The sequence below is a fragment of the Arthrobacter oryzae genome (assembly GCF_031454875.1).
Classification (GTDB): domain Bacteria; phylum Actinomycetota; class Actinomycetes; order Actinomycetales; family Micrococcaceae; genus Arthrobacter; species Arthrobacter oryzae_D.
The window spans coordinates 57,516-105,890 of record NZ_JAVDRQ010000015.1; the positions used below are offsets into that span (position 1 = coordinate 57,516).

The 48,375-nt window shown below is 64.9% G+C and carries 43 protein-coding genes and 1 pseudogene (1 of these 44 cut by a window edge); 33 read left to right on the forward strand and 11 right to left on the reverse strand.

The genetic code is table 11. From position 1 onward, the window contains the following. Both J2805_RS21620 and J2805_RS21625 read right to left on the reverse strand, forming a co-directional pair. Positions 1–659: the 5' portion of a polyprenyl synthetase family protein gene (locus tag J2805_RS21620; protein ID WP_309979980.1), read on the reverse strand. Its footprint begins 436 nt before the window's first position; the window shows 659 of its 1,095 coding nt (coding positions 1–659); it begins with the start codon at positions 657–659; its stop codon lies off the left edge, out of view. Next, the gene (locus J2805_RS21625) at positions 656–1,186 is read right to left on the reverse strand and encodes a hypothetical protein (protein ID WP_309979982.1); all 531 of its coding nucleotides are present in this window, start codon (positions 1,184–1,186) and stop codon (positions 656–658) included. The genes J2805_RS21620 and J2805_RS21625 overlap by 4 nt, the downstream gene beginning before the upstream one ends. A 140-nt stretch (positions 1,187–1,326) precedes the next feature. On the opposite strand from J2805_RS21625, the gene dinB reads away from it, so the two are divergent. From dinB to dnaE, 23 genes are all read left to right on the forward strand, one after another. Continuing rightward, on the forward strand, positions 1,327–2,487 hold the full coding sequence (gene dinB, locus J2805_RS21630; protein ID WP_396134456.1) for a DNA polymerase IV: 1,161 nt from the start codon (positions 1,327–1,329) through the stop codon (positions 2,485–2,487). A 244-nt stretch (positions 2,488–2,731) separates the two neighbouring features. Then, positions 2,732–3,103 (forward strand): DUF3040 domain-containing protein, encoded by a 372-nt coding sequence (locus J2805_RS21635; RefSeq protein ID WP_309979986.1) that lies wholly within the window; start codon positions 2,732–2,734, stop codon positions 3,101–3,103. A 384-nt stretch (positions 3,104–3,487) separates the two neighbouring features. Then, the gene (gene mraZ, locus J2805_RS21640) at positions 3,488–3,916 is read left to right on the forward strand and encodes a division/cell wall cluster transcriptional repressor MraZ (protein ID WP_309979988.1); all 429 of its coding nucleotides are present in this window, start codon (positions 3,488–3,490) and stop codon (positions 3,914–3,916) included. A 193-nt stretch (positions 3,917–4,109) separates the two neighbouring features. Further along, positions 4,110–5,108 carry a 16S rRNA (cytosine(1402)-N(4))-methyltransferase RsmH gene (gene rsmH, locus J2805_RS21645; RefSeq protein WP_309979990.1) on the forward strand — a complete coding sequence of 333 codons (999 nt, stop codon included), beginning with the start codon at positions 4,110–4,112 and terminating at the stop codon, positions 5,106–5,108. Then, entirely contained in the window at positions 5,105–5,779 is a 675-nt protein-coding gene (gene ftsL / locus J2805_RS21650; RefSeq protein ID WP_309979992.1) for a cell division protein FtsL, read from the forward strand. Before rsmH ends, ftsL begins: the two co-directional genes overlap by 4 nt. Positions 5,780–5,822: 43 nt before the next feature. Then, positions 5,823–7,625, forward strand: coding sequence for a peptidoglycan D,D-transpeptidase FtsI family protein (locus J2805_RS21655; protein ID WP_309979994.1), 1,803 nt, complete (start codon positions 5,823–5,825; stop codon positions 7,623–7,625). 77 nt (positions 7,626–7,702) lie between these two features. Further along, positions 7,703–9,364, forward strand: coding sequence for a UDP-N-acetylmuramoyl-L-alanyl-D-glutamate--2,6-diaminopimelate ligase (locus J2805_RS21660; RefSeq protein WP_309979996.1), 1,662 nt, complete (start codon positions 7,703–7,705; stop codon positions 9,362–9,364). Between the two features lie 6 nt (positions 9,365–9,370). After that, positions 9,371–10,846, forward strand: coding sequence for a UDP-N-acetylmuramoyl-tripeptide--D-alanyl-D-alanine ligase (locus tag J2805_RS21665; RefSeq protein ID WP_309979998.1), 1,476 nt, complete (start codon positions 9,371–9,373; stop codon positions 10,844–10,846). Continuing rightward, a complete protein-coding gene (gene mraY / locus J2805_RS21670; protein WP_309980000.1) occupies positions 10,843–11,952 on the forward strand; it encodes a phospho-N-acetylmuramoyl-pentapeptide-transferase in 1,110 nt (369 codons plus the stop codon). The genes J2805_RS21665 and mraY overlap by 4 nt, the downstream gene beginning before the upstream one ends. Beyond that, the gene (murD, locus tag J2805_RS21675) at positions 11,934–13,535 is read left to right on the forward strand and encodes a UDP-N-acetylmuramoyl-L-alanine--D-glutamate ligase (protein WP_309980002.1); all 1,602 of its coding nucleotides are present in this window, start codon (positions 11,934–11,936) and stop codon (positions 13,533–13,535) included. The genes mraY and murD overlap by 19 nt, the downstream gene beginning before the upstream one ends. A gap of 2 nt (positions 13,536–13,537) precedes the next feature. Continuing rightward, positions 13,538–14,911, forward strand: a complete 1,374-nt coding sequence (gene ftsW, locus J2805_RS21680; protein ID WP_309980005.1) for a putative lipid II flippase FtsW — start codon at positions 13,538–13,540, stop codon at positions 14,909–14,911. A 6-nt stretch (positions 14,912–14,917) separates the two neighbouring features. Next, a complete protein-coding gene (gene murG / locus J2805_RS21685; protein ID WP_309980006.1) occupies positions 14,918–16,018 on the forward strand; it encodes an undecaprenyldiphospho-muramoylpentapeptide beta-N-acetylglucosaminyltransferase in 1,101 nt (366 codons plus the stop codon). Beyond that, positions 16,015–17,418, forward strand: a complete 1,404-nt coding sequence (gene murC, locus J2805_RS21690) for a UDP-N-acetylmuramate--L-alanine ligase (RefSeq protein WP_309980008.1) — start codon at positions 16,015–16,017, stop codon at positions 17,416–17,418. The genes murG and murC overlap by 4 nt, the downstream gene beginning before the upstream one ends. Further along, positions 17,411–18,274 carry a cell division protein FtsQ/DivIB gene (locus J2805_RS21695; protein ID WP_309980010.1) on the forward strand — a complete coding sequence of 288 codons (864 nt, stop codon included), beginning with the start codon at positions 17,411–17,413 and terminating at the stop codon, positions 18,272–18,274. The genes murC and J2805_RS21695 overlap by 8 nt, the downstream gene beginning before the upstream one ends. Before the next feature lie 274 nt (positions 18,275–18,548). Further along, positions 18,549–19,772, forward strand: a complete 1,224-nt coding sequence (gene ftsZ, locus J2805_RS21700) for a cell division protein FtsZ (protein ID WP_309980012.1) — start codon at positions 18,549–18,551, stop codon at positions 19,770–19,772. Positions 19,773–19,818: 46 nt separating this feature from the next. Further along, complete coding sequence (locus J2805_RS21705) at positions 19,819–20,556, forward strand: purine nucleoside phosphorylase YfiH/LACC1 family protein (protein WP_309980014.1); 738 nt, start codon at positions 19,819–19,821, stop codon at positions 20,554–20,556. Beyond that, positions 20,549–21,295: a YggS family pyridoxal phosphate-dependent enzyme gene (locus J2805_RS21710; protein WP_309980016.1), complete on the forward strand. Its 747-nt coding sequence runs from the start codon at positions 20,549–20,551 to the stop codon at positions 21,293–21,295. The genes J2805_RS21705 and J2805_RS21710 overlap by 8 nt, the downstream gene beginning before the upstream one ends. 88 nt (positions 21,296–21,383) lie before the next feature. Next, positions 21,384–21,920, forward strand: coding sequence for a cell division protein SepF (locus tag J2805_RS21715; RefSeq protein WP_214954845.1), 537 nt, complete (start codon positions 21,384–21,386; stop codon positions 21,918–21,920). Positions 21,921–22,037: 117 nt separating this feature from the next. Further along, a complete protein-coding gene (locus J2805_RS21720; protein ID WP_309980018.1) occupies positions 22,038–22,325 on the forward strand; it encodes a YggT family protein in 288 nt (95 codons plus the stop codon). A gap of 174 nt (positions 22,326–22,499) precedes the next feature. Next, the gene (locus J2805_RS21725) at positions 22,500–23,201 is read left to right on the forward strand and encodes a DivIVA domain-containing protein (protein WP_309980020.1); all 702 of its coding nucleotides are present in this window, start codon (positions 22,500–22,502) and stop codon (positions 23,199–23,201) included. A 133-nt stretch (positions 23,202–23,334) separates the two neighbouring features. After that, complete coding sequence (gene lspA / locus J2805_RS21730; RefSeq protein ID WP_309980022.1) at positions 23,335–23,901, forward strand: signal peptidase II; 567 nt, start codon at positions 23,335–23,337, stop codon at positions 23,899–23,901. Next, positions 23,894–24,820, forward strand: a complete 927-nt coding sequence (locus J2805_RS21735; protein ID WP_309980024.1) for an RluA family pseudouridine synthase — start codon at positions 23,894–23,896, stop codon at positions 24,818–24,820. The genes lspA and J2805_RS21735 overlap by 8 nt, the downstream gene beginning before the upstream one ends. A gap of 36 nt (positions 24,821–24,856) precedes the next feature. Beyond that, the gene (gene dnaE, locus J2805_RS21740; protein ID WP_309980026.1) at positions 24,857–28,414 is read left to right on the forward strand and encodes a DNA polymerase III subunit alpha; all 3,558 of its coding nucleotides are present in this window, start codon (positions 24,857–24,859) and stop codon (positions 28,412–28,414) included. A gap of 78 nt (positions 28,415–28,492) precedes the next feature. Here the strand turns inward: dnaE and J2805_RS21745 are convergent, their stop codons facing one another. After that, positions 28,493–28,951 carry a flavin reductase family protein gene (locus J2805_RS21745; protein ID WP_396134457.1) on the reverse strand — a complete coding sequence of 153 codons (459 nt, stop codon included), beginning with the start codon at positions 28,949–28,951 and terminating at the stop codon, positions 28,493–28,495. Positions 28,952–29,132: 181 nt separating this feature from the next. On the opposite strand from J2805_RS21745, the gene J2805_RS21750 reads away from it, so the two are divergent. The 3 genes from J2805_RS21750 (at position 29,133) to nrdR (ending at position 31,900) form a co-directional block, all read left to right on the forward strand. Then, a complete protein-coding gene (locus J2805_RS21750; protein WP_309980030.1) occupies positions 29,133–29,777 on the forward strand; it encodes a hypothetical protein in 645 nt (214 codons plus the stop codon). Positions 29,778–29,873: 96 nt separating this feature from the next. Further along, positions 29,874–31,250, forward strand: a complete 1,377-nt coding sequence (gene hisD / locus J2805_RS21755; RefSeq protein ID WP_309980032.1) for a histidinol dehydrogenase — start codon at positions 29,874–29,876, stop codon at positions 31,248–31,250. A 152-nt stretch (positions 31,251–31,402) separates the two neighbouring features. After that, positions 31,403–31,900: a transcriptional regulator NrdR gene (gene nrdR, locus J2805_RS21760; RefSeq protein ID WP_309980034.1), complete on the forward strand. Its 498-nt coding sequence runs from the start codon at positions 31,403–31,405 to the stop codon at positions 31,898–31,900. Between the two features lie 69 nt (positions 31,901–31,969). Here nrdR and J2805_RS21765 read toward each other — a convergent pair whose 3' ends face one another. From J2805_RS21765 to map, 3 genes are all read right to left on the reverse strand, one after another. Further along, on the reverse strand, positions 31,970–32,728 hold the full coding sequence (locus tag J2805_RS21765) for an SDR family oxidoreductase (RefSeq protein WP_309980036.1): 759 nt from the start codon (positions 32,726–32,728) through the stop codon (positions 31,970–31,972). A 15-nt stretch (positions 32,729–32,743) separates the two neighbouring features. Further along, the gene (gene ppgK / locus J2805_RS21770) at positions 32,744–33,547 is read right to left on the reverse strand and encodes a polyphosphate--glucose phosphotransferase (RefSeq protein WP_309980038.1); all 804 of its coding nucleotides are present in this window, start codon (positions 33,545–33,547) and stop codon (positions 32,744–32,746) included. A gap of 71 nt (positions 33,548–33,618) precedes the next feature. Further along, positions 33,619–34,497: a type I methionyl aminopeptidase gene (gene map, locus J2805_RS21775; protein ID WP_309980040.1), complete on the reverse strand. Its 879-nt coding sequence runs from the start codon at positions 34,495–34,497 to the stop codon at positions 33,619–33,621. A gap of 125 nt (positions 34,498–34,622) precedes the next feature. Here map and J2805_RS21780 point away from each other — a divergent pair, with 125 nt between their 5' ends. Continuing rightward, positions 34,623–34,787, forward strand: coding sequence for an SPOR domain-containing protein (locus tag J2805_RS21780; RefSeq protein WP_146072382.1), 165 nt, complete (start codon positions 34,623–34,625; stop codon positions 34,785–34,787). 85 nt (positions 34,788–34,872) lie between these two features. Here the strand turns inward: J2805_RS21780 and panB are convergent, their stop codons facing one another. Then, the gene (gene panB, locus J2805_RS21785) at positions 34,873–35,778 is read right to left on the reverse strand and encodes a 3-methyl-2-oxobutanoate hydroxymethyltransferase (RefSeq protein ID WP_309980044.1); all 906 of its coding nucleotides are present in this window, start codon (positions 35,776–35,778) and stop codon (positions 34,873–34,875) included. A 278-nt stretch (positions 35,779–36,056) separates the two neighbouring features. Between panB and glnA (J2805_RS21790) the strand changes: the two genes are divergently transcribed. The 5 genes from glnA (J2805_RS21790) (at position 36,057) to J2805_RS21810 (ending at position 43,824) form a co-directional block, all read left to right on the forward strand. Beyond that, on the forward strand, positions 36,057–37,397 hold the full coding sequence (gene glnA, locus J2805_RS21790; protein WP_104175506.1) for a type I glutamate--ammonia ligase: 1,341 nt from the start codon (positions 36,057–36,059) through the stop codon (positions 37,395–37,397). Between the two features lie 9 nt (positions 37,398–37,406). Further along, the gene (locus J2805_RS21795; RefSeq protein ID WP_309980047.1) at positions 37,407–40,418 is read left to right on the forward strand and encodes a bifunctional [glutamine synthetase] adenylyltransferase/[glutamine synthetase]-adenylyl-L-tyrosine phosphorylase; all 3,012 of its coding nucleotides are present in this window, start codon (positions 37,407–37,409) and stop codon (positions 40,416–40,418) included. Positions 40,419–40,500: 82 nt separating this feature from the next. Continuing rightward, positions 40,501–40,920, forward strand: a complete 420-nt coding sequence (locus J2805_RS21800; protein WP_309980049.1) for a VOC family protein — start codon at positions 40,501–40,503, stop codon at positions 40,918–40,920. 101 nt (positions 40,921–41,021) lie between these two features. Further along, positions 41,022–41,537 (forward strand): GNAT family N-acetyltransferase, encoded by a 516-nt coding sequence (locus J2805_RS21805; protein ID WP_309980051.1) that lies wholly within the window; start codon positions 41,022–41,024, stop codon positions 41,535–41,537. 442 nt (positions 41,538–41,979) lie between these two features. After that, positions 41,980–43,824 (forward strand): S-layer homology domain-containing protein, encoded by a 1,845-nt coding sequence (locus tag J2805_RS21810; RefSeq protein ID WP_309980053.1) that lies wholly within the window; start codon positions 41,980–41,982, stop codon positions 43,822–43,824. Positions 43,825–44,418: 594 nt separating this feature from the next. Here J2805_RS21810 and glnA (J2805_RS21815) read toward each other — a convergent pair. Beyond that, complete coding sequence (gene glnA / locus J2805_RS21815) at positions 44,419–45,843, reverse strand: type I glutamate--ammonia ligase (protein WP_011691460.1); 1,425 nt, start codon at positions 45,841–45,843, stop codon at positions 44,419–44,421. Positions 45,844–46,165: 322 nt separating this feature from the next. Here glnA (J2805_RS21815) and J2805_RS21820 point away from each other — a divergent pair, with 322 nt between their 5' ends. After that, a complete protein-coding gene (locus tag J2805_RS21820; protein WP_309980057.1) occupies positions 46,166–46,603 on the forward strand; it encodes an RDD family protein in 438 nt (145 codons plus the stop codon). 69 nt (positions 46,604–46,672) lie between these two features. Here J2805_RS21820 and J2805_RS21825 read toward each other — a convergent pair whose 3' ends face one another. From J2805_RS21825 to J2805_RS21835, 3 genes and pseudogenes are all read right to left on the reverse strand, one after another. Then, the gene (locus J2805_RS21825) at positions 46,673–47,035 is read right to left on the reverse strand and encodes a DUF3817 domain-containing protein (RefSeq protein ID WP_396134455.1); all 363 of its coding nucleotides are present in this window, start codon (positions 47,033–47,035) and stop codon (positions 46,673–46,675) included. 144 nt (positions 47,036–47,179) lie between these two features. Then, positions 47,180–47,944, reverse strand: a complete 765-nt coding sequence (locus tag J2805_RS21830; RefSeq protein WP_309980059.1) for a DUF4191 domain-containing protein — start codon at positions 47,942–47,944, stop codon at positions 47,180–47,182. Positions 47,945–48,033: 89 nt separating this feature from the next. Further along, positions 48,034–48,375 (reverse strand): annotated as a pseudogene (locus J2805_RS21835) (lipoyl synthase); the annotation flags it as partial.

The following is a 48,375-nucleotide window of genomic DNA, read 5'->3' on the forward strand; positions in this document are numbered from 1 at the left end:
AGGGCGAGCGGGTGCTCGGTGGAATATTTCGCCGACTTGAACCGGATGATGGACTGGGCACGGCTGACCGCTCCGGCGCGGTCGCGCATGGGCCCCGCGACCTCTTCGAGGATGTCCAGGTACTGGCCCGCCATCACCTCCGCCCGCATCAGGTTGAAGATCAGCCGCGCCTGGCTTCCCGACGCCGCCGCCTCGCCTATATCCGTGAAGGTCTCCTCGCTGAACGAGAGGCACAGGTCACCTGTCAGGATGGCCGCGGCATGGCCGAAGCGTTCACTGTCCAGGGCCCAGCCCTGGGTCTCGTGGAGTTGGCTGAAGCGGCGGTGCACGCTGGGGCCTCCGCGCCGGGTGTCCGAACGGTCAATGATGTCATCGTGAATCAGCGCCGCCGCCTGGAAAAGCTCCAACGCTGATCCCGCAGTGACCACCTCGGTGGCCGTTGCCTCTCCGCCGGCGCCGCGCCAGCCCCAGTAGCACATGAGTGCCCGCAGCCTCTTGCCTCCGGTGACCAAGTTGGAGATGGAGCCCATCAGCGGATCGATGTCCTGGGAGATGGCGGACATCACGGATTGGCGGGTGGCCAGGAAGTCATTGAGCTTGCCGGCGACGGCGGCCACGAAGGCCGTCTGCTCGAGCCGCAGCTGCTCGGCGACCGTCACTTCGCGGACTCGGCTGCGAAGTTGGCCCCGATGGTGAACGTCGAGACCCCGCCGGTCTCCACCACTGCTATGTTGACGGTTTCGTTGTCACCGCGGAGGAAGTCCTTGGACGCCACGGCGCCCACGTTTTCTCCCGGTACTGCCTTGAAGCCCTGGGCTTCCAGCTCCTTCGTATAAAAGGCGACGACGGAGGCCGCGGGAGAGGTGATGTTTCCCACCAGCGCCGCGGTGGCCGGAGTCGAAGTCTTGTCGAAGCTGCTTGAAACCACCTTTGAGCCCGGCATGACCGGCAGCAGCTTGTCGGGGAAGCCGGAGACGAGCGCACCGACAGTTGCCGTGGTTCCGGGCGACGCGGACGGGCTGGCCGGTGCAGTGGTGGATGCCTGTTCAGTGACGGAAGCTGAAGCACTGGCCGTCCCCGAGGCCTTGGCGCCGGGATCGGCCGGGGAGCATGCCGCCAGGGCCAGCACCGCGCCGGCCACGATCACGGCACAGCCCGCAGGCTTGAGCTTTCCAATTACCTTCACTGACACTGTCCTCCTGGTGTTGACGCCGGATTCAGCCTCCAGTTTAGTCAGTCCCACGGCATAGGATTGAAGGCGTGGGGTCGGAACAGGATAAACAGCAGCTCGAAGCGACCCTCCGGGAGCTCCGTCGAAGCAGCATCATGCATGTGGACATGGACGCTTTTTTCGTCTCGGTGGAACTCCGGAGCCGGCCGGATCTGCGCGGAAAACCGGTGATTGTCGGGTACCCGGCGGACCGTTCGGTCGTCTTGTCCGCCTCGTATGAAGCCCGGGCCTTCGGGGTCAAGTCCGCGATGCCCATGGCGATCGCGGCGCGCATGTGCCCCGCGGCAACCATCATTGAACCCCGGCACAAGCTCTACTACGAGGTTTCCACGCAGCTGATGGCGATTTTCGGATCCATCACGGACTTGGTGGAACCCCTGAGCGTGGACGAAGCCTTCCTCGACGTCGGCGGAGCCATCCGACGGCTGGGAAGTCCGCGCGAGATCGGCGAAATTATCCGGCGCCGGGTGCAGGGCGAGCTTGGCATCACCGCGTCCGTCGGCATCGCGGCCAGCAAATTCGTGGCCAAGATAGCGTCCACGCGCTGCAAGCCGGACGGACTCCTGCTCATCGCGCCCGAAGAGACTGTTGCGTATCTGCACAGTCTTCCCGTCAATGCGCTCTGGGGCGTCGGTGCCAAGACCGTTGAAGTCCTGGCACGCATGGGAATCCGGACGGTGGCGGATGTGGCCGCGACGCCGCCGGCCTCGCTGAAGAAAACGCTCGGCGCCTCGGGGGAACACGTCTACAGGCTTTCGTGGGGGATTGATCCGCGGCCGGTGACTCCGGTCCGGCTTGAGAAGAGCATCGGTGCCGAAGAAACCTTCGCCGTGGATACAGCAGATGATGTGCTCCTGCACCGGGAGCTGCTGCGGTTATCACACCGGACGGCCGAGCGGCTCCGCAGCACAGGGATGGTTGCCAGGACCATCTCCCTGAAGCTCCGCTACGCCGATTTCTCCACCATCACGCGCAGCCGGACCGTGCACGCTCCGGTGGACAGTGCACAGCTGATCTATGCCGTCACCGTCCAGCTGCTCGAATCGCTGGGCGCCCGTCCCATGGCCGTCCGCCTGGTCGGCGTCAGGGCTGAGCAGCTCGAGGATGCTGCCCACACCTCGCTCCAGCTCAGCCTGGACCGCCGCGATGACAACTGGCGTGCGGCCGAACAGGTCCTGGACCGGGTGGCTGAGAAGTTCGGCTCAAAATCGGTGTTACCGGCGCGTCTGCTGGACCCGCACAAAACTGCCGATTGAGGGCCTGCCGGCCCGCCCGCAGCGTCTTTCAGAACAGGGCTGAACAAACTATCCTTAGAGATACATAGATTTCGAACGTTTGGACTTACTGAGAGCCAGCTGCCTCAGCCCGTCGTCCGAATGCGTGGAACCCGGGTCCTCCGGTATACGGTGGCCGGGAACCTCCTGCGCATGCCGGACGTTGTCGGATTGAGAACCAGAGGCCACGGCAAGTCCGGACGTTGGCCGACTTAAGGAGGTCGTGATGCCGCTCTCGGAGCACGAACAGAAGTTGCTCGAGCAGCTGGAGAAGCAGCTGCACGAGGACGATCCGAAGTTTGCCAACTCAATGGGATCGGATCCGGGCCGCAACTGGTCCACGCGCCACATCGTGATGGGCGTGCTGGCCACCTTGGCCGGTGTTCTCCTCCTGCTGGTGGGCGTATCACTTCAGAGCATTTTTGTTGGTGTCCTCGGTTTTGTCGTGATGGGAGCGGGAGTCTATTTCGCAACGATGCGTAGTACCGCCGCCGGAAAAGCAAAATCGTCCGGCGCCAAGAAGCCCGGCAAGGGACGCAGCTCGTTCATGAGCGGCCTCGAGGAGCGCTGGGACGAACGCCGCCGCGGCGAACCGTAACACCCTCCCTGGACAGCCGTCCGCTAACGCTCCACTTTGCACCACCCTGCCTCCGGCAGGCACGCACGAAGACCCGCCCAGGCGGGTCTTTTGCATTTAATCGCCGGGAAACCGGGGCCGCCCACCCGCTGCCCATCGCGGCCGGGTGCGGACTCCCGCCCTGTCCTCCTCCTTGGAGGTCCGCTGCCCCACTCGCCGCCAAAGCCCCTCCACTTTCCACCACCGGCCAAAATGCCCGGGTTTCCGGGCGGACATTCGTCCAATCCCGGGACGAAACTTCCGTGTCGCGTTGACTGTGGAGCGATGTGGAGTAAAGTGGAGCGAGTAAGAGGGTAGTGCAGCACAGGGGACGTGCAGCTCCTGACGACAGACAGGCGGGTGGCCATGTTTCTTGGCACTCATTCGCCGCGTTTGGACGAAAAGGGGCGGATCATCCTCCCAGCGAAGTTCCGTGAGGAACTTGCCAGCGGACTGGTACTCACAAGGGGCCAGGAACGCTGCATCTACGTCTTCAGTGAGCGGGAATTCGAGCGGATTCACGAGCAAATGCGGGAGGCGCCCATCTCCTCCAAGCAGACTCGTGACTACATCCGGGTTTTCCTCTCTGGAGCCTCGGACGAGGTACCTGACAAGCAGGGGCGCGTGACTATTCCTCCCGCGCTCCGGGCATACGCAGGTCTTGGCAGGGAGCTCGCCGTCATTGGCGCCGGCTCCCGGGCGGAGATCTGGGATGCCCAGGCATGGAATGAGTACCTGACAGAGAAGGAGACCTCCTTCTCTGAAACCGACGACGCCATCCCGGGAATCTTCTGAAGCCCGGTGGCGACGACGGAAGCGTTTCTTGAACGAGATCTCCAGCCGCCCATCCCGACCGTTTTCCTGGCTCACTTCCCCGGAGCCAGGCGGACGCTGGGATAGGCGCGGATGGGGATCTGGCTCAAGAAGCGCGCCGAGGCCCACCGGGGCCGGCCTCACCAGGCACAACCAGGCAAGAAAGGACGAAGGTATGAGCGATCCCAACCAGCCAAAACCCACGTCCGAACGCCATGTACCGGTCCTCAGGGACCGGTGCATCAATTTGTTGGCCCCCGGAATTGAGGCAGCCCGCCTGCGCGGTGACAGTCCCGTGGTCATCGATGCAACCCTGGGCATGGGCGGTCACTCCGAAGCGCTGCTGCAGCGGTTCCCGGATCTCCACCTGATCGGCATCGACCGTGACGAGGAGGCGCTGGCCCTGGCCGGGGAGCGTTTGCAGCCCTTCGCCGGCCGGACCGATCTGGTGCACGCTGTCTACGACGAAATCCCCGACGTCCTCCGCGACCTCGGCATACGCGAGGTCCACGGCGTACTCATGGACCTGGGCGTCTCCTCGCTGCAGCTCGACGAACGCGACCGCGGGTTTGCCTACTCCTTCGATGCGCCACTGGACATGCGCATGGACACCAGCCGCGGCCAGACTGCCGCGGACGTGGTGAACAACTACAGCGAAGAGGACCTGGTCCGCATCATCCGTAAGTGGGGTGAAGAGAAGTTCGCCGGGAGAATCGCCAACCGTATTGTGGCGGCGCGGGACGCCAAGCCGTTCACCACTACGGGCGAACTCGTTGACACCATCCGCGCTGTTGTCCCGGCCGGAGCGGCAAAGACCGGGGGACACCCGGCCAAGCGGACCTTCCAGGCCCTGCGGATCGAAGTCAACGAAGAACTCGATGTGCTGGAGCGCGCGGTGCCTGCCGCCGTCGACGCCCTGGCCATGGGGGGCCGCGTGGTGGTCATGTCGTACCACTCGCTGGAGGACAAGATCGTCAAAAAAGTCTTCCAGGCCGGCTCCAAGTCGTCGGCACCGCTGGGCTTCCCGGTGGAACTGGAGGAGCACAAGGCCGAACTCAAGACCCTGACCAAGGGCACCGAGGTGCCCACCGCCGACGAAATAGCCGAAAACCCACGCGCAGCGTCCGCCCGGTTGCGCGCAGTTGAACGAATCAGAGCCAGGAGGGCCGCATGAGCACCGCCGCTGCCAAGAACTTCCCAGCCGTGTCCGGCACGGCGGCCCGTGCCCTCACGGGGCTCAAGCCTGCCGGAGGTTCCGAGCGTAAGCTGCGGACGCCGCTGTCGGTGGTTCGCTCCACGCCGCGCAAGCGCAGGGCTCCCTTCGTTGTGCTCTGCTTCGCCCTTCTGGCCGTCGCGCTAATGGCCGTCCTGGTCCTGAACATCTCGGTGTCCACTGCCCAGTACCAGTTGGTGCAGTTGCGGAGCGACCAGTCAACACTGACAAAACAGAACCAGGACCTGACGCAGCAGGTCCAGAACTTCGATGCTCCCCAGAATTTGGCTGCCAAGGCCGGGGAATTGGGCATGGTAGCTTCCACCGGCAAGGGACAGATCGATCTGTCCACGCTGACTGTCAGCGGCACGCCCAAGCCGGCGGCCAAGGGTGACAAGCCGGGCGCCGTCATCGCAGCGCCCGCTGTCGCCGGGCAGCTCACAGTAGTTCCGCCCGCCACCACCAAGGATCCGCTGGCCGCCCGCAAACCCGCGGAAGCTGAGGCTGCCGCTAAGCCGGCACCGGCCGCACCGGCCCCGGCTGCTGCAGCACCGGCTGCTGCTCCGAAGCCCACGGTCGAGCTCCACGGCGGGTCCGTCCCGGCACCGCAGCAAAAGACGCCTGGACAGTAACTGACAGGACTGACCACCAGCACGCAAGCAGCAAGGACTCATCGTGGCGCAGAGCACGGGCAAGAAGAAAACCGCAAAAGTGCCGAACGCCACCAGGAGGCTCCGCCTCGGCCTGGGCATGATGCTGGCACTGTTGCTTGTGGTTGGCGGCAAGCTGTTCATGGTCCAGGGGCTGGACATCGGCGGGATGGCTGAGGCCGCCCTGAACAACCGCCTGACCCCGATTGAGCTCCCCGCCGAGCGCGGCAGCATCCTGGACGCCAACGGGACGGTCCTGGCTGACAGCGTCATCCGGTACAACGTCGTGGTGGACCAGCGGGTCAACACCAAGACCGAGTCGTTCAGGCGTCTGGATACGGTCGGTGAGAAGGAAGAGCTCGTCACCGTCTCGAGGGAACAGGGCATCGAGGAACTTGCCGCTGTACTGGGGCAGGATCCCGAGGACATCAAGGACGCACTGACAGGGGAGAAGCCCTACTACATCGTGGCCAAGGACCTCAAGCCGGACATGGAGGACCGGATCTCCAAACTGGCGATTCCGGGAATCGTCACCGTCGGCACCAGCAAGCGCGTCTACCCCAACGGTTCAGTTGCCGGCGGGATCGTCGGATTCCTGCAGGAGGGAGCAAGCGGCCAGGCGGGACTGGAACAGACCCAGGACGAAATCCTCAAGGGAACTCCCGGCAAACGGCTCTTTGAAATTGGCGCGGACGGCCTGCGCATCCCGGTTGGCGTGGACGAGCTGACGCCCGCCGTCAACGGCAAGGACATCAAGCTCACGCTCAACTCGGACCTGCAATACTTCGCGCAGCAGGCCATCCAGAGCCAGTCGGACAAGCTGAGTGCCGAGTGGGGCGTCATCATCGTCCAGGACATCAAGACCGGCAACATCATCGCCATGGCGGACACCAACGCCCCGGATCCCAACGACCCCGGAAAGGTTGCCGCCAAAGACCGCGGTGTGAGGTCGGTGACCGCCGCCTACGAGCCCGGCTCGGTAGAGAAAATGATCACCGCAGCCGCTGTCATCGAAGAAGGCAAGTCCAGTCCGCTCGACCACTTCACCATCCCGCCCTCCCTGGTGGTGGACGGCCAGGTCTTCACCGACTCCTTCGACCACGGCACCGAGGAGCGCACCCTGGCCGGCATCCTGGGCTGGTCCATGAACACCGGAACCGTCATGGCGGGCCAGCGCCTCACCAAGGAACAGCGCCACGACTGGCTGCAGAAGTTCGGCATCGGCGAAGCACCCGATATCGGGCTGCCCGCGGAAGCCAGCGGCATCCTCACTCCGGCCGATCAGTGGGACGGCCGGCAGGAGTACACCGTCCTGTTCGGACAGGGCGTCTCGCAGTCCACGCTGCAGACCGTCCGCGCCTACCAGTCCATTGCCAACAACGGCGTGATGCTCCAGCCGCGCCTGATTGACAGCTACATCAGTCCCGACGGAACCGAGGAAAAGGTCCCCGCGAAGGACAGCCGCCAGGTCGTGTCACCGGAGACCGCCAAGCAGGTCCGGGACATCCTGGAAAGCGCCGTCACCGAGGGCCAGATCAAGGATGCGGCCATCGACGGTTACCGCGTCGGGGCCAAGACGGGAACGTCCGAATCGCCGTGCGACGACGGCAAGTCAGGGTACTGCGGCTACACGGCCTCCATGGTCGGGATGGCGCCGATGGACGATCCGCGGTTTATTGTTGAAGTTGTCCTGCAGCGCCCCAAGGGCAGCATCTACGGAATCACCAATGGTCCGGTGTTCCGGTCGGTGATGAGCCAGACGCTGCGGACTTACAACGTTCCGCCGTCAACGGGCGAGCCGGTCAGGCTGCCCCAATACGTCAAGTAGCACGTCCACAACATCGTACGGAGCAGGGGATCTTCCCCTACGCCCGGTGTGATCCACTAGCACCAACGGAGATCCACTTGTCAGAGCATCATGCCCCAGGCAGCACCGACGCCACCGACGCCATCAACGGCGCGGAATCCGGTTCCGGGTTCCGTCCGACGGCCGTTGCCGCGGTGCCCCTGGGCACCATCGGCGAGTCCGTCGGCGTCGTAGTTCCCGAGGCATCCAGTTCCGTACCCGTCACCGGGATCACCCTGAACTCGCGGACGGTGCAGCCGGGCGACCTCTACGTCGCACTGCCCGGCGCATCCCGGCACGGCGCGGACTTCGCGTCCCAGGCCGTCACGGCCGGGGCAGTAGCGGTGGTGACGGACGACGACGGCGCGAAGCTCCTCGCGCTGTCCGCGGACACTCCCGTGCCGGTCCTGGTGGTGGACGAGCCCCGCAGCGCCGTCGGGGGCCTCGCGTCCCTGATCTACCAGAGCCGCCCGGAAACGGGTGCCGCCCCCGCACTGTTCGGCGTCACCGGCACCAACGGGAAGACCACCACCACCTACTTCATCAACGCGCTGCTGCAGGCGCTGGGGCGCAAGACCGGCCTGATCGGCACCATCGAGATCGTTGCCGGCGGCCAGCCCATTCCCAGCCTGCTCACCACGCCTGAATCGACGGACATCCACGCCCTGCTGGCGCTCATGCGCGAACGCGGCCTGGACGCTGCTTCCATGGAGGTTTCCTCGCACGCTGTGTCGTTCCACCGGGTGGACGGCGTGCAGTTCGACGTCGCCGGCTTCACCAACCTGACCCAGGACCACCTGGACCTGCACGGCACCATGGACGAGTATTTCCAGACCAAGGCGGAGCTGTTCACGCCGCTCCGCGCCAAGTCGGCGGTCATTACAGTCGACGACGAATGGGGCAGGCGCCTCGCCGCCGGCGCAGCAATCCCGGTGACCACCCTGGCCACGGTCCAAGGCAACGACCCGGCCGCACCAGCCGCTGACTGGGCCGTCACCGCCACCGAGCCGCGGGGGCTCGGCACTGAATTCCGTTTGAGCCACCGTGACGGCACGGAGCTGCGCGTCCACACGGGCCTGCCCGGCGGTTTCAATGTCTCCAACGCGGCCCTCGCCACCCTTATGGTGCTGGCCAGCGGGGTTGACGCTGAGAATCTGCAGTCAGTGCTCGACTCGGCCGATCCGTTCACCGTAGCCGTACCGGGACGCATGCAGCTCGTTTCCACGGCGCCGGCCGCCGTCGTGGACTTTGCCCATAACCCGGACGCCCTCCAGCGTGCCCTGGAAGCCGTGCGCTCACCGGAGCCCGGCTCCAGGGTGATCGTGGTCTTCGGAGCCACAGGGCAGCGGGACCAGGGCAAAAGGCCTGCCATGGGAGCCATTGCCGCGCGCCTGGCGGACGTGGTCATCGTCAGCGACGACGACCCCCACGACGAGGACGCCGCCGCGATCCGTGCCGACGTCCTGGCGGGCGCCCGCCACGCAAAGGAAAGTGAAGGCCTTGGTTGCGCGATCCTTGAGTCGTATCCGCGTGACGCAGCCATCCGTCAAGCCGTGGACATGGCCAATCCGCAGGACACGATCCTCGTGGCCGGACGCGGCCACGAGGTCTGGCAGGAAGTCAAAGGCGTAAACCTTGCGCTCGACGACAGGGTGGAGCTGCGCGAGGCCTTGACAGCCCGCGGATTCACCGTTCTGAATGACGAGCGGATAGAGTCCTAGACCGAGATGATTGCATTTACTGCGGCGGAAATTGCCGAAATTACAGACGGCCGCCTTGCCGCCGAACCGACCATCACGCCGTTGGCGGTGGTCACGGATTCCCGGGAGGCCACGGAGGGCTCCCTCTATGTGGCCAAGCCCGGCGAGGCCGCTGACGGCCACGACTTTGTCGGTGCGGCATTTGCAGGCGGCGCCGTCCTGGCCCTGGTGGAACGTGACGTCCACGACGATTCCGGAGACCCGTATCCCGCCATCGTAGTGAAGGACGCTGTCCTCGCCATGGGCGCACTGGCCGCCGAATCCGTCCGCCGGATCCGGGCCCGCCGCGAGGCGGACGGGTCCGGCTTCACCGTCATCGGCATCACCGGATCGGCGGGGAAGACCACCACCAAGGATCTGCTTGCCGGAATCCTTGCCGCGGAAGGGAACACGGTTTCACCCCAGGGCTCCTACAACGGTGAGGTGGGTGTGCCGCTGACGGTTTTCAAGGCCGGCTTCGAGACCCGCTACCTGGTGATTGAGATGGGCGCCACCGGGATCGGCCACATCCGCTATCTCGCGGACATGGTCCAGCCCCTGATCGGTGTGGTCCTGGGCATCGGCACCGCCCATGCCGGTGAATTCGGCGGAGTGGACAACATCGCCGTTGCCAAGGGGGAACTGGTCGAGGCACTCCCTGAAAGCGGGACCGCCGTCATCAACCTCGACGACGGCCGGGTTGCCGCAATGACGGGCAGGACTTCGGCCACCGTCCTCGGCTTTTCCGCGCGGGGCGCCGAAGAGGTCCCGGACGCCGGACTTCGCGCCGCCCACGTGGAAACGAACGCTGCCGGGAACCCGGAGTTTGAACTTTTGCTCCCCGACGAGGCCGCGGGATACCAGGTCCGAAGCCGCCTGATTGGCGCGCACCACATGACCAACCTCCTGGCAGCGGCCGGAGCGGCGTATGCCGCGGGGGTTCCGGGGGAGCGGATCGCGGCTTCCCTCAGCACCCAGACGGCAGCCAGCCGGTGGCGGATGGAACGCACGGAACGCCCGGATGGCGTCACCATCATCAACGATGCCTACAACGCCAACCCCGAATCGATGCGGGCAGCCCTGCGGACGCTGGCCGACCTCGGCCGCGGCCGCCGCACCTGGGCGGTGCTTGGGGCCATGCTGGAACTGGGGTCCGACTCCATCCGCGAGCACATGGCCGTCGGCACGCAGGTGGTCAGGCTCAACATCTCCCGCCTCGTCGTCGTCGGCCGCGAAGCGCGTTCGCTCTACGTCTCGGCAGTCAACGAAGGCTCCTGGGGCGACGAATGCGTCTTCACCGAGTCCGCGGACGAGGCCTACGAACTCCTGCAAAAAGAGCTTGAACCCGGCGACCTGGTCCTCTTCAAGTCCTCCAACAGTGTTGGGCTGAGGCATTTAGGGGATCGGATAGCATTACCTCCACAAACCCAAGCAACCGCCAATGAAGGGAGCGAGTCGCTGTGATTGCACTGCTCATCGGCGCTGGCCTGGCCCTGCTGTTTGCATTGGTGGGAACTCCGCTGTTCATCCGTCTCCTCGTCCGGAAGAGCTACGGCCAGTTCATCCGCGACGACGGCCCCACATCGCACCACACCAAGCGCGGCACCCCGACCATGGGCGGCACAGTGGTCGTGTTTGCGGTGCTGCTGAGCTACGCGCTGACCCACCTCATCATGTGGATGATGAACCCGCGCTCACCCGGCCCCTCCGCCTCCGCTTTGCTGCTCCTTTTCCTGATGGTGGGAATGGGCCTGGTGGGGTTCCTGGACGACTTCATCAAAATCTCGAAGCAGCGCAGCCTTGGCCTCGATGCCAAGGCAAAGCTGGTACTCCAGGCCGCCGTCGGCATCATCTTTGCCATCATGGCGTTGAACTTTCCGGATGAGAACGGACTGACGCCGGCCTCCACGCAGATTTCCCTGGTGCGCGACATCCCCTGGCTGAACCTGGCCTTCGGCGGAACCGTCCTCGGCGCCATTCTGTTCGTCCTGTGGTCCAACCTGATCGTCACCGCGGCCACCAACGGCGTGAACCTGACCGACGGCCTGGACGGGCTCGCGGCCGGAGCCTCGGTCATGGTGTTCGGTGCCTACACGCTGATGGGAATCTGGCAGAGCAACCAGGCCTGCGGCTCTCCGCGGCAGGCCGGTGGCGGCTGCTACACCGTCCGGGACCCGCTGGACCTGGCCCTCCTTGCAGCCATCCTGAGCGCAGCGCTGGTGGGCTTCCTGTGGTGGAACACCTCGCCGGCCAAGATCTTTATGGGAGACACCGGTTCGCTGGCCATCGGCGGCGCGGTGGCCGGTTTCGCCATCCTGTCCCGGACCGAACTCCTGCTCGCCTTCATCGGCGGCCTCTTCGTCCTCATCACGCTTTCGGTGATCATCCAGGTGGGCTACTTCAAGGTCACCAAGGGCAAGCGTTTCTTCAAAATGGCGCCGCTACAGCACCACTTTGAACTCAAGGGCTGGGCGGAAGTCACCGTTGTGGTCCGGTTCTGGATCCTCGGCGGACTCTTCGTCGCCGCGGGCCTCGGTATCTTCTACGCAGAATGGGTGGTCCTGCTGTGAGCAGCCCTATACCTTCGCCGCTGGCAACCTCACCCCGGCTCGAGAGCCTGGTGAGCTGGGACTCGGACTGGACCGGACTCCGGGTGGTCGTGACGGGAATCGGGGTCTCCGGGTTCGCCGCCGCCGACACCCTGATTGAGCTTGGCGCCCGGGTGGTGGTGGTTGACGCCGCCACCAGCCCGATAGCCCAAGCCCAGGCGGACACCCTGAAAATCGTTGGTGCCGTGGACGTCCTCCTCGGCGAGGACGCCGTGCACTCCATGCCGAAGATCGACGGGCAGAAGCCGGAACTCATTGTGACCTCCCCGGGCTGGCGCCCGGACCAGGCCCTGCTGGCGTTGGCTGCGCGGACCCACATCCCCGTATGGGGCGATGTGGAACTCGCCTGGCGGGTGCGGGAGCGCAAGGGCCGCAAGACCGCGGACTGGCTCACCATCACCGGGACGAACGGAAAGACCACAACGGTGGGCCTGACCGAATCCATGCTGCAGGCCGCCGGACTCAAAGCCATTGCCGTCGGCAACGTGGGAACACCCATCCTGGACGCCCTGCGCGACCCGGTGGAGTACGACGTCCTGGCCGTGGAACTTTCGAGTTTCCAGCTACACTGGAGCCACTCCGTCTCACCGGTCGCCAGCGTCTGCCTCAACGTAGCCGAGGACCACGTGGACTGGCACGGCTCCTACACTTCGTACCTGGCCGACAAGGCGAAGGTCTACGAACGGACGCAGAAGGCGTGCATCTACAACGCCGAGCAGATCGAAACCGAACGCATGGTGGAAAATGCGGATGTCGTGGAAGGCTGCCGGGCGGTGGGCTTCACCACCGTGACGCCCGCCATCAGCATGCTCGGAGTGGTTGAAGGCCTCCTGGTGGACCGTGCCTTCATCCCCGGGCGCAAGGACAGTGCTGCCGAGCTTGCCGCCATGGCGGACCTCGGACCCGTGGCACCGCGCCACATGGTGGCGAACGCCCTGGCCGCGGCAGCCCTGGTCCGTGCCTACGATGTGGAGCCGCAGGCGGTGCGCCAGGGACTGAAGGACTACATCCCGGGGGACCATCGCATCCAGCTCGTGTCCCGCCACAACGACGTGCTGTGGATCAACGACTCCAAAGCCACGAACCCGCACGCCGCCGCGGCATCGCTCTCGGCCTTCAGCAACGTCATCTGGATAGCCGGCGGGCTTTCCAAGGGCGTGAGCTACGACGCGCTGGTGCAGGAACACGCGCCGAGGCTTAAAGCCGTCGTACTGATCGGAGCGGATACCACTGCGCTCTCGGAGGCACTCAAGCGACACGCACCCGATGTCCCGGTCATCGGACGCACCAAGGGCGACACTGAAAATGTGCAGTCTGCCGAAAGGGCCGATGCCGGCACAGTGCCCTCGCCGATCTACGGGGAAACCGTGATGGCCCAGGCCGTTGCCGCAGCGGCGCAGCTGGCCTCTCCCGGGGACACTGTGCTCATGGCCCCGGCGGCTGCTTCCATGGATCAGTTCTCTTCCTACGCTCACCGTGGGGACGCCTTCATTGAAGCTGTCCGCGGGCTCGTGGAAGGGCAGGCTCAGACCGGCGAGGAGTAACAATGGTCAGCACGCCCACCCGTGCCCCGGCTGCCAGGCAGCGGGGCGCAGCCCGGCCCCCGGCGACGTCGCAGACCGCCAAAGCGGCGGGCTCCAAGCCCAAGGGCCAGGTTCCCGGGACTGCCGGGAAGGGCCGGGTGCCGCCACTGGCGAAACTCCGCGGCTGGCACCGGAGCTTCTGGGCAAAGCTGGAAGGCACCGGGAAGTCACGCAACGGTTCCACCTACTACCTCATCCTCGGCTCGACCCTCGCGCTCACCGCCATCGGGATCATGATGGTGCTGTCCGCATCCAGCGTTGAGGCCATTGCCGCCGGCGAGTCCCCGTACACGGCCGCGCTGAAGCAGGGCATGTTCGCCGCCATCGGTGTTTTCCTGATGTTCGTGCTTTCGCGCGTGAATGTCGTCTGGCTCAAGCGGCTCGCCTGGCCGGGAATCGCTGGGGCCTACGTGCTGCTGGTCCTCGTGCTCCTGATCGGTACCAGCACAAACGGCAACCAGAACTGGATCGAATTCGGCGGCATCACCTTCCAACCGTCGGAGGCGGCCAAGCTCGCCCTGGCGCTCTGGATGGCCACCGTCCTTGCGGTCAAGGCCAAACTGCTCCACCGCTGGCAGCACGTGGTGGTTCCGGTCCTTCCCATAGCTGCCGGCATCATCGGCCTGGTCCTCGCCGGGAACGACCTCGGCACCGGCATGATCATCATGATGATCATGGCCGCCGCGCTGTTCTTTGCCGGGGTTCCGCTGTACATGTTCGGCATCGCTGCCTTGGTCGCCGTGGTCGGGGCCGGATTCATGGCCGTGACCAGTTCAAACCGGATGTGCCGCATCACGTCCTGGTGGACCGGAAACTCCTGTGGTGAAGGCATGGACGCGAACTACCAGTCCACCAACGGGCTGTACGGACTGGCGTCCGGCGGCTGGCTGGGCGTCGGCCTGGGCCAGAGCAGGCAGAAGTACAGCTGGATCCCCGAAGCCCACAACGACTTCATCTTCGCGATCATCGGCGAGGAACTGGGACTCGTGGGCACCGTCGTCGTCCTGGTTCTCTTCGCCATCCTCGGAGCCGCCATTTACCGGGTGGTGGTGGCGCAGGAAGACCTGTTCCACCGCGTCCTCGCCGGCACCATCATGGTATGGCTCCTGGGCCAGGCCACCGTCAACATGTCCGTGGTCACCGGCCTCGTGCCAGTCATCGGCGTACCCCTTCCCTTCATTTCCTACGGCGGTTCGGCCCTGCTGATGTCGCTGTGCGCCGTCGGCGTAGTGTTGTCGTTGGCACGGGAACAAATGGCGCCAAGCGTCCAGCCCAAGCGGCTGCTCAAGTTCCGCACCAAGGGCCCACGCCCGCACTCCACACGAAAGCGTAAATAGCACTTAATGAATGCCGAGTCTTTGTCAGTAGTCCTCGCCGGCGGCGGAACGGCGGGGCATATCAGTCCCCTCCTGGCCATTGCGGCCGCGTTGCGGGAGATGCGCCCGGGGGTGCGCCTCCTGGCCGTGGGCACGCCGAGCGGGATGGAGACAAGGCTCGTTCCCGCGGCGGGCCTTGAACTGGCCACGATCAGCCGTGTGCCGTTTCCGCGTAAGCCGTCCCTCGACCTGCTGCGGCTCCCGGGACGGCTGGCCGGAGCGGTCAGGCAGGCCGGAAAAATCCTCGACGACGCCGAAGCGGACGTCCTGGTCGGCGTCGGCGGCTACGTGTGCACACCGCTCTACCTTGCTGCCTGGCGGCGCAAAATCCCGATCGTCATCCATGAGGCCAACACGCGGGCCGGCCTGGCCAACAAAGTAGGCGCCCGTTTCAGCCGCCACGTTGCCGTGGCCTTCGCCGGCACGAAACTCCGCGGGGCCAGGCACGTTGGCATGCCGATGCGCAGGGAAGTCTCCGGGCTGGACCGCGCCGGCGCGAGGCACGCGGCGCGTGAACTGCTGGGGTTGGACCAGGACAGGCCGGCACTCATTGTCACCGGCGGCTCATCCGGTGCCCAGAGCATCAACCGAACGATCGCTGCCTCCTTGGACGCGCTGGCCGGGGCAGGCGTGCAGACCCTGCACATCACCGGAAAAGGCAAGACAGTCCTCGACGCCGACGGCAAGCCCCTCGCAGCGGATGGTTACCGCCAGGTTGAGTATGTTGACGGCATGGAGAACATCTACGCCGCCGCCGACCTCCTGCTGGGGCGTGCCGGCGCTGCCACTGTCTGCGAAACCGCGGCCGTGGGAGTTCCGGCCGTATTCGTTCCGCTGCCGATAGGCAACGGGGAACAGGCCCTCAACGCCGCCGGCCCCGTAGCGGCGGGCGGGGCGCTGCTCGTGGACGACAAATCGTTCACACCCGAATGGGTCAGCAAAAAGATCATCCCGCTGTTGTCCGATCCTGCCCGGCTGGCCACGATGGCGTCGAAGGCCGAAGCCCTGGGTATCCGTACCGCCGATCGCCAAATGGCCGATCTTGTCCTGGAAGCAGCAAGCAAATGACCACATCCAACGCCGGCTCCGGTACGCGGAGCCAGGAATCCCTTGGCCGCGTGCACTTCATTGGCATTGGCGGCGTAGGCATGTCCGCCGTCGCAAGGATCATGGTGTCACGCGGTGTCCCGGTGACGGGCTCCGACGCCAAGGACCTTCCCGTCATGGCCGACCTGGCTGCCGCCGGCGCGGGCATCTTCGTGGGTTATGAAGCCGGAAACCTGGGGGCCGCCCAGACGGTCGTGGCCGGCTCGGCGATCCGTGCCGACAATCCCGAACTCCAGGCCGCGCACGCCGCCGGGCTTCCCGTGCTCCACCGCTCGGAGGCGCTGGCGGCAACTATGGAGGACGACCGCGTGGTCACGGTGGCCGGAACACACGGGAAATCAACCACGACGTCGATGATCGCGGTCCTGCTGCAGGGTGCCGGCCAGGATCCCACTTTCGCCATCGGTGCCAACGTCCCGGCGCTGGGCGTGAATGCCGCCAGCGGCACCTCGGATATCTTTGTCGCCGAGGCTGACGAATCCGACGGATCGTTCCTCAACTACCGTCCGCGGATTGCGGTGGTCACCAACGTTGAACCTGACCATCTTGACTACTACGGCACCGCCGAAGCCGTGTATGCCTCGTTTGACCGCTTCACCGAACTTCTGCCGGCCGACGGCGTCCTCGTGGCCTGCGCCGATGATTCCGGTGCCCGTGCACTCGCCGAGCGAACCAGGGCCCGGGGCAACACCAGGGTGGTCCTGTACGGCACCGCCGAGGATGCGCAGCTGCGGCTGCACGACGGCGGACCCGGTGACGTGTGGGTGTCCACGCCTGCGGGAAAGTTTGCGCTGGAGCTCCAGGTCCCCGGCCGGCACAACGCACTCAATGCCGCGGCAGCGTTCGCCGTGGCGCTGGAACTCGGTGTCCCGCCCGAAACGGCCTCGGCTGCCCTGGCGCATTTCTCCGGTGCCTCCCGCCGATTTGAATTCAAGGGGGAGGGCAGGGGCGTCCGGGTCTACGACGATTACGCGCACCACCCCACAGAGGTTCGGGCTGCGCTGGCCGCGGCGCGGTCCGTGGCCGGGAATCACAAAGTCCACGTGCTGTTCCAGCCGCACCTGTTTTCCCGCACGCGCGAGTTCGCGGCCGAATTCGCGGACGCGCTCAACACCGCAGACACCGCCCTGGTCCTGGACATCTATCCGGCCCGCGAGGACCCGATTCCGGGAGTCAGCAGCCAACTGATCGGGGACAGGCTTTCCGACGGCGGGCGGCTCGTTTCGGCGCAGGACGCGGTGCGCGCCGTTGTGGCGGACGCGGCCCCCGGCGATATTGTGCTCACGGCAGGTGCCGGCGACGTCACCGCGTATGGCCCGCTGATCGTGGAGGCCCTGCTGGCAGAGGCACCCGGTGGCTAGCACCCGCCGGCCAAGCTACAGGACTGGCGGCCCGGCCTCGAAAGGCAAAGCCGCTCCGGGCAGCGGACGCCCGGATGTGATCTCCGCATCCAAGGCAGCACCTGCGGCCGAAGCCGCGGCTCCTGCCGCGCCGGACAACGTGCTGTCCTTCCCGGAGCCCAAAGGCAAGCGGCTCCGGCGCAACATCATCGTTGCTGCGTGCATCGTTACGGCGCTGGTGGCCGGTCTGCTGGCAGCAGCCGTCTACTCGCCCGTGTTTGCCGTTCAGGCAGTTTCGGTGGACGGCACCAGGATGCTGACGCCCGAACAGGTGCAGGATGCGCTGGAACCGCTGCAGGGCAAGCCGCTGCCCCAGGTACACGACGACGAAGTGAGGCAGCTGCTGCAGCCCCTCGTCCAGGTGAAGGAAGTAACCACTGAAGCGCGGCCGCCGTCGGTCCTGGTGGTCCACATCCGAGAACGCACGCCGGTTGCCCTGGTGAAGCAAGGGGAAGTCTTCCAGCTGGTTGACGTCGATGGGGTACAGCTGGGCACCACCCAGGATCCCGCCAGCATCCAGCTGCCGGTGATCGACGGCGGGGCTGGAGTCATTGGCAAGGATCTGTTCAAAGCCATCACCGCGGTGCTTGCCGCGCTGCCCGCGGATGTGCTGGCCAAGCTGTCCGATGCCTCCGCGAAGTCCGCTGACGCCGTCGAACTCAAACTGGTGGACGGGCAGACAATCGTCTGGGGCAACGCGGGGGAGAGGGAGCTCAAGGCGAAGGTTCTCGAAGCCCTGCTGAAGGCGCCCGCGGACCCGAAATACCCGGTGCAGGTCTACGATGTCAGCGTGCCGCGGCATCCCGTGACACGATAGTGGTCGAACTCCCGGCATCAGCCTCGGGACGAGCATTCAGGCGTGCTGTGAAACCAGCCGGCCGGCGGCCGGTGTACGCGGCGATTTCCGCTCCATTTAGCGGGTATTCCCACGACACGCGGAGCAGGTCATTGAATGTCTCAGGCATAGGAAATAGCGTCACAACATGAGTTACTTGACATAACTATAACCCTCAAGTCGAAGGTTAAGGTTAGTACTTTCAAGCCCGACTCCATCAGTTTTCGCAATAGGACACGAACAAGGGACACGTAACGTGGCAGCTCCGCAGAATTACTTGGCCGTCATCAAGGTCGTCGGCATCGGCGGCGGTGGCGTGAACGCAGTCAACCGCATGATCGAAGTCGGTCTCCGCGGTGTCGAATTCATCGCAATTAACACCGATGCCCAGGCTCTGCTCATGAGCGACGCCGACGTCAAACTTGACGTCGGCCGCGAGCTGACGCGTGGCCTCGGTGCCGGCGCGAATCCGGAGGTCGGCAAGCAGGCCGCCGAGGATCACGCCGACGAAATCGAAGAGGTCCTGCGCGGCGCTGACATGGTCTTTGTGACGGCCGGCGAAGGCGGCGGCACCGGAACCGGCGGCGCGCCCGTGGTGGCCCGCATCGCCCGTTCGCTCGGCGCCCTGACCATCGGAGTGGTCACCCGCCCGTTCACCTTCGAGGGCCGGCGCCGTGCCGGGTCCGCCGAGGCGGGCATCGACGCCCTCCGCGACGAAGTGGACACGCTTATCGTGATCCCCAACGACCGTCTGCTCTCCATCAGCGACCGCAATGTCTCCGTCCTGGATGCGTTCCGCTCCGCTGACCAGGTCCTGCTGTCCGGTGTCCAGGGCATCACCGACCTGATCACCACCCCGGGCCTGATCAACCTCGACTTCGCGGACGTCAAGTCCGTGATGCAGGGTGCGGGTTCCGCGCTGATGGGTATCGGCTCGGCGCGGGGAGAAGACCGCGCCGTCAAGGCCGCGGAACTCGCGATCGCCTCGCCCCTCCTGGAAGCATCGATCGACGGCGCCCACGGCGTCCTCCTGTCCATCCAGGGCGGCTCCGACCTGGGCCTCTTCGAGATCAACGAAGCGGCCCGCCTGGTCCAGGAAGTTGCCCACCCGGAAGCCAACATCATCTTCGGCGCCGTCATCGACGACGCCCTCGGTGACGAGGCACGCGTGACCGTGATCGCAGCGGGCTTCGATGATGTCAAGGCAACGTCGCCGTCCATGGACCAGTCATTGCCGCAGGCCGCCCCCCAGCGTCCCGCTGCTCCTGCTTCAGCACCTGCTCCCGCGCAGGCGCCGGCACAGCACGTCCAGCCGGTCCACGCCGGTATCGGGGCTTCGGGCCTGAGCAACTGGGGCCAGCAGCGGCCCTCGGCCGTCCCCGCCGACTCGGGCTTCGACGTCGACCTTCCTTCGGTAGTGGAGCCGGACCTGTCCGGCAGCCGCTCGGATGACCTGGATGTCCCCGACTTCCTGAAGTAGGGATCGGCTGGACATTTTGTCAGCTAGTCAGTTAGCGGTGTTTTGATTGTTTGTGTGGCGAACCGAGGTCCGGCCTGGCGTGTGGGTGGCATTCACTAATGCCCAGGCCGGAAACCTGGCCCTCCATGTGGGGGATGATCCGGCGGCAGTGCGCCGCCGGCGGGAACTCCTTGAAGCCGAGGTTGGCCTTTCAGCAGGCGGCTTCCAGTTCATGAACCAGGTCCACGGCAATGCCGTGGCCTACATTGGCACAGCCGCAGGCAGCCCCATCGCAGGCGGCCCCGCCGGCGGTGGTCCCACAGCCGGCGGTCCCACGGCGGACGCCATGGTCTCCGCCGGGCGTCCCCTCGCGGTGATGGTGGCGGACTGCGTTCCTGTTGTCCTTGCCGGGACAACATCCGGGGGACAGCCGGTCCTGGGCGTGGCCCATGCAGGCCGGCCGGGCGTCGCCAGTGGTGTGATCCCCGCAACCCTGGTGCGCATGCGGGCCGAAGGGGCCGAGGACATTAGGGCCTGGATCGGTCCGTCGATCTGCGGATCCTGCTACGAGGTGCCGGAAGGCATGCGTGCGGACGTGGCGGCGGCCGTTCCCGCAACCTGGGCCACTACCTCGTGGGGCACTCCCGGACTCGACCTCCCCGCCGGGGCGCGCAGCCAGCTGGAAGCCGCGGGCGTCACAGTGGAATACTCCGGGCCGTGCACCCTCGAAAGCGAAGACCTGTTCTCTTACCGCGGCAACCCGGAGACCGGCCGGTTCGCCGGGCTGGTGTGGACCAATGAGTGAGCGTCATGACGTGACGGCGCCAAACGACCCCCGCCTGATCGAACTACGGGAGCGTCTTGGCATAGTCCGGACCAGGATTGCCGCCGCCACGGAAGCCGCCGGCCGGCAGGGGAACCTGCCGGAGCTGATCGTTGTGACCAAATTCCACCCTGCTGATGATGTGCGGCGGCTGGCAGCCCTGGGCGTTGCCGACGTGGGGGAGAACAGGGACCAGGAAGCGTCAGACAAAGCCGCCCGGCTCAGCGCCCTGGGGCTGCGCTGGCATTTTGTCGGCCAGCTGCAGAGCAACAAGGCCAAGTCCGTGGTGCGGTACGCCCACGCCATCCATTCCGTGGACAGGCCGCAGCTGGCATCAGCCCTCGCCCGCTCCATTGCCACGGAGCAGGAGAGCACCGGCCGGGGCCCGCTTGAATGCTTCATCCAGGTGAGCCTGGATGACGACGCCGGCAGCCACCGGGGCGGCGCGAGCCGCTTGGATGTTCCGGCACTGGCTGACCAGCTGGCCGGGTCGCCGGGGCTCGTGCTTGCCGGCCTGATGGCAGTGGCTCCGCTCGGTTCCGATCCGGATGCGGCCTTCGGCAGGCTGGCCGAAATTTCGGCCCGGCTCCTCGAGGACCACCCCTCCGCTTCGGGGATTTCCGCAGGCATGAGTCAGGACCTTGAAGCCGCCGTCAGGGCAGGGGCGACACACCTGAGAATTGGCTCCGATATATTGGGTTCGCGTCCTGCGTTGCGGTAGCGTCAAAGCATTGGAAGAGAATGGCGGGGATTCCAATGCTGTCAAGTCAACTCAGCGGCCCGCTTACGGACACGATTAGGAGTCGACCATGGCTGGCGCTCTGCGCAAGACAATGATCTATCTTGGGCTCGCCGATGGCGATGAACACTACGAGTCTGAGCACCACACACCGCATAGGGACGAGGACGATTCAATGGAGCATGACCGCGAGGAACGCCGGGCACCGGCGCCCGTGCGCGAGGTCGCCCGGGAAACTCCGACTCCACACGCCGCCGAAGAGGAATATCGCGCACCTGTGACACCTATCAAGCGCGCGGCCTCGAGCCGCGAAGAGACCACCGGACTCCGCCAGATCACCACGATCCACCCGCGGTCCTACAATGATGCCAAGCTGATCGGCGAAAGCTTCCGCGACGGCATCCCCGTTATCATGAACGTTACGGACATGGGAGAGGCCGACGCCAAGCGTTTGGTCGATTTCTCGGCCGGCTTGGTGTTCGGCCTTCGCGGCAGCATCGAACGGGTCACGAACAAGGTGTTCCTGCTGTCGCCGTCGTACGTAGAGGTCATCGGTGACGACAAGAAGGTCAGCGAGACCCAGGCCAGTTTCTTCAACCAGAGCTAGCACGGGACTTCCGCGGATGCCAGGCAGGACACCTGTCTGGCATCTGTGCTGAAATAGATATGAACGTCAACAGGACACTGCGGTATCCGGAATGAACATGGAGATATGAGTTAAGTCATGGGAATTGTTTTCGGACTTGTCTATATCGCTTTGTTATTCGTATTTGTGGCATTGATCATCCGTTTGGTCTTCGACTGGGTGCAGATGTTTGCACGTGAGTGGAGGCCGCGGGGCGCCGCCCTGGTGACTGCCCACACTGTCTACTCCGTCACAGATCCGCCCCTGAAGGTGCTGAGGCGTCTCATTCCGCCCCTGCGGCTTGGCGGCATTTCGCTGGATCTCGGGTTTTTGCTGTTGTTCATCGCTATCAGCGTGGCTATGGCAATCGTGAAGTCTTTCGCGTAATTTTCAATACAGCTTGCGGCGCAGTCACAGGGCGGGAAACCGTCACCCACAGCATCGCTTAGAAACTCCGGTTTGACACCTCAGTGTTGAATTAGAGGAACCAGACCATATTTAGGTACCGTAGTTTTGACGGCCGGAAGGCCTACTGACTAACTAGACCAACGAGGTGACCAGATGGCTTTGACGCCAGAAGACGTTGTCAACAAGCGCTTTCAGCCGACCAAGTTCCGCGAAGGCTACGACCAGGACGAAGTTGACGACTTCCTGGACGAAATCGTCGTCGAACTGCGCCGCCTGAACCAGGAGAACGACGAGCTTCGCAAGAAGCTTGCCGAGGGTGGCTCCGGCACGCCTGCCAGCTCCGCGGTAGCGGCGCCGGTAGTGGAAAAGGTCCCCGCACCGGTCAAGGCCGAAAAGGACGACTCCCGGGCCAAGGCCGAAGCCGAAGCCAAGGCCGCCGCTGAGGCCAAGAAGAAGGCTTCCGAGCCGGCAACCGCGGTTGCGGCAGTTCCCGCCCCGGCTACTCCGGCCGTGGCCAACCCGACTGCCGAGTCGGCTGCCGGCCTCCTCGCCATGGCACAGCAGATGCACGACAAGCACGTGGCTGACGGCCAGCAGCAGAAGGATAAGATCATCGCCGAGGCGCAGATCGAAGCCAGCAGCCTGGTCAACGACGCGCAGGAGAAGTCCCGCAAGATCCTCGGTGCCCTGGAACAGCAGCGGTCCGTCCTGGAGCGCAAGGTGGAGCAGCTTCGCGGCTTCGAGCGCGACTACCGCTCACGCCTGAAGGCATACATCGAAGGCCAGCTCCGCGACCTGGATGCCCGCGGCTCCGTGGCAGCCCCTGAGGTTGGCGACGGCAGCCCCGCCGTTTAGCAAGTATTCTGAAAGCCGGTGGCTGAGGACTCCTCGGCCGCCGGCTTTTGCCATTAACCGCCGCCGGTGCAATCACCGGCCGGCCTGAGCACCTTCCCTCCGGTTCCCGGACCGGCTCCTGAATGAAAGCTTTATGACAGACGAAACAGCACCTGCCGCAGCGCAGCCGACACCGACGCAAGCCCGGCCGCGAAAGGCGGTCCTGCTGACGCTCTTCGCCGGCTTCGCTGTTTTCGCCTACGTCTTCGATCAGCTCACCAAACTGTGGGTCACCAGCACCATGGTGGAGGGCGAGCGGATACCGGTGCTGCCGCCGCTGCTGCACTGGTACTACATCCGGAACTCGGGTGCCGCGTTTTCCATCGGCGAGAACGTAACTTGGGTGTTCACGATCATCATGGCCGGCGTTTCGATTGCCATTCTCTTCCAGTTGCGAAAACTCGGCTCTGCCTGGTGGGCCCTTGCCCTTGGCCTGCTCCTTGGCGGCGCGCTGGGAAACCTCACGGACCGGCTGTTCCGCGAACCGTCGTTCGCCATGGGCCATGTGGTGGACTTCATCCAGCTGCCCAATTTTGCGATCTTCAATATCGCCGATTCGGCTGTCGTTTCTTCAGTCGTGATCATCTGCCTCCTGACGCTCCGGGGCATTACCCTGGACGGTTCACGGCTCCAGAAGCCGACGGAGGACCACAATGCCTGAGCGGCTCACCGTTCCTGAAGACCTGGCCGGGACACGCGTCGATGCGGGGCTGGCCAGGCTGATGGGCATCTCGCGATCACAGGCGGCAACACTGATCGCCGAAGGCAACGTCAGCTCCGGGGGCAAAGCCGTGGGCAAGTCCTTGAAGCTCGCCCCCGGCACCGTGCTGGATGTCGTTGTTCCCGAACGGCGGGACCCCCTGGAAGTCGTGGAGGAAGTTGTGGAAGGCCTTAAGGTACTGCTGGACGACGAAGACTTCGTGGTCATCGATAAGCCAGTGGGTGTGGCCGCGCATCCGTCCCCGGGCTGGGTGGGACCCACAGTTGTGGGCGGCCTCGCCGGTCTTGGTTACCGGATTTCGACGTCGGGCGCCCCCGAACGTGCCGGCATTGTCCACCGCCTCGACGTCGGCACGTCCGGGGTCATGGTGGTGGCCAAGTCCGAACGTGCGTATACGGCGCTCAAGCGGGCCTTCAAGGACCGCACGGTGGACAAGGTGTACCACGCAGTGGTCCAGGGCCTCCCGGACCCCCTCGCGGGCACCATCGATGCGCCCATCGGCCGCCACCCGGGTCATGATTGGCGTTTCGCCGTCCTCGAGGATGGCCGCGACTCCGTGACCCACTACGAAGTCCTGGAAGCCTTCGGCAAGGCCTCCCTCGTGGAGGTGCACCTGGAAACGGGCCGGACGCACCAGATCCGCGTTCACTTCTCCGCCCTGCGCCACCCCTGCGCCGGAGATCTGACGTACGGGGCGGACCCGCGCCTGGCCGCCACGCTGGGCCTGACCCGGCAGTGGCTGCATGCCAGGCAGCTGGGCTTCGACAGTCCCCGGACCGGGGAACGGGTGACCGTGACCAGCGAATACCCGCAGGACCTGGCCTACGCACTGGAGATTCTTTCCTCCGGGCAGGCCTGAGCCTGAACTGTCGCCGGTCGGCACTAGAATGGTCCGGTGACTTCCAGCAACGACTCGTTTGTCCATCTCCACAACCACACCGAGTACTCGATGCTGGACGGCGCCGCCCGGCTTGGGGAGCTCTTCGATGAAACCGAGCGGCTGGGCATGCCCGCCCTGGCCACCACTGACCACGGCTACCTCTTCGGCGCATTCGATTTCTGGAAGAGGGCCACGGACAAGGGCATCAGGCCGATCATCGGTGTCGAAGCCTATGTGACTCCCGGAACCGCCCGCGGTGACAAGAGCCGCGTCCGATGGGGCGAGGAAAGCCAGCGCAAGGACGACGTCTCCGGCGGTGGTTCCTACACGCACATGACGCTGCTGAGCTATAACAACGTGGGCATGCGGAACCTGTTCCGTGCCTCTTCGATCGCTTCGTTGGACTCGGTCTTCGGCAAATGGCCCCGGCTGGACCGGGAGCTGCTGAACACCTACTCGGAAGGTCTCATCGCCACCACCGGCTGCCCGTCCGGTGAGGTCCAGACCCGGCTGCGGCTCGGCCAGTACCGCGAGGCGCTGGAGGCCGCTGCAGAATTCCGGGACATCTTCGGCGCGGAAAACTATTTCTGCGAGCTCATGGACCATGGCCTGGACATTGAGCGGCGGGTCACGGGCGATCTGCTGCGCCTGGCCAAGGAGCTCAACCTGCCGCTGGTGGCCACCAACGACCTGCACTACACCCATGAGCACGACGCGAAGGCGCACGAGGCCCTGCTGGCCATCCAGTCGGGTTCCACGCTCCTGGAGCCCACCTACGACAACGGCGGTTCGCGCTTTGCCTTCTCCGGCAGCGGCTACTACCTGAAGTCACCGCAGGAAATGCGCGAACTTTTCCGCGACCACCCGGAGGCGTGCGACAACACCCTGCTGATCGCCGAGCGCTGCGAGGTTTCGTTCAACACCGGTGCCAACTACATGCCCCGGTTCCCCTGCCCGGAGGGGGAGGACGAAACATCCTGGCTGGTCAAGGAAGTCGACAAGGGACTCCACTACCGCTACCCCCAGGGCATCCCTGACAAGGTCCGCAAGCAGGCCGACTATGAGCTGGAAGTCATCACCTCCATGGGCTTCCCGGGCTACTTCCTGGTGGTTGCCGACTTCATCAACTGGGCCAAGAACAACGGCATCCGGGTAGGCCCCGGACGTGGCTCCGGTGCAGGCTCCATGGTGGCGTACGCCATGCGAATCACCGACCTTGATCCGCTGCACCACGGCCTGATCTTCGAGCGCTTCCTGAACCCGGACCGCGTCTCCATGCCTGACTTCGACGTCGACTTCGATGACCGGCGCCGCTCCGAAGTGATCGACTACGTGACCCGGAAGTACGGCGACGAACGCGTCGCCATGATCGTCACCTACGGCACCATCAAGACCAAGCAGGCCCTCAAGGACTCCTCGCGCGTGCTGGGCTACCCGTTCAGCATGGGTGAGACGCTGACCAAGGCACTGCCCCCGGCGGTCATGGCCAAGGACATTCCGCTGGCCGACATTCAGAACAAGGACGCCAAGCGGTACAGCGAAGCCGGTGACTTCCGCCAACTGATCAGCACCGATCCGGAGGCCGCCAAGGTTTTCGAAACGGCCTTGGGCATCGAGGGCCTGAAGCGGCAATGGGGCGTGCACGCCGCCGGTGTCATCATGTCCTCGGACCCCATCATCGACGTGATTCCGATCATGCGCCGCTTCCAGGACGGCCAGGTCATCACCCAGTTCGACTATCCGACGTCCGAAGGCCTCGGCCTGATCAAGATGGACTTCCTCGGCCTTCGAAACCTGACGATCATTTCGGATGCCCTGGAAAACATCAAAATGAACCGCGGCGTCGACCTGGACCTCGAAACGCTGGCCCTGGACGACACGGCATCCTATGAGCTCCTGGCCAGGGGAGACACGCTGGGGGTGTTCCAGCTCGACGGCGGACCCATGCGCTCCCTCCTCAAGCTCATGAAGCCTGACAACTTCGAAGACATCTCCGCAGTGCTCGCCCTGTACCGGCCCGGTCCCATGGGCGCCAACGCGCATACGGACTACGCGCTCCGCAAGAACAAGATCCAGGAAGTCATCCCGATCCACCCGGAGCTCGAGGAGCCGCTCTCCGAGATCCTCGGCGGGACCTACGGCCTGATCGTGTACCAGGAGCAGGTCATGGCCGTGGCCCAGAAGCTCGCCGGCTATACCCTCGGCCAGGCGGACATCCTCCGCCGCGCCATGGGCAAGAAGAAGAAGTCCGAGCTGGACAAGCAGTTCGCCGGGTTCTCGCAGGGTATGCAGGACAACGGCTACTCCATGGCCGCCGTCAAGACCCTTTGGGACATCCTGCTGCCGTTCTCGGACTACGCCTTCAACAAGGCGCACTCGGCCGCCTACGGGGTGATCTCCTACTGGACGGCGTACCTGAAGGCACACTATGCACCGGAGTACATGGCGGCCCTGCTGACCTCGGTGGGCGACGACAAGGACAAGTCGGCCATCTACCTCAACGAGTGCCGGCGCATGGGCATCACGGTGCTGCCGCCCGACGTCAATGAGTCAGCCCTCAACTTCACCCCTGTCGGCAACGACATCCGCTTCGGTATGGGCGCCATCCGCAACGTCGGTGTGAACGCCGTCGAAGCCATGGTGGCGGCGCGCGAAAAAGAAGGCGCCTACACATCCTTCAAGGACTACCTCATGAAGGTCCCCGCGGTGGTCTGCAACAAGCGCACGATTGAATCCCTGATCAAAGCAGGCGCGTTCGACTCCCTGAACCACCACCGGCGGGCCCTGGCCATGATCCACGAAGAAGCCATCGACTCCGTGATCACGCTCAAGCGGAACGAGGCGATCGGCCAGTTCGACCTCTTTGCCGGCTTCGAAGAAGCCGAATCCGAGGCGTCCCTGAGCATCGAGATTCCCGACCTTCCCGAGTGGGAGAAGAAGGACAAACTCTCCTTCGAACGCGACATGCTCGGGCTCTATGTTTCCGACCATCCCCTGCAGGGACTCGAAGGGCTCCTGAGCCAGCATGCCGACCAGTCCATCACCTCGATCATTGCGGAGGACGGCCCGCACGACGGCGCCATCATCACCATTGCGGGCATGATCACCTCACTGAGCCGACGGATCGCCAAAGCCAGCGGCAACGCCTACGCCCGGGCGGAGATCGAAGACCTCGGCGGCTCCATGGAGGTCATGTTCTTCGGCCAGGTGTACGGCCCCATCGCGTCCGTGCTTGCTGAAGACCTGATCGTCGTGGTCAAGGGCCGCCTGCAGCGCCGCGACGACGGCGCGGTCACGCTGAACTGCATGGAACTGTCCGTACCGGACCTCAGCGAGGGACTGAACGGGCCCCTGGTCATCACGATGCAGACGCACAAGGCCACCGAGGCGGTGGTGACGGAGCTCGGTGATGTGCTGCGGACGCACCGCGGCAATTCGGAGGTCAGGCTGCACCTGCAGGGCGATACCCGGGTGGAAGTCATGGGCCTGCCGGTGCACCTGAGGGTCAACCCCAGCCCGTCACTTTTTGGCGACCTGAAGGTGCTGCTGGGCCCGACCTGCCTGGACAACTGAGGCGGCCGGCCCCGGGCACAGGGGCCGGCCCGCGGTACTTTTGAGCTGGGCTCATCGGGTGCCCGGCACTGGCAGTGCCTAGATTTCGTAGTCGAGCGGGACGGGCTGGCTGTAGGAGCCCGAGTGGTAGAGCAGCGGCGAGCCGTCCTCGCCCACCTGGCCCTCCACGACCTCCACTACTACAACGGCGTTGTTCTCAAAGGACAGGCGCATCTGGATCTTGCCGATCAGCCATCCGGCTACGTCTTTGAGGATGGGCACGTCGTGCGGTCCGAGCTCCCAGTGGTCGCCCTCGAAGCGGTTCCTGGTGCGGGCAAATCGGTCAGCGAGTTCCTGGTTCTCCAGCCCGAGCATATGGACGCCGATGTGCGTGGTGTTGGCCACTGCCGGCCATGAACTGGAGCTGCGGGCCATGTTGAAAGTGAAGCGCGGCGGCTGCGCGGAAAGCGATGCCACGGAGGTGGCCGTGAATCCGTACGGGACGCCGTTGTAGTTCACCGTGATAATTGCCACGCCGGCCGCATGCCGGCGGAACATCTCCTTGAACGTGCCTTCGAAGGCTGCGTTGTCTGAGGTCACTGTGATCTAACTCCCTGCTGAAAACTGTTCTGGTTGCGTCCTGCATGCCAGCGTATGGGCGCGCCTTGGGGTGGCCGTCACTTGTTTACCCGCCGCGTCATTTCTTTAAGTGCGGTGAACGTTTGTTAATGTTTGTTTCATGACACAGCCATCAGGCAACGGCCCGATTCCGCAGAATCCGAAGTATTCCGGGACTGCCGGCGGCCCACCCGCCTATGGTGAACTTTACCGCGCTGACGGGGATACGGATTCCGCTGGCGGCAGCCATGCCCCCTTCGCCGGCGGGGGATCCGACCCCGGAGACCGAAAAGCGGCTGCGTGGCGACGGCCCGCAATCATCGCTGCGGCCGGTATTCCGGTGGGACTTCTATGGTGGCTGCTGGCACCGGGCGGCCTGAACCTGTTGACCCGCGACCCCGCCCTTGCCACCGGCACGAATGCCGAAGGGTGGCTGCCCCGGGACCTGGTCCTCGGGGGCCTGTTCCTGCTGGCCGGCTGCCTGACAGGATTCCTCCTCAACGGGAGACGGACCGGCGCTCCGGCACCCGGAACCGTGGTTCTCGCTGTCATTGGCGGGGCGCTTGGTGCGGTTATCGCCTGGCAGGCCGGCGTCCTGGCGGGCCAATGGTGGGGACCGGCCGAGGATACTGCCCCGAACGCGAGTATTGCCTTCTCCCTCCGTTCGTTCGCCGTCCTGGCGGTCTGGCCCGCAGCCGTGGCCATCTCAGTGTTTGTGGCCAACCTGCTCAGCCTCCTGGGCAAGCCGCCGGTACAGGACAGCTAGCTAGCCCTCCGCTTAGCGGACTCCTCCTGTCCGGAGCCTCCCCGCCCGTACTTAACACTGAAACAATGCGCTCCCTGCTGCACGTAAAATGGGCGGGTGACCATTTCTCCGGACAGCCCCGCACAGACCACCACGCCGGCCATCACTTTCCGCACCATTGATTTGCGCGGCCAGCGGCTCTCCCTGGCCGGGCTCCGCGCGGCTGTTCCGCGCGCGCGGCACCAGACAATGGCGGACGCCGAACAGAAGGTCTCGGACATCATCTCGGCCGTCCGTTCCCGGGGCTTCGCTGCGCTGAGCGAGCTCGCGAAGACGTTCGACGGCGTCGAGCAGGAACACCCGCGCGTGCCTGCAGCGGCACTGCAAACAGCACTGGAGAATCTGGACCCCGCAGTGCGGGCCGCCCTGGAAGAATCGATCAATCGCGCGCGCAGGTTCGCCGACAGCCAGCGGCCGGCAAACATCGACGTCGAACTGGGCGAAGGCGCCGTCGTCAGCCAGAACTGGGTGCCGGTGGGTCGCGTGGGGCTGTATGTCCCCGGCGGCCTTGCGGTCTACCCGTCTTCAGTCATCATGAACGTTGTCCCCGCTCTGGCCGCCGGTGTTGCATCCATCGCCTTGGCGTCGCCACCCCAGAAGGATTTTGGCGGGCTCCCGCACCCCACCATCCTGGCTGCTGCGGCCCTGCTGGACATCGAGGAGGTGTACGCCATCGGAGGGGCCCAGGCCATCGCAGCCTTCGCCTACGGCGTACCCGCGGATGACCCGGAGGCGGCCCTTGATCCGGTGGATGTGGTCACCGGACCGGGCAACATTTTTGTCGCCACGGCCAAGCGGCTCGTGAAGGGTGTGGTCGGGATCGATTCCGAGGCAGGCACCACGGAAATCGCCATCCTAGCGGACGGCGGAGCCCGCCCGTCCCTGGTTGCGGCCGACCTCATCAGCCAGGCTGAACACGATCCGAAGGCGGCATCGGTCCTCATCACCGATTCCGAGGCCCTCGCCGGGGCCGTCCGCGCGGAGCTCGAACTGCAGGCGGGACTGACCAAGCACTCCGACCGGGTGCGCGAGGCGTTGTCGGGACCGCAGTCGGGCGTGGTGATGGTGGACGACCTGGAACAGGGTATCGCGGCCTGTGATGCCTACGCCGCGGAGCACCTCGAGATCATGACGGCGGATGCCCCGGCAGTCGCGGCCCGCATCCGCAACGCGGGCGCGATCTTCGTAGGGGATTACAGCCCGGTGAGCCTGGGCGACTACTGCGCCGGCTCCAACCACGTGCTGCCCACCAGCGGCACGGCTGCTTTCTCCTCCGGCCTCAACGTCACCACCTTCCTGCGCGCCATTCAGGTGGTCAACTACAGTAAATCCGCTCTCGAAAAGGTCAGCGGACACATCGTCAGCCTCTCCGGCGCAGAGGACCTGCCGGCGCACGGCGAGGCCGTGACGGCGCGGTTCGCTGATGCACCCTAACCACTACATGTGGTAATTACAGGCTTGTTATTCAGCTACATGTAGTCGTAAACTGAGGGTGGAAGAATGTATTCCGGCCGGTTCAATTTCGATGTGTGAAGTTCGATCTGTGAAGTTCGGCCCGTGAAGTTCGGCTCAGGGAAGGAAGCAACGTGTATTGTCCGTTTTGCCGCAACCCTGATTCCCGCGTGGTGGACAGCCGGATGGCCGACGACGGATCCGCCATTCGACGCCGCCGCCAGTGCCCGGAATGCGGCCGCCGGTTCACGACGGTGGAAACCACCAGCCTGTCGGTCATCAAGCGGTCCGGCGTCGGCGAACCGTTCAGCCGGAGCAAGGTGATCAACGGTGTCCGGAAAGCCTGCCAGGGAAGGCCCGTGACCGAAGACGACCTTGCCATGCTGGCGCAGGAGGTCGAAGAAACCATCCGGGCCTCCGGCGCTGCCGAAATTGACGCGCACGAGGTTGGCCTCGCCATTCTCAGCCCGCTCCAGAAACTCGACGAAGTCGCCTACCTCCGCTTTGCGAGTGTGTACCAGGCCTTCGAATCCCTTGAGGACTTCGAGACTGCCATCTCCATCCTTCGCCATGAAGCGGAAGTTGAGGCGAAGGCAGCCAAGGGCCAGAACTCCGAGAAGAGCCCGCTCTAGACTCCGGTGGTGGCAGCGGAGGGGAAGCCGAAGCCACCACCGGCACCAACTCCCGGGAAACGGACTTCGTCAGCGTCCGCCCGAAACGGGGAGCACGGCTCCGGTCACGTAGCCTGCTTCAGCTGACAACAGCCACATCACCGCAGCCGCCACCTCGTCGGGTTCGGCGCCACGGCCCATGGGGATTGTCGGATTCAGCCGCTGCACCCGGTCCGGCATGCCGGCCGCTGCGTGCAGTCCGGTGTTGGTGCTGCCGGGCGCCACGCAGTTGACCCGGATTCCCTGTGACGCAACTTCCGAGGCCAGGCCCACGGTCAGTACATCAACGGCTCCCTTGGACGCGGCGTAATGCGCCCACGTGCCCGGAGACCCCGCCTTCGTGGCGGTGGACGAAATGTTCACGATGGACCCGCCGGGTCCGCCCGTTCCGCTGCCGAGTCTGCGCACGGCTTCCTGGCAGACAAAAATGACGCCGGAGACGTTGACGTCCAGGACTCGGCGGACAGTGTCCGGAGGCACGTCAACGAGGTCGCCGATGAGGTTGCCCGTAATGCCGGCATTGTTGATGACGGCGGTGACCGGGCCCAAGCTGGCGGCCCGGTCAAACATCTGTCCAACCGCGGCGGGATCGCTGACATCCGCCCGGTGCGGGAGCGCAACCCCGCCGTTATCGCGGATATCCTGCACCACGGACGCCGCACCGGCAGCGTCCGAGGAATAGTTCACCAGCACGGCGTACCCGGCCGCCGCCGCGCGCAGGGCTATGGCGGCGCCGATTCCGCGGCTTGCCCCGGTGACAATGGCAACGCCCCTATCGCCGGCAACCACGGAAGCGGCGTCCCCCTACTTGGCCAGTTTGTGCGTCAGTGCAACCTCAATCGCGGCGCCCACAATCCCGGCGTCGTTCTTGAGCTCGGCCGGCACAATCGGGGTGCGAAGCTTCATGTGCGGCAGGTACTCGTCGGCGCGCTTGGAGATGCCGCCGCCCACGATGAACAGTTCGGGGGAGAAGAGGAACTCAACGTGCGAGAAGTAGCGCTGCAGGAGCACGCTGTATTCGGCCCAGCTCAGGCCGTCCCGCTCACGGGCCACCGCGGATGCCTTGCTTTCGGCATCGAAACCGTCAATCTCGAGGTGCCCGAGTTCGGCGTTCGGGACCAGTTTGCCGTTGAAGATGAAGGCGGAGCCAATGCCCGTCCCAAGCGTGATCACGAGCACTGTGCCGGAGACGCCCTCGCCGGCGCCGTAACGGGCTTCGGCCAGGCCGGCGGCATCGGCGTCGTTGATCACTTCAACGGGGCGGCCCAGGCGCTTCGTCAGCAGGGCATCGATGTCCGTGTTGAGCCAGGACTTGTCCACGTTGGCGGCAGAGTGCACCACGCCGTGCTGGATGATGCCCGGGAAGGTCACACCGATCGGGGAATCCACGGCAGGAGCGTCAGGCCGTGCGTTGAGCTCCTCGACAACCGCGGCCACGGTTTCGGCAACGGACTCCGGGGTGGCCGGCTGCGGGGTGGGGACGCGGAAGCGGTCGCCAACGAGCTTGCCCTTCTTGAGGTCGACTATGCCGCCCTTGATTCCGGTGCCGCCGATGTCAATACCGATCAGCGGGGCGTTCTTGGTTGACTTGTCGTCCTTCTTGGCCAATGTGATTCCGTTCGTGGCTGGTGTCGGGCAATGGGCATAACGGTAAAGAAAGCCGGCGGGCGGCCGGGAGATCAGGGCAGCGTAAGGATTTCGGCGCCCGACTCGGTGACGAGCAGGGTGTGCTCGAACTGGGCCGTGCGCTTGCGGTCCCGAGTTACCACGGTCCAGTCGTCAGCCCACATGTCCCACTCGACGGTCCCCAGCGTCAGCATCGGTTCAATGGTGAACACCATGCCTGTTTCAATGACCGTGTTGTACGCGGGAGCGGCGTCGTAGTGCGGAATGATCAGGCCGGTGTGAAACGCTTCGCCAACACCGTGGCCGGTGAAATCCCGGACAACACCGTAGCCGAAACGCTTGGCATAGGACTGGATGGCGCGGCCGATGACGTTGATTTCCCGCCCGGGAGCAACGGCTTTGATGGCGCGGTTGAGCGATTCCCGGGTGCGCTCCACGAGAAGCCGGGACTCCTCGTCGACGTCACCCACCAGGAACGTGAAGTTAGTGTCCCCGTGGACGCCGCCGATGAAGGCGGTGATGTCGATGTTGAGGATGTCGCCGTCCTGGACCACCGTGCTGTCCGGTATGCCGTGGCAGATCACTTCGTTCAGGGAGGAGCAGAGTGATTTGGGAAAGCCCCGGTAGCCGAGGGTTGAAGGATAGGCGTTGTGGTCGAGCAGGAACTCGTGGCCGACCCTGTCGAGCTGGTCCGTCGTTACGCCGGGCCGGATGTGTTTGCCTACCTCCACGATGGCCTGGGCGGCGATCCGGCTTGCGATCCTGATTTTCTCGATGGTCTCGGCGGACTTCACCTCCGAGCCGGTGAACTTCTCCGGACCGGGCTTGCCCACGTACTCGGGGCGGGGAATTGATGCCGGGACCGGCAGTTGCGGGCTGACGGTTCCAGGGACAAGCGTGCCGGTGGGTGCAGTCGAGGCAAGAGAAGGCATAGATTGATCATATAAGGCGGCATGGAAGCCCATGTAACGGAAAGCCGCTTCGGAACCCGATGGAGCTTTACGTTACGTGGATCACTCTCAGCGGGCAGGGAGCCTGCAGAATGCGAGGAGCAGCGATGACCGAGTACTGGTACAACGTCAAAACCCACGAGGTGGAGGAAGACGCCATGTCCGACTGGACCCAGCTGATCGGACCGTACAAGACGCGCGCCGAAGCCGAGCATGCGCTGGAGAAGGTCAAAGCACGCAACGAAGCCTGGGAAAAGGGCGACGAGGACTAGGCTGCGGCCAGCGCCGCCGTCCCCGCTAAGCCCGCCAGCCGGGTCCCTTGTCACCCTCTTCTAACCGGGGAGCGGCTGGAACCGGTTAGAACGAGTGCTCGGGCCCGGGGAACTGGCCAGTCCGGACGTCGTCGCCATAGGCCTTCGCCGCGCTGCTCAGGGACGTGCGCAGATCGGCGTACTGCTTGACGAACTTTGCCATCTTGCCGCCGCGGAGCCCGGCCATGTCCTGCCAGACCAGCACCTGGCCCGTGGTGGTGTTGCCTGCCCCGATACCGACGGTTGGAACGGAGATGGCGGCGTCGACGGCCGCGGCGGTGGCGGCCGGGACCATCTCCATCAGGACGCTGAAAGCGCCGGCGTCAGCAAGAGCCACGGCGTCGTCGATGAGGCGCTGGGCGTCATCTCCGCGGCCCTGGACCCGGTAACCGCCCAGTGAATGCTCGCTCTGGGGCGTGAAGCCGATATGCGCCATGACCGGAATGCCGGCCTGGACCATCGCCCGGACGGTGTCCGCATAGAATCTGCCGCCCTCAATCTTGACGGCGTGCGCAAGGCCTTCCTTGAGGAAACGGACGCCGGTGGCCACTGCCTGCTCGGCTGAAACCTCGTAGCTTCCGAAGGGAAGGTCCGCCACCACCAGGGCCCGCTTGGCCGACCGTGCCACGGCACGGCACAGCGGAAGCAGTTCGTCCACGGTGACCGGGAGGCTTGTTTCGTTGCCGAAGACGTTGTTGGAGGCGGAGTCGCCGACCAGGAGCACCTCGATGCCCGCTTCGTCGAAGATCTCGGCCGTGTACTGCTCGTAAGCAGTGAGCATGGCAAAGTGCTCACCGTTTGCCTTGGCCTGCTGCAGGTGGTGGATCCGGATTCGGGCCACCGGCTTCCGGGCGGTTTCCGGTGTTGTTGCGGTCGGGTGGCCGGGGCCGTTGCCGTACGGAGCAGGTACTTCAGCGGACGTGCTGGAATCGGAACTGTTGCTTGTGGCCATGGCAAGAGCGTAATGCGGTACTGTGCGTCCTAGCTACCGGACGGCCTGCCCCGGCCGGTGAATCGCGTCACAAAACGGCGTCCCGGCAGTGCCTCGAAGGGCGGCGCCCGGGCAATTGCCCGGCGCGCGGCGCGACTGTGCGTGTTAACGCTGTGTTACGCGGACCTCCGGCTCCAGCATTCAGCGCCAATGCTTAGTACAGTGAAACGTGAGCTGCCGCCGGCTCTATGGAATACGGACCCGGGGCATCAAATCGTTGATCCGGAGAAGAGGCCATAATGGACCGCCAGCAAGAGTTTGTCCTGCGGACGATCGAAGAGCGCGACGTGCGGTTCGTGCGTCTTTGGTTCACGGATGTCGTGGGTTCACTCAAGTCTGTTGCGCTGGCCCCGGCCGAAGTCGAAGGCGCCTTCGAAGAGGGCCTGGGCTTCGACGGCTCCGCCATCGAGGGCCTGGCCCGCGTGTTCGAATCGGACATGCTGGCGCAGCCGGATCCCTCGACGTTCCAGATCCTGCCGTGGCGCGGGGAAACGGAACAGACCTCGCGCATGTACTGCGACATTCTGACGCCCGACGGCGAGCCCTCAGCTGCGGACCCGCGCAATGTCCTCAAGCGCACCCTCGCCAAGGCCGCGGACATGGGATTCACCTGCTACACGCATCCCGAAATCGAGTTCTACCTGCTGAAGTCGCAGGAGCCGGGCCCCGACGGTTCACCCATCCCCGTCGACGAGGGCGGCTACTTCGACCACGTCCCGGGCGGTGTTGCGCAGGATTTCCGGCGCACCGCGGTGACGATGCTGGAGTCCGTGGGCATCTCCGTCGAGTTCAGCCACCACGAGGCCGGTCCCGGCCAGAACGAAATCGACCTCCGGTACGCGGACGCCCTGCAGACCGCGGACAACATCATGACGTTCCGCACCGTCATCAAGGAAGTGGCCCTGCAGCAAGGCACGTACGCCACCTTCATGCCCAAACCGTTCACGGCCCACCCGGGCTCCGGCATGCACACGCACTTCTCCCTCTTCGAAGGCGACACCAACGCCTTCTACGAAGCCGGCGCGGAGTTCCAGCTGTCCAAGACCGCCAAGCAGTTCATCGCGGGCATCCTCAAGCACGCGCCCGAATTCACGGCCGTCACCAACCAGTTCGTGAACTCCTACAAGCGGCTCTGGGGCGGCGGCGAAGCACCCAGCTACCTGAGCTGGGGCCACAACAACCGCTCCGCACTGGTACGCGTTCCCCTGTACAAGCCGGGCAAGGGCCAGTCCGCGCGCATCGAGTACCGCGGCATTGACTCCGCTGCCAACCCCTACCTTGCCTACGCCGTACTGCTCGGTGCCGGGCTGAAGGGCATCGAGGAAGGCTACGAGATTCCCGCCGCAGCCGAGGACGACATCTGGTCGCTCAGCTCGGCCGAGCGCCGCGCCATGGGCCACGATCCGCTGCCCGCCAGCCTGCACGACGCGATCAGGGCCATGGAGGATTCCGAGCTCATGCCGCAGATCCTCGGTGAGCAGGTCTTCGAATACTTCCTGCGCAACAAGCGCGCGGAATGGCAGGACTACCGTCTCCAGGTGACGCCCTACGAGCTGCAGCGTAATCTCGGCATCCTCTAGGACGCAGCGGTGAGCCTCGCCCGTCGCCTGATCTCCGCCGGTTTCAGTGACCTGGACAAGGGGGAGCGGTTCCTCGCTGCCCGGGAACTGGAAGGAATCGATCAGGAGGCCCTGTTCGCGGGCTTCCACCTCGCCGCCAGTCCGGATACCGCGCTGCAGTCGCTGGTGCGCCTGATTGAAAAGCATCCCGACCTCCGGAAACTGGCAGCAGCGGACATCGATATCAGCGAGCCGCTGTACCGTGTGCTCGGGGCGTCGGAGGCCTTGGGTGAATTCCTGATCCGCCATCCCGAGCACCTCGACGCCTTCGATGTGGTGGCCAGCCCGGAGCCGGTTCCTGCCGACGCCGGGGAACTCCGCGCCCACCTCCTGCGGTCCGTGCAGGCCGACCCAAAGGCGCGCAGGCCTGTGGCGGGGCTGTCCGGCCCGGATGCCTACGTGGCGCTGCGGACCGCGTACCGGCGCGGTGTGGTGGACCTGGCCGTCAAGGACCTGTGTGCCGCTGATCCCCTGGATTTCATGCCCGCGGCAGGGGCCGAACTGGCGGACCTCGCCGGCGCGGCGATCGAGGCGGCGCTGGCCGTTTCCAGGGCGGAAGCGGCCGAGCAGTTCTCGGCGTCGGACGTCGCCCAGGTGGGCCTTGCCGTCATCGGCATGGGCAAGTGCGGTGCCCGCGAACTTAACTACATTTCCGACGTCGACGTCATCTACGTGATCGAAGCGGACGAACTCGATGATGCCCGCGCCAACACCATCGGGACGGCCCTGGCCACGGGTATTTCCAGGGCCATCATGTCCATCGGCCGGGAACCGGGCCTGTGGGAAGTTGATGCGAACCTGCGCCCTGAAGGCAAGTCCGGGCCGTTGGTGCGGACGCTGGCATCCCATCAGAGCTACTACGCTCGGTGGGCAGAAAGCTGGGAATTCCAGGCACTCCTGAAGGCCCGGACCATCGCGGGTGATGCAGACCTGGGCGCCCGTTACGAGGCGGCCGTGCTGCCCCTGATCTGGGGTTCGGCGAACCGGGAAGGGTTCGTGGAATCGGTGCAGGCCATGCGCCGCCGCGTCACGGACAACATTCCCGCGGATGAGGAACAGCGCCAGATCAAGCTGGGCCGCGGCGGCCTGCGGGACGTCGAATTCACCGTCCAGCTGTTGCAGCTGGTGCACGGAAAAGCCGACGAATCGCTGCGCCAGCGGGACACCACCTCGGCGATTGCCGCGCTCTCCGCCGGCGGCTACATCGGTCGGACGGACGCCGCCGAGTTCGACCACGCCTACCGGTACCTGCGACTCCTGGAGCACAGGATCCAGCTTTTCCAGCTGCGGCGTACGCACCTGATGCCGGTCAGGGAGGAAGCCCTTCGTGCCCTCGCAAAGGCAGTGCTGGGCCCGTTCGCGCGCGAACGGCCGCACCCCGATGCGCTCCTGGCTGCCTGGCAGAAGACAAAGCGGTCCGTTCGAGAACTGCACGAGCGCATCTTCTACCGGCCGCTGCTGAACACCGCCGCCAAGCTGAGCAGCGAAGATGCACGGCTGACGCCGGAGGCTGCCCAAGGGCGACTGGCCGCGTTGGGCTACCTGGATCCGCAGGGGGCCATGCGCCACATCGAGGCGCTTACTGCCGGCGTGAGCCGGCGGGCGGCGCTGCAGCGCCAGCTTCTGCCCATCCTGCTGGGGTGGCTCGCCGACGGCGTGGATCCCGACGCCGGGCTGCTGGGTTTCCGCCGCGTCAGCGAGGCGCTGGGAACAACGCACTGGTACCTGGGGATGCTGCGCGACTCGACGGCCGCCGCCGAGCGGCTGTGCCACGTGCTCTCCAACTCCCGGCTGATCGCGGACCTCCTTGAGGTTTCCCCGGAATCCGTGGCCTGGCTGGGAACCGACAAGGAACTGGCACCGCTGGAATTCGAGGCGCAGTGGCTGGAAATCACCTCGAAAATGTCACGGCACGAAAACCCCGAGAGCGCCATGCGGCTCATCCGGCTGATCCGGCGCCGGGAAATCCTCAGGGTCGCCATTGCGGACAGCGCCGGCCTGCTCGACCAGGACCGGGTGGGGGCTGCCCTCGCAGACACGGACAGGGCAGCCATCCTGGGCGCCCTGCGGGTAGCCGAAGGAATCGTGGCCGCGTCAGGCCCGCTGAAAACACGCGTGCTGGTGGTTGCCATGGGCCGCCAAGGCGGCAGGGAGATCGGCTACGGCTCCGACGCGGACGTGATGTACGTATACCGCGGCCTGCCCGGCGTTCCGGAGGAAGAGGCGCAGAACCAGGCCGCCCAGATCGTCGGCCACATTTCGAACCTGCTGACCCAGCCGCTGAAGCCTGCGATCCGCGCCGAGCGCGTGCTGATGGTGGACGCCGACCTGCGGCCCGAAGGCAAGAGCGGGGCCATGGTGCGGTCCCTGGATTCGTACGCAGAGTATTACCGGCGGTGGTCGCTCGTCTGGGAAGCACAGGCACTCCTGCGGGCACTGCCCATCGCAGGGGACGACGACCTTGCTGCCGACTTCGTGGAGCTGATCGATCCCATCCGGTATCCGGCGGAACTCTCGGAGAAGGATGTCCGGGAAATCCGGCGCGTCAAAGCCAGGGTCGAATCCGAACGGCTACCCCGTGGAGCGGATCCCGCACGGCACCTCAAGCTGGGCCGCGGCGGCTTGAGCGACGTCGAATGGCTCGTCCAGCTGCTGCAGCTGCAGCATGCGGGCAAGCACCCTGAACTGCGGACCACCTCCACCGTCCCGGCGCTGGAAGCCGCAGCCTCCCTGGGCTTCCTGGAGCCTGACGAGGCCGCGCTGCTGCTGCAGGCATGGCGGCTGGCAAGCCGCATCAGGTCGGCCAACGTGATTTGGACCGGCCGCGCCTCAGACCTGCTGCCGTCTTCCCGCCGGGACCTGGAAGCCGTGGCCCGCTGGTGCGGCTACCAGCCGGGCAACGCGGCGGCGCTCGAAGAAGACTACCTGCGGCTCAGCAGGCGGGCCCGTGCGGTTTTCGATCGGGTGTTTTACGGCCAGTAGCCGGGTTCGGTGCGGCTGCGGGGCAGGTTACGGGGGCGTGCCAGGGGCTGACACGCGCCGGAGCCGATGCTAGTTTGAGCGCATGGCCACGCAACTCTTTCTGAATCTTCCCGTCAAAGACCTTGATCGGTCGGTCGAGTTCTTCACCGCGCTCGGCTTTTCCTTCAACCCCGACTTCACCGATGAAAATGCCACCTGCATGATCGTTAACGACGGCGCCTTCGTCATGCTGCTGGTGGAAAGCTACTTCAAGACGTTCATTTCGAAGGGCATTGCGGACACCGGCAGCAATGCCGAGGCCATCGTGGCTTTCTCCGTTGACAGCCGCGAGGCTGTCGACGACACGATGCGCAAAGCCCTGGCCGCTGGAGGCACCCCGTCCCAGGAAGCCCAGGACTACGGCTTTATGTATAACCACAGCTTCCAGGACCCGGACGGCCATCTCTGGGAAGTCTTCTGGATGGACCCTGCCGGCCCGCCCGCTGAGGCTTCGGCGCCGTAAAGCCACCCGTCCCAACCGCCGCCTGCTGAACCAAGGCACGACGCCGGCTGTCACCTTCCCAGGTGACAGCCGGCGTCGTTGTTTCTCGGTAGGCTCAATCCATGTCCGATTCCGTATGGCTCATCGCCCTGAAGAGGCTCGACGACGACGCAAGGTCCGTCAAACTCGGCGAAGTCGCGGAATTGGGCCTCGCTGAGGGACAGCAGGACTTCGCGGGGGATCCGCTGCGCATGATGCTCGTGGCTCTGGAAGAGGACTCACGGTTTCCCTATGTGGTGGACTCCGGCGGAGAAGCCGTCGGTGTGTTCACGCTTCAACGCGGCGCTGCGTCCCTGGCCGGATGGCACGACGACGACTCGGTCTGGCTTTTGCGGGGATTTCTCATCGACCGCAAGCACCAAGGCCGGGGCTTGGGCACCCTGGCCGCTGCGGCCGCCGTCCGTGAAGCGGCAAAACTCACCGAGAGGCTGGGCGGGGGAGAGGCCGGCGTCGTGCTTTCCGTAAACGATCGCAACCCGGCCGGTCAGGCCGTTTACCGTAAGGCGGGATTCGTGGACCGCGGAGAGTACCTCGGCGGCGACGCCGGACCCCAGCGGACGATGTTCCGGGCCTTCTGAGCGCGAGCTTGCTCCCATGTCGGTCAGCCAGCCGCGGCGTCCGGCACCCTCAGCATTTTTGTGCTGTATGGGGTTGCTGTGACTGGAGGGGCCCATGCTATCTTTAGTGCATCCTGAATGCATCTGTGATAATGGGGAACACTGAATGTCATACGCAAGACACGGCGGAGCGGGCTCTTTTCACCACTCGGCCGCGCGCGCAGACATCGACGTTTTCGTAATCTCCTCCGTGACATTCAGCACAGTCGGCACGATCAGCGCCAGGACCGCCGCGACTTTTTCCGGCCTCCGGTTCGCCAATATGCGGGGCGCCGGCGCCTAGCCTCCACGGGTCCGTGAATCCAGCCTGCCCCGGCGCGCTGGCGATGCCGAAACGATTCCGGGATTTCGGCAAGAACACGGACGGCACCGGAAGTGGGAGACCCCCTGCAGGGTTCCGCCCATGTTTTCCAAGCCCTTCATCACGAAAGTCGCCATGCACCTCTTCCAGCGAGCCGCTGCCCTCTTCGCCGCTTTGTTCCTTTCGTCAGCCATGCTGGCGAGCCTCCCGGTTGCACCGGCCCTGGCCGCAACTGCCCCATCTCCCGGGACCGTTCCCATCGAGGAGGTGGAAGGCACTCCGCATGCCGCCCACGCTTCGGAGACCGCAGTTGCCCCACTTCCGAAGGGCCGGGAACTCGGCACCGAGGCCCTGGAACTTCAAGGAGCCGCCGGTCTCTCGCGGACCGGTGACATCAAGGTGGCCCTGGTAACGGTGCAGTTGGCGGACAAGAGCGCGGCGGAAACCAGCGCGATTTCCCTGGATGCGGCTAAGAACGGGATCACGGCTTCGAGCAACTATTGGAAGGCAATGTCCAATAACAGGCTCTCCATGTCTGTGGCCTCTGTACGAACGGGCTTCAAGTCCTCGGCGACCTCCGGCCAGGACTACTACACCATCACCAACACGGTGACCCGTGAACTGGGCTGGGTCAGCAGTCCTTACACCGCTTTGGTGATCTACGTTCCGGTTCCCACCCTTTCCTGGGGCGCCCTGGGCTTCGGGGCCAGCAGTGACGGTACCAGCGGGCGCATTTTGATGCCCCTGCCGAGCAAGTTCACGAACAACGTGGTCGCCCACGAGTTCGGACACGTTCTTGGCCTCATGCACGCCGACAGCCTCCAGTGCGGCAGCGGCATCGCCGACGTCGGCCCGAGCCTGACCGGGGGATTTGCCGACACGTCCTGCAGTATCCGCGAATATGGAGACACCACTGACCTGATGGGTGCCGCGCAGTACAGCCTTCCGGCCATCAGCTCCAGCTTCTGGGACCGCGGGGGATTCGGCCGCGGAGACGAGATCTTCAACGCCGGCTTGGCTTCAGGCGTCAAGAAATACACGCTGAAGGCCTGGGCGGGCAGCGAAGCAAACCGTGCCGTGAAGTTCACCGATCCGAAGAGCAAAGAGGTCTACTACCTGGAGCTGCGCTTGCCCGTCGGCTACGACGCTGCAACCGCCGTCAGCGGCAACCGGGGCGTCAAGATTGTCCAGTCTGGAGGAGCCACCTCAGCAAGTTCGCTGATCCTGATGCCCTCAACCCTCCCTTTCTCCGGTTACTACGCCTCCAACCAGACCTGGCAGGCCGGCCAGACCTTCACCACCTATACGGGTACGAGGGTGACGGTCGACTACGTAACGAGCACCTCAGCAGGCATCACCATCAACGCCTCGCCGTTCATTGACGCATACCAGTCAGCATTCCAGACCCAGATTGACTGGATGTACTACAGCCAACTGTCCACCGGCTGGGCGGACGGCACGTACCGGCCGTTTGCGACGATGTCCCGGGAGGCTATGGCCGCCTTTATGTACCGGCTCGCGGGCAACCCCGAATTCACGCCGCCCGCGGTGTCACCGTTTATCGACGTGCCCACCTCTCACGACTTCTACCGCCCGATTGCGTGGATGAACCGCACCGAACTTTCCACAGGCTGGGCGGACCATACCTACCGGCCGTATGAATCCATCACCCGCGAAGCGATGTCAGCCTTTCTCAACCGGTATGCGGCAAAGCTCTGCCGCATCGCAGACGCCAACATTGCCGGGCCGGCCGTATCGCCATTCGTGGACATGACGCCCGCGAGCGGCTTCTATCGGGAGATCTCCTGGATGAAGCACGCCGAGATTTCCACTGGCTGGGCGGACGGCACCTACCGTCCGGCCGACGCCGTCACGCGTGAGCAGATGGCGGCCTTCATCTACCGGCTCGACGGCTACGTGGCCGCCAATGGCGGGTGCGTGGCCTAACAACCGGCAAAGAAAAGCCCGCCTGTGCTGTCGAAGCAGCACAGGCGGGCTTTATCTGGGGACTAAACGCGGTTTAGGCCGGGTGTCTGACTAGACACGCCATCGGTGTAGCCCTGACCGTCTCGGGCGTTGAGGGCTGGAGTCAGCTCAACGGGCCGTGCGGGGCCTTTCTAATGTCTTGCTGGTGTTCTACGGTGGGTCTATGAGGCTGAACGTGACCTATAAAGGCGGCGAGAAGGACGGAACGTCGGATCTTCGCGAAGCGCCGGAGTTCCCGATTGAACTTCCAGGGGGAAGGTACGTTCTGACCTTCAGGCACGCACTGCGGGACTCGGGGCCAACGGAGGCCTTGGCAGCATGGGTGCCCCATGAGGTGCCAGAGTGAGTAAAGCAAGGGGCGCTTCACGATGCCAGGCCTGCGGGTCAACAGCCAGCCGTGCTCGGGGAGCGGTTGAATGCGCGGACTGCACAGCAGGCCTAGCGGATCCAAGCTAAAAAAGCCGGCCCCAGGTGTTTGAACCTGGGGCCGGCCTTTGCTGTAACTAAATTGCGGGACTGTGTGCGAATTATGCCCGCTTCAGCCGCATGAACTGACTAGACGCCGTAGTAGAGCTCGAACTCGTAGGGGTTCGGGCGCAGCGACAGCGGGCGGATCTCGTTCTCGTACTTGTACTCGATCCAGGTGTCGATCAGGTCCTGGGTGAACACACCGCCGGCCTGGAGGAACTCGTTGTCCTCGGCCAGTGCGTCCAATGCTTCCTCGAGCGTGCCCGGAGCCTTGGGGATGTCCTTTGCTTCCTCGGCCGGGAGCTCGTAGAGGTCCTTGTCGATGGGAGCCGGCGGTTCGATGCGGTTGCGGATGCCGTCAATGCCGGCCATCAGCTGGGCAGCGAATGCCAGGTACGGGTTCGAGGAGGGGTCCGGAGCGCGGAATTCGATGCGCTTGGCCTTCGGGTTGGAACCCGTGATGGGGATGCGGATACCGGCGGAGCGGTTGCCCTGCGAGTAAACCATGTTGACGGGAGCCTCGAAGCCCTTGACCAGGCGGCGGTAGGAGTTAACCGTCGGGTTGGTGAAGGCGAGCACGGCGGAGGAGTGCTTCAGCAGGCCGCCGATGTACCAGCGGGCCATGTCGGACAGGCCTGCGTAACCCTTTTCGTCGTAGAACAGCGGCTCGCCGCCGTTCCAGAGCGACTGGTGGCAGTGCATGCCCGAGCCGTTGTCGCCGAAGACGGGCTTCGGCATGAAGGTGACCGACTTGCCCCAGGCGTCAGCGGTGTTCTTGATGACGTACTTGAACTTCTGCAGGTCATCAGCCGCGTGGGTCAGCGTGGTGAACTTGTAGTTGATCTCGGCCTGGCCGGCGGAACCGACCTCGTGGTGGCTGCGCTCGACCTCAAGGCCGGCCTCGTCCAGAGCGACACACATGGCGTCGCGCAGGTCGGCCTGCTTGTCGGTGGGGGAAACCGGGAAGTAGCCGCCCTTGACGGGGGTCTTGTAGCCCAGGTTTCCGCCTTCTTCTTCGCGACCGGTGTTCCAGTGGGCTTCTTCGGAGTCGATCTTGTAGAAGCTGCCCTGCGGGGAGGACTGGTACTGGACGTTGTCGAACACGAAGAACTCGGCCTCGGGAGCGAAGAATGCGGTGTCCGCAATGCCGGTGGAGGCGAGGTAGGCTTCAGCCTTCTCGGCTACGCCGCGGGGGTCGCGGTGGTAGGGGTCACCGGTGCGGGGGTTCACGATGGAGAAGTTCAGCGCGAGGGTCTTCTCCATGCGGAACGTGTCGAGGAACGCCGTGGTGACGTCCGGGATGAGCTGCATGTCGGACTCGGCGATGCCCTGGAAACCGCGGATGGAGGAACCGTCAAAGAGCTGGCCATTGATGAAGAAGTCTGCATCGACGCTCTTGGCCGGCACATTGAAGTGCTGCTGCACGCCAGGAAGATCGGTGAAGCGGATATCGACGAATTTAATATCTTCGTCCTTGATGAACTTGAGGACTTCGTCCGCAGTCTTAAACATCTATGCTCCTTACGCATAAGTAATAACTGGCTGGAAAGCCATATGGTCCAGCGCAATCCGAAGGCGCGAAAACACAAAAGTGTCCCCGCTCCCAGCTCGCTAGCAACTGTTACCACCCTAGGGACACGGGGTTTCCCGTCCGTGTCCGCTTTGTTTCCGGCAGGTTACATAACCGCCTGATATGTAAACGCTATACGGTGTCCACACTGTGGTCCATCCGCATCCAGAGTGTGAACTTCAACCGAACTGCGCACAGGGCTTCGAACAAACTACTTCTCGGCAGAGTGACCTGTGATCTTCCCGCAGAAGATAGTCTTGATCCGTGGTTGATCGCAAAGACATAGGTTCGTGGCTCAGTGGTCCGGACACTTCCGGCATTTCCAGATACCCCGGGGAGCGGCTCGGCCTGCCCGAGGCGGGACCGGGCTCCATGGCACGCGCGGGGCGCCGGATCCTTGCCATCTGCATCGACTGGGCCCTGGCGCTCCTGATCAGCAATTTCGCCTTTGGCGGCGACCCGTGGGCGACCCTGGCCGTGTTCGCGGTTGAGCAGGTCCTGCTGATCGGAACCCTCGGCTACAGCATCGGCCACCGCCTGGTTGGAATCCACGTTGTGCGCCTGGGCGGCGCTCCGGCGGGGCCCTTGGCAGCACTTGTCCGCGCCGTGCTCCTGTGCCTGGTCATTCCGGCGGTCATCTTTGACCCGGATCACCGGGGCCTGCACGACAAGGCAATGAACACCATTCTCGTCCGGATGTAGCCCCTGCCTGATATGGCCTGGCCCGGATGTAGCCGGGCCCGAGATAGCGGAACTGCAGGCAGGATCCGGTCAGACGCTGGCGCTCTCGCGTTCCCGGTCCGCCGGGTGCCCGCTGGCGGCCGGGGTGAGATATCCGCGCTTGCCCGCCCAGCGTTCGAACAGGACCGTGGCGAACGGAAATACCGCGGAGAGCCCTGCGAAGAACGCCACCAGGAAAGGCCACCGCTGCAGCCGCCACAGGGCCAGCGCCGCCACGCCATAGGCGATGAACAGTGCCCCATGAACCGGGCCGGCAATCTCCACGCCCAACTCCGAGGTCCGGGCTATCCACTTGAAGTACATTCCGGTCAGGAGGGCAGCCCAGCTGAACGCTTCGGCGACGGCGAGTATCCGAAAGAGGCGGACGACGGCAGATTTTGAGGGCAGTTTCACGGTTCTCCGTTTTCGCTCATGGCAATGGCTCGTGGCAATGACCCGTGACAGTGGTCGACGGGTGGTGATGACGGGGTGATGGTCGCAAAGCAAACGCCCCGGTTGCCGGCCGGATGGCCGGACGCCGGGGCGTTGATGGTGCTGTTAGCGGCCGCGTGCTGCTTTGCGGTCCGGCCGGGCTTTGTAGGGATCAATTCCCTTGGGGATGGGGAGACGGTTTCCCAGCGAGGAAATGCGCTTGGATACCGCGCTCACCTCGAGCTTGGTGAGTTCCTTGTCCAGCTTGTTCATCTTCTTGGCGACCTGGCTGATCGGAGTCTGCCCTTCGCCGCGGCCGGTCTCGATCACGTGCACCGTGACGTTGGGCAGGATACGCGCCAGGCGCTTGCGTTCGGCATCGACCAACGGACGGACCCGGTGGGTGGGTCCTTCGGAGACCAGGACGACGCCGGGACGGCCGATGGCGCGGAAAACGGCGTCCTGGGTGCGGGGGTTGACCGCAACCGGCTGGTCTTCAGTGATCCAGCCGCGCTTCAGGGTGCCCAGGGCAGCCCCGGACGCGCCGGGCTGGTTTTCAATCTGGGCAAAGGCCGCACGCTCAGCGCGCCGCGAGAGGATCAGGGTGGCGGCCAGAAGACCCAGCGGGATGCCGATGATCAGGCCCGTGATCCAGTTTTCGAGAAGGTAGCCCACCAGGAAGCTGACCGCGATGACGCCCAGGAACGCCAGCAGCATCATCCAGACGACCATGGGGTCGTGGCGCCGCGTCATCTGGAAGACTTCGTTGATCTGCTTCAGCCTGCTGGGCTTCTTGACCTTGGCTTCCTTCGGCTTGCGAGAGAAGAGGCCACGCTTCGGAGCGTCGGAGGCTGCCGGAGTCGGTTTGCTGGAATCAGGGGAATTCGCCATAGTGCCTTAATTCTACGTGATTTATGCCTGAGGGCCGGACGTCGGAGTGCTCCGGTTCCGGCCCTCAGGCACGTTTGTTATGAAAGGCGTTAGGAGTGCGCCGCGAGCAGGGAGCTTGCTTCCTGGCGGGTGGTGCCGGAGGACTCGATGTGTGCGAGTTCGGCGGGGATTTCCCAGCCCTTCTTCCGCATTGCGGTGGCCCAGAGCCGGCCGGCGCGGTAGGAGGAACGGACCAGCGGACCGGACATGACGCCGAGGAAGCCGATTTCCTCGGCCTCGGTGGCGAGGTCGACGAATTCCTGCGGTTTGACCCAGCGGTCCACCGGAAGGTGCCGCTCGGAGGGGCGCAGGTACTGGGTGATGGTGATCAGGTCGCAGCCGGCGGCGTGCAGGTCCTTCAGTGCCTCGGAGATTTCCTCGCGGGTCTCGCC

Coding starts and splice junctions, on each gene's coding strand:
- dinB (WP_396134456.1), top strand. CDS start 1,327: ATGCATGTGGACATGGACGCTTTTTTCGTCTCGGTGGAACTCCGGAGC.
- J2805_RS21635 (WP_309979986.1), top strand. CDS start 2,732: ATGCCGCTCTCGGAGCACGAACAGAAGTTGCTCGAGCAGCTGGAGAAG.
- mraZ (WP_309979988.1), top strand. CDS start 3,488: ATGTTTCTTGGCACTCATTCGCCGCGTTTGGACGAAAAGGGGCGGATC.
- rsmH (WP_309979990.1), top strand. CDS start 4,110: ATGAGCGATCCCAACCAGCCAAAACCCACGTCCGAACGCCATGTACCG.
- ftsL (WP_309979992.1), top strand. CDS start 5,105: ATGAGCACCGCCGCTGCCAAGAACTTCCCAGCCGTGTCCGGCACGGCG.
- J2805_RS21665 (WP_309979998.1), top strand. CDS start 9,371: ATGATTGCATTTACTGCGGCGGAAATTGCCGAAATTACAGACGGCCGC.
- murD (WP_309980002.1), top strand. CDS start 11,934: ATGGGTGGTCCTGCTGTGAGCAGCCCTATACCTTCGCCGCTGGCAACC.
- ftsW (WP_309980005.1), top strand. CDS start 13,538: ATGGTCAGCACGCCCACCCGTGCCCCGGCTGCCAGGCAGCGGGGCGCA.
- murG (WP_309980006.1), top strand. CDS start 14,918: ATGAATGCCGAGTCTTTGTCAGTAGTCCTCGCCGGCGGCGGAACGGCG.
- murC (WP_309980008.1), top strand. CDS start 16,015: ATGACCACATCCAACGCCGGCTCCGGTACGCGGAGCCAGGAATCCCTT.
- J2805_RS21710 (WP_309980016.1), top strand. CDS start 20,549: ATGAGTGAGCGTCATGACGTGACGGCGCCAAACGACCCCCGCCTGATC.
- J2805_RS21715 (WP_214954845.1), top strand. CDS start 21,384: ATGGCTGGCGCTCTGCGCAAGACAATGATCTATCTTGGGCTCGCCGAT.
- J2805_RS21720 (WP_309980018.1), top strand. CDS start 22,038: ATGGGAATTGTTTTCGGACTTGTCTATATCGCTTTGTTATTCGTATTT.
- J2805_RS21725 (WP_309980020.1), top strand. CDS start 22,500: ATGGCTTTGACGCCAGAAGACGTTGTCAACAAGCGCTTTCAGCCGACC.
- lspA (WP_309980022.1), top strand. CDS start 23,335: ATGACAGACGAAACAGCACCTGCCGCAGCGCAGCCGACACCGACGCAA.
- J2805_RS21735 (WP_309980024.1), top strand. CDS start 23,894: ATGCCTGAGCGGCTCACCGTTCCTGAAGACCTGGCCGGGACACGCGTC.
- J2805_RS21745 (WP_396134457.1), bottom strand. CDS start 28,951: ATGTTCCGCCGGCATGCGGCCGGCGTGGCAATTATCACGGTGAACTAC.
- J2805_RS21750 (WP_309980030.1), top strand. CDS start 29,133: ATGACACAGCCATCAGGCAACGGCCCGATTCCGCAGAATCCGAAGTAT.
- map (WP_309980040.1), bottom strand. CDS start 34,497: ATGCCTTCTCTTGCCTCGACTGCACCCACCGGCACGCTTGTCCCTGGA.
- J2805_RS21780 (WP_146072382.1), top strand. CDS start 34,623: ATGACCGAGTACTGGTACAACGTCAAAACCCACGAGGTGGAGGAAGAC.
- panB (WP_309980044.1), bottom strand. CDS start 35,778: ATGGCCACAAGCAACAGTTCCGATTCCAGCACGTCCGCTGAAGTACCT.
- glnA (WP_104175506.1), top strand. CDS start 36,057: ATGGACCGCCAGCAAGAGTTTGTCCTGCGGACGATCGAAGAGCGCGAC.
- J2805_RS21800 (WP_309980049.1), top strand. CDS start 40,501: ATGGCCACGCAACTCTTTCTGAATCTTCCCGTCAAAGACCTTGATCGG.
- J2805_RS21805 (WP_309980051.1), top strand. CDS start 41,022: ATGTCCGATTCCGTATGGCTCATCGCCCTGAAGAGGCTCGACGACGAC.
- J2805_RS21810 (WP_309980053.1), top strand. CDS start 41,980: ATGTTTTCCAAGCCCTTCATCACGAAAGTCGCCATGCACCTCTTCCAG.
- glnA (WP_011691460.1), bottom strand. CDS start 45,843: ATGTTTAAGACTGCGGACGAAGTCCTCAAGTTCATCAAGGACGAAGAT.
- J2805_RS21830 (WP_309980059.1), bottom strand. CDS start 47,944: ATGGCGAATTCCCCTGATTCCAGCAAACCGACTCCGGCAGCCTCCGAC.